The 55941-nt window shown below is 67.0% G+C and carries 55 protein-coding genes and 1 pseudogene (1 of these 56 only partly in view); 37 read left to right on the top strand and 19 right to left on the bottom strand.

What is annotated here, in order from left to right; genetic code table 11:
- The 6 genes and pseudogenes from KY501_RS40880 to KY501_RS40905 all read right to left on the bottom strand — a co-directional run.
- Positions 1–547: pseudogene (locus tag KY501_RS40880) on the bottom strand (hypothetical protein); the annotation flags it as partial.
- On the bottom strand, positions 544–1323 hold the full coding sequence (locus KY501_RS40885) for an outer membrane lipoprotein-sorting protein (protein WP_224369345.1): 780 nt from the start codon (positions 1321–1323) through the stop codon (positions 544–546). The gene KY501_RS40885 and the pseudogene KY501_RS40880, both read right to left, overlap by 4 nt.
- A gap of 7 nt (positions 1324–1330) precedes the next feature.
- A complete protein-coding gene (locus KY501_RS40890) occupies positions 1331–2632 on the bottom strand; it encodes an ABC transporter permease (protein ID WP_224369346.1) in 1302 nt (433 codons plus the stop codon).
- A 4-nt stretch (positions 2633–2636) separates the two neighbouring features.
- The gene (locus tag KY501_RS40895; protein WP_224369347.1) at positions 2637–4748 is read right to left on the bottom strand and encodes an ABC transporter permease; all 2112 of its coding nucleotides are present in this window, start codon (positions 4746–4748) and stop codon (positions 2637–2639) included.
- On the bottom strand, positions 4748–5491 hold the full coding sequence (locus KY501_RS40900; RefSeq protein WP_224369348.1) for an ABC transporter ATP-binding protein: 744 nt from the start codon (positions 5489–5491) through the stop codon (positions 4748–4750). The genes KY501_RS40895 and KY501_RS40900 overlap by 1 nt, the downstream gene beginning before the upstream one ends.
- Before the next feature lie 379 nt (positions 5492–5870).
- Positions 5871–6563 (bottom strand): hypothetical protein, encoded by a 693-nt coding sequence (locus KY501_RS40905; RefSeq protein WP_224369349.1) that lies wholly within the window; start codon positions 6561–6563, stop codon positions 5871–5873.
- A 267-nt stretch (positions 6564–6830) separates the two neighbouring features.
- On the opposite strand from KY501_RS40905, the gene KY501_RS40910 reads away from it, so the two are divergent.
- The 31 genes from KY501_RS40910 (at position 6831) to sctV (ending at position 30793) form a co-directional block, all read left to right on the top strand.
- Positions 6831–7109 (top strand): hypothetical protein, encoded by a 279-nt coding sequence (locus tag KY501_RS40910; RefSeq protein WP_224369350.1) that lies wholly within the window; start codon positions 6831–6833, stop codon positions 7107–7109.
- Between the two features lie 165 nt (positions 7110–7274).
- The gene (locus tag KY501_RS40915) at positions 7275–7853 is read left to right on the top strand and encodes a hypothetical protein (protein ID WP_224369351.1); all 579 of its coding nucleotides are present in this window, start codon (positions 7275–7277) and stop codon (positions 7851–7853) included.
- Between the two features lie 98 nt (positions 7854–7951).
- Positions 7952–8386: a tetratricopeptide repeat protein gene (locus tag KY501_RS40920; protein ID WP_224369352.1), complete on the top strand. Its 435-nt coding sequence runs from the start codon at positions 7952–7954 to the stop codon at positions 8384–8386.
- A gap of 35 nt (positions 8387–8421) precedes the next feature.
- Positions 8422–8817, top strand: coding sequence for a hypothetical protein (locus KY501_RS40925; RefSeq protein WP_224369353.1), 396 nt, complete (start codon positions 8422–8424; stop codon positions 8815–8817).
- 7 nt (positions 8818–8824) lie between these two features.
- The gene (locus KY501_RS40930; protein ID WP_224369354.1) at positions 8825–9658 is read left to right on the top strand and encodes a sigma-70 family RNA polymerase sigma factor; all 834 of its coding nucleotides are present in this window, start codon (positions 8825–8827) and stop codon (positions 9656–9658) included.
- Positions 9615–10100: an EscF/YscF/HrpA family type III secretion system needle major subunit gene (locus KY501_RS40935; protein ID WP_224369355.1), complete on the top strand. Its 486-nt coding sequence runs from the start codon at positions 9615–9617 to the stop codon at positions 10098–10100. Before KY501_RS40930 ends, KY501_RS40935 begins: the two co-directional genes overlap by 44 nt.
- A gap of 126 nt (positions 10101–10226) precedes the next feature.
- Positions 10227–11024 (top strand): type III secretion protein, encoded by a 798-nt coding sequence (locus KY501_RS40940; protein ID WP_224369356.1) that lies wholly within the window; start codon positions 10227–10229, stop codon positions 11022–11024.
- Between the two features lie 65 nt (positions 11025–11089).
- The gene (locus KY501_RS40945; RefSeq protein WP_224369357.1) at positions 11090–13153 is read left to right on the top strand and encodes a hypothetical protein; all 2064 of its coding nucleotides are present in this window, start codon (positions 11090–11092) and stop codon (positions 13151–13153) included.
- Positions 13154–13177: 24 nt separating this feature from the next.
- Positions 13178–13858 carry a FliH/SctL family protein gene (locus tag KY501_RS40950; protein ID WP_224369358.1) on the top strand — a complete coding sequence of 227 codons (681 nt, stop codon included), beginning with the start codon at positions 13178–13180 and terminating at the stop codon, positions 13856–13858.
- 4 nt (positions 13859–13862) lie between these two features.
- Positions 13863–15170: a type III secretion system ATPase SctN gene (sctN, locus tag KY501_RS40955; protein ID WP_224369359.1), complete on the top strand. Its 1308-nt coding sequence runs from the start codon at positions 13863–13865 to the stop codon at positions 15168–15170.
- A gap of 35 nt (positions 15171–15205) precedes the next feature.
- Complete coding sequence (locus tag KY501_RS40960) at positions 15206–15694, top strand: flagellar assembly protein FliH (protein WP_224369360.1); 489 nt, start codon at positions 15206–15208, stop codon at positions 15692–15694.
- A gap of 30 nt (positions 15695–15724) precedes the next feature.
- Positions 15725–16723, top strand: a complete 999-nt coding sequence (locus tag KY501_RS40965) for a flagellar hook-length control protein FliK (RefSeq protein WP_224369361.1) — start codon at positions 15725–15727, stop codon at positions 16721–16723.
- Positions 16720–18069, top strand: a complete 1350-nt coding sequence (gene sctQ, locus KY501_RS40970) for a type III secretion system cytoplasmic ring protein SctQ (protein ID WP_224369362.1) — start codon at positions 16720–16722, stop codon at positions 18067–18069. Before KY501_RS40965 ends, sctQ begins: the two co-directional genes overlap by 4 nt.
- 117 nt (positions 18070–18186) lie before the next feature.
- Positions 18187–18882: a flagellar biosynthetic protein FliO gene (locus KY501_RS40975; RefSeq protein ID WP_224369363.1), complete on the top strand. Its 696-nt coding sequence runs from the start codon at positions 18187–18189 to the stop codon at positions 18880–18882.
- Positions 18883–18894: 12 nt separating this feature from the next.
- Positions 18895–19728 (top strand): type III secretion system export apparatus subunit SctR, encoded by an 834-nt coding sequence (gene sctR, locus KY501_RS40980; RefSeq protein WP_224369364.1) that lies wholly within the window; start codon positions 18895–18897, stop codon positions 19726–19728.
- A gap of 10 nt (positions 19729–19738) precedes the next feature.
- Positions 19739–20002: a flagellar biosynthesis protein FliQ gene (gene fliQ, locus KY501_RS40985; protein WP_224369365.1), complete on the top strand. Its 264-nt coding sequence runs from the start codon at positions 19739–19741 to the stop codon at positions 20000–20002.
- Entirely contained in the window at positions 19999–20817 is an 819-nt protein-coding gene (locus tag KY501_RS40990; protein ID WP_224369366.1) for a flagellar biosynthetic protein FliR, read from the top strand. Before fliQ ends, KY501_RS40990 begins: the two co-directional genes overlap by 4 nt.
- Positions 20818–20830: 13 nt before the next feature.
- Entirely contained in the window at positions 20831–21892 is a 1062-nt protein-coding gene (gene sctU / locus KY501_RS40995; protein WP_224369367.1) for a type III secretion system export apparatus subunit SctU, read from the top strand.
- A 35-nt stretch (positions 21893–21927) separates the two neighbouring features.
- Positions 21928–22209 carry an EscU/YscU/HrcU family type III secretion system export apparatus switch protein gene (locus tag KY501_RS41000; protein WP_224369368.1) on the top strand — a complete coding sequence of 94 codons (282 nt, stop codon included), beginning with the start codon at positions 21928–21930 and terminating at the stop codon, positions 22207–22209.
- Positions 22210–22252: 43 nt separating this feature from the next.
- Positions 22253–22732, top strand: a complete 480-nt coding sequence (locus KY501_RS41005; RefSeq protein ID WP_224369369.1) for a hypothetical protein — start codon at positions 22253–22255, stop codon at positions 22730–22732.
- A 4-nt stretch (positions 22733–22736) separates the two neighbouring features.
- On the top strand, positions 22737–23213 hold the full coding sequence (locus tag KY501_RS41010; RefSeq protein ID WP_224369370.1) for a SycD/LcrH family type III secretion system chaperone: 477 nt from the start codon (positions 22737–22739) through the stop codon (positions 23211–23213).
- A gap of 109 nt (positions 23214–23322) precedes the next feature.
- The gene (locus KY501_RS41015) at positions 23323–23940 is read left to right on the top strand and encodes a hypothetical protein (protein WP_224369371.1); all 618 of its coding nucleotides are present in this window, start codon (positions 23323–23325) and stop codon (positions 23938–23940) included.
- A gap of 113 nt (positions 23941–24053) precedes the next feature.
- Positions 24054–24275, top strand: coding sequence for a hypothetical protein (locus KY501_RS41020; RefSeq protein WP_224369372.1), 222 nt, complete (start codon positions 24054–24056; stop codon positions 24273–24275).
- A 251-nt stretch (positions 24276–24526) separates the two neighbouring features.
- Positions 24527–24748: a hypothetical protein gene (locus tag KY501_RS41025; RefSeq protein ID WP_224369372.1), complete on the top strand. Its 222-nt coding sequence runs from the start codon at positions 24527–24529 to the stop codon at positions 24746–24748.
- A 243-nt stretch (positions 24749–24991) separates the two neighbouring features.
- On the top strand, positions 24992–25213 hold the full coding sequence (locus KY501_RS41030) for a hypothetical protein (protein WP_224369373.1): 222 nt from the start codon (positions 24992–24994) through the stop codon (positions 25211–25213).
- 175 nt (positions 25214–25388) lie between these two features.
- Positions 25389–26243, top strand: a complete 855-nt coding sequence (locus KY501_RS41035; RefSeq protein WP_224369374.1) for a carboxypeptidase-like regulatory domain-containing protein — start codon at positions 25389–25391, stop codon at positions 26241–26243.
- Between the two features lie 113 nt (positions 26244–26356).
- Positions 26357–26578, top strand: coding sequence for a hypothetical protein (locus tag KY501_RS41040; protein ID WP_224369372.1), 222 nt, complete (start codon positions 26357–26359; stop codon positions 26576–26578).
- Between the two features lie 210 nt (positions 26579–26788).
- Positions 26789–27157: a hypothetical protein gene (locus KY501_RS41045; RefSeq protein WP_224369375.1), complete on the top strand. Its 369-nt coding sequence runs from the start codon at positions 26789–26791 to the stop codon at positions 27155–27157.
- Between the two features lie 212 nt (positions 27158–27369).
- The gene (locus KY501_RS41050) at positions 27370–27834 is read left to right on the top strand and encodes a tetratricopeptide repeat protein (RefSeq protein ID WP_224369376.1); all 465 of its coding nucleotides are present in this window, start codon (positions 27370–27372) and stop codon (positions 27832–27834) included.
- 83 nt (positions 27835–27917) lie between these two features.
- Complete coding sequence (locus tag KY501_RS41055) at positions 27918–28604, top strand: tetratricopeptide repeat protein (protein ID WP_224369377.1); 687 nt, start codon at positions 27918–27920, stop codon at positions 28602–28604.
- Between the two features lie 62 nt (positions 28605–28666).
- Positions 28667–30793: a type III secretion system export apparatus subunit SctV gene (gene sctV / locus KY501_RS41060; protein WP_224369378.1), complete on the top strand. Its 2127-nt coding sequence runs from the start codon at positions 28667–28669 to the stop codon at positions 30791–30793.
- A gap of 31 nt (positions 30794–30824) precedes the next feature.
- On the opposite strand, the gene KY501_RS41065 is transcribed toward sctV, so the two are convergent.
- From KY501_RS41065 to KY501_RS41075, 3 genes are all read right to left on the bottom strand, one after another.
- Positions 30825–31436, bottom strand: a complete 612-nt coding sequence (locus KY501_RS41065; RefSeq protein ID WP_224369379.1) for a class I SAM-dependent methyltransferase — start codon at positions 31434–31436, stop codon at positions 30825–30827.
- Positions 31437–31628: 192 nt separating this feature from the next.
- On the bottom strand, positions 31629–32765 hold the full coding sequence (locus KY501_RS41070; protein ID WP_224369380.1) for an FHA domain-containing protein: 1137 nt from the start codon (positions 32763–32765) through the stop codon (positions 31629–31631).
- A 51-nt stretch (positions 32766–32816) separates the two neighbouring features.
- A complete protein-coding gene (locus tag KY501_RS41075) occupies positions 32817–33869 on the bottom strand; it encodes a tetratricopeptide repeat protein (protein WP_224369381.1) in 1053 nt (350 codons plus the stop codon).
- 102 nt (positions 33870–33971) lie between these two features.
- Here KY501_RS41075 and KY501_RS41080 point away from each other — a divergent pair, with 102 nt between their 5' ends.
- Together KY501_RS41080 and KY501_RS41085 are read left to right on the top strand one after the other, a co-directional pair.
- On the top strand, positions 33972–34487 hold the full coding sequence (locus tag KY501_RS41080) for a hypothetical protein (RefSeq protein ID WP_224369382.1): 516 nt from the start codon (positions 33972–33974) through the stop codon (positions 34485–34487).
- 133 nt (positions 34488–34620) lie between these two features.
- Positions 34621–36573, top strand: a complete 1953-nt coding sequence (locus KY501_RS41085; protein ID WP_224369383.1) for an Ig-like domain-containing domain — start codon at positions 34621–34623, stop codon at positions 36571–36573.
- Positions 36574–36620: 47 nt separating this feature from the next.
- Here KY501_RS41085 and KY501_RS41090 read toward each other — a convergent pair whose 3' ends face one another.
- The gene (locus tag KY501_RS41090; protein ID WP_224369384.1) at positions 36621–37433 is read right to left on the bottom strand and encodes an RDD family protein; all 813 of its coding nucleotides are present in this window, start codon (positions 37431–37433) and stop codon (positions 36621–36623) included.
- 121 nt (positions 37434–37554) lie between these two features.
- Between KY501_RS41090 and KY501_RS41095 the strand changes: the two genes are divergently transcribed.
- Positions 37555–38751: a FadR/GntR family transcriptional regulator gene (locus KY501_RS41095; protein WP_224369385.1), complete on the top strand. Its 1197-nt coding sequence runs from the start codon at positions 37555–37557 to the stop codon at positions 38749–38751.
- A gap of 21 nt (positions 38752–38772) precedes the next feature.
- Positions 38773–41856 carry a cyclic nucleotide-binding domain-containing protein gene (locus KY501_RS41100; protein WP_224369386.1) on the top strand — a complete coding sequence of 1028 codons (3084 nt, stop codon included), beginning with the start codon at positions 38773–38775 and terminating at the stop codon, positions 41854–41856.
- Positions 41857–41886: 30 nt separating this feature from the next.
- On the opposite strand, the gene KY501_RS41105 is transcribed toward KY501_RS41100, so the two are convergent.
- On the bottom strand, positions 41887–43038 hold the full coding sequence (locus tag KY501_RS41105) for a hypothetical protein (RefSeq protein WP_224369387.1): 1152 nt from the start codon (positions 43036–43038) through the stop codon (positions 41887–41889).
- Positions 43039–43219: 181 nt separating this feature from the next.
- Between KY501_RS41105 and KY501_RS41110 the strand changes: the two genes are divergently transcribed.
- Positions 43220–44815: a bifunctional metallophosphatase/5'-nucleotidase gene (locus KY501_RS41110; protein WP_224369388.1), complete on the top strand. Its 1596-nt coding sequence runs from the start codon at positions 43220–43222 to the stop codon at positions 44813–44815.
- 158 nt (positions 44816–44973) lie between these two features.
- The gene (locus KY501_RS41115; RefSeq protein ID WP_224369389.1) at positions 44974–45984 is read left to right on the top strand and encodes a stage II sporulation protein M; all 1011 of its coding nucleotides are present in this window, start codon (positions 44974–44976) and stop codon (positions 45982–45984) included.
- Here the strand turns inward: KY501_RS41115 and KY501_RS41120 are convergent.
- The 8 genes from KY501_RS41120 to KY501_RS41155 all read right to left on the bottom strand — a co-directional run.
- Positions 45962–47269 (bottom strand): DUF58 domain-containing protein, encoded by a 1308-nt coding sequence (locus KY501_RS41120; RefSeq protein WP_224369390.1) that lies wholly within the window; start codon positions 47267–47269, stop codon positions 45962–45964. The genes KY501_RS41115 and KY501_RS41120 overlap by 23 nt on opposite strands.
- On the bottom strand, positions 47266–48267 hold the full coding sequence (locus tag KY501_RS41125) for an AAA family ATPase (RefSeq protein ID WP_224369391.1): 1002 nt from the start codon (positions 48265–48267) through the stop codon (positions 47266–47268). Before KY501_RS41125 ends, KY501_RS41120 begins: the two co-directional genes overlap by 4 nt.
- Positions 48264–49556 (bottom strand): DUF4350 domain-containing protein, encoded by a 1293-nt coding sequence (locus KY501_RS41130; protein ID WP_224369392.1) that lies wholly within the window; start codon positions 49554–49556, stop codon positions 48264–48266. The genes KY501_RS41125 and KY501_RS41130 overlap by 4 nt, the downstream gene beginning before the upstream one ends.
- Positions 49549–51423: a DUF4129 domain-containing protein gene (locus tag KY501_RS41135; protein ID WP_224369393.1), complete on the bottom strand. Its 1875-nt coding sequence runs from the start codon at positions 51421–51423 to the stop codon at positions 49549–49551. Before KY501_RS41135 ends, KY501_RS41130 begins: the two co-directional genes overlap by 8 nt.
- The gene (locus KY501_RS41140; protein ID WP_224369394.1) at positions 51424–51693 is read right to left on the bottom strand and encodes a hypothetical protein; all 270 of its coding nucleotides are present in this window, start codon (positions 51691–51693) and stop codon (positions 51424–51426) included.
- Between the two features lie 32 nt (positions 51694–51725).
- Positions 51726–52820: an alpha/beta hydrolase family protein gene (locus KY501_RS41145; RefSeq protein ID WP_224369395.1), complete on the bottom strand. Its 1095-nt coding sequence runs from the start codon at positions 52818–52820 to the stop codon at positions 51726–51728.
- Between the two features lie 2 nt (positions 52821–52822).
- A complete protein-coding gene (locus KY501_RS41150) occupies positions 52823–53821 on the bottom strand; it encodes an alpha/beta hydrolase family protein (protein WP_224369396.1) in 999 nt (332 codons plus the stop codon).
- Between the two features lie 62 nt (positions 53822–53883).
- On the bottom strand, positions 53884–55941 hold the 3' portion of the coding sequence (locus tag KY501_RS41155; protein WP_224369397.1) for a S9 family peptidase. Its footprint extends 9 nt past the window's final position; the window shows 2058 of its 2067 coding nt (coding positions 10–2067); the start codon falls outside the window, past its right edge; it ends in the stop codon at positions 53884–53886.

Raw genomic sequence — 55941 nt, forward strand, 5'->3', positions numbered from 1 at the left:
GCGAGGGGAGGGTGGGATCGAAGCTGAGCCTGCCGACGACCATGCCGCGCAGTCTGTCGGTGGGGCGAGCGTCGAAGTAGCCGTCCACGAGGGTGGGAGCCGAGAAGGCGGTGCTGCCGAAGGAGACGCCATCGGAGGCTTGAGCGATGGCGCGCAGGTAGAACTGGCCGCCAATCTTCAGCGGGTCATCGACGTGCTCTTCGGAGCCGAAGGCCTCGGGCTGGGTGGGGCCGCTGAGCGCCTGCTCGTCGCGAGTCTCCTCGCGGCCCGCCTGGTCCACGGCGGGAGGCTGAGCGGGTGGGGCGCTCGGGTTGACCGATGGCGGAGCCTGCTTCTCGTCCCCGCCGAAGAGGGCGTCTTCGTTGGGGCGGGAGGAGGGCTGAGTGCTGTCGGGCTGGGCCTGGGCCTTCTCGGCCTCGGCGGCGGGAGTCGCCTTCTGCTCGCCGCCGAACATCGCGTCCTCATCGGGGCGCGACTGAGCGGCGGCGGGCAGGGCGGACAGCGTAGCGGCCAGGGCTGCGGCGTGCGCGAGCGTGCGGGGGCTCATCGGCTCTTACTCTCGAGCCACGCCTTGGTGAAGATGTTGGCCTCCAGCGAACGCAGGTCCACGCTCTTGATGAGGATGACGGTGGAGTTGGCCTTCTCCACCTCGTCATAGATGCGTATCTCCTGCGGGTACCACACGTCGGAGCCCTTGGACTCGCTGAAGAGCTTCTGCCACTTTGGGTAATAGAGCGTGCGCATCAGGCGGCCGGAGAGAGCGAACTCCTGGCGCTTGAGGACGTTGGTGGTCTCCTTGTCCACCCACAGCTTGATGATGGGGTAGGCCACGTCGATGTCGGCCTTGGCCTTGAGGTTGAGCTTGTGCACCTGGAACTTGCCCAGGGCCTCCTCGCCCTCATAGGTGGGTTCATACTCCTCGGCCAGACGGGACTCGTCGAAGTCGGCGCGGCGGCTGTCGGTGCCGGCGATGCGCTCGCGCTCGGTGCGCCGCTCCCACTTGCCCACGTTGGGGTCGTAGCTCCACAGGTTCTTGTCCAGGCGCAGGTAGCCCTTGCCGGCCTCACCCTTGGGCTTGGTGAACAGGATCATCAGCTTGTCGTCCGCGTCGCGCCGGTAGACGAGCGCCTCGCGGACGGTGTCGGCTTTGTCCTTCTCCTTCTGCTCCAGGTAGACGAGCGACTTGTAGTCACCGCCGTTGCGCTGGCGGTCGTCGATGACTCCCAGGAGCTTCTTCATCTCGGCGCCATCCAGGGCGAAGGCCACCGGAGAGGCGAGCAGCACCGCGGCGAAGGCGGCGGACAGCAGGTTTCGAGGTGTCATGGAGAAATCACCCGATGTGGTGCATGGCCGTCACGGGCTTCATCCGCGCGGCGAGGAAGGAGGGAATGAGGCTGACCAGCATGGAGGCCACGGTGATGAGCGTGACGGCGAACACGACGGAGCCGGGCTCCACCTTGAGGAACCAGTGCTCCGTCAGGAGCATGACCTGGACCACCTGCGGAGCCACGACCTGCCGCCAGTTGATGAACATGCAGAGCGCCGTGGCCGCCGCGGCGCCCGTGACCGTGGCGGTGAAGCTGAGCATGAAGGCCTCGGTGAGGAACATCACCAGCACGCGGCCCTTCTGCATGCCAATGGCGCGCAGGGTGCCAATCTCGCGGGTGCGCTCACGGATGGCGATCCACAGGGTGTTCATGATGCCCACGGCGATGACCACCAGGAGCAGGAAGGTGAGCCCACCGGTGATGGCATTGAGCGCGCTTACCACCCACTTCACGAAGGAGATCTCGTCCTCCCAGTTGGTGATGTCGAGCTTCTGTCCCGTCCAGCCCTCGCGATTGACGACATCGAACTTCATCCAGAAGGCGCGCGGGTCGTTGTCCATGAGGGTATAGCCACCCGCCGCCAGCTTCTCGCGCAGGCGCTGCTGCACGGCGGGGATGGCCTTCATGTCCTTGAGGTACAGGAAGATGGCGCCGGTGGCGTCGTCCTTGAGCTGGTAGAGATCTCTCAGGCTCTTGCTGGGAACGAAGGTGTTCCAGGAACTCATCATCCCGATGTTGGCGGCGATGGCCACCACGCGGACGTCCAGGGTATTGTTGGTGCCGCGCATGGTGGGGGCCGACAGGGTCAGCGTGTCACCGACCTTCACATCGAGCTTCTTGGCCTGCTCCTCGAAGATGAGGATGGTGCCGGGCTGATTGAGGTCATCGAGCTTGCCCTCGCGGAGCTGGACGACCTTGCGGAAGCCGGGCTCGCTCTCGACATCCATGCCGGCCACGCCCACCTGCACCGAGCCGGTGTCCGAGACGAGCTTGGCCCAGCCGCGTCCGCGCTGGGAGATGTAGTCCAGCTCGGGCACATCCTGGCGGATCTCCTGGATGAGCTTCGGGTACTGGGTGACCACCGGAGCGGACTGGCCGGCCGTGACTTTGTAGAAGCCACCCACGTTGATGTGCCCGCTCATGAGGGTGGTGGCGGACTCCAGCATGGTGGCCTGCATGCCGTTGCTGACGCCCATCAGGATGACGAGCACTCCCGTGACGCCGGCGATGGCGGCGCCCAGCAGCGCGGTCCGGCGGGTGTGAGCCAGCAGGTTGCGGAAGGCAATCAGAAGGATCTGGGACATGGCTTCACTCGTCGGTCTGCATCGCGGTGACGGGCGACACGCGCGTGGCCAGGAAGGCGGGGTAGAAGGTGGAGAACACGGACACTCCCACCACGAGCACGAACGCGGTGATGATGTTGGAGGCTTCGAGGGTGGGCAGGAGCTTCGGGCCGCTGAAGAAGAAGTACATCTCCTCGGAGCCCGCGGGGATGCCCACGTTGTGCAGCCAGGCGATGATCGCGCTGCCGACCCCGGCGCCCAGGCCACCGAACACCAGGCCCAGCACCACCGTCTCCAGCAGCACCATGGACAGGATGAAGGAGCGCTGCGCACCGATGGCTCGCATGGTGCCCACCTCCTTCACGCGCTGGATGGTCGCCATCATCACGGCGTTGTTGATGATGGCCAGCACCACCACGAACAGGATGGTGATGATGCCCCACAGCACCATGCGCATCATCATCACGAACTGGCCGATGAGGCCCGCGGCCTGCTGCCAGCTCACCACGCGCAACTTCAGGTCCTTGAGCTCCTGGGACTGCTGCAACTCCGCCAGCGTGGCATCCAGCTTCGACGGATCCTTCAGGATGATGGCGGCGCTGAGCACCATGCCGCCCTCGATCTCCTTTTGCGAGTAGACGCGCTGGAGCAGGTCCTCGTTGCGCAGGGCGGCGCCCGTGGTGGTGATCTGCTCGTTCTCGTTGATGAGGCCGGGAGTGGCCTCGGCTACCAGGTTGGAGGGGGAATCCCCGCCGAACAGGGCCGCCTCGGCGTCCTCGCGCTTCACCTCGGCCGCGCCGCTCTTGCTCTTGAGCTGGGCGATCTCCTCCTTCTTCTCCTCGGTGAGGTAGCCATAGAGCTCGCGGAAGGACACCATGTCCATGAGGTTCGCGGCGCCCGCCACCGGGGACTTCTCCAGCCCGCTGAACTGGTAGGTGCCGTAGATGGGGACGTTCACGCTCTGCACGTAGCCCGTGCGGCTGAAGGCGGTGATGGTCAGCGTGTCCCCCATCTTGATGCGGTAGAGGTCCAGCAGCGGCACCAACTGCTCGTAGAACTGCTTGTAGCGGGTGTCGAAGTTCTCGTCGGTCACTGCCAGGAAGCTGCTCAACAGCTTCGACAGATCCTTCTCCTGGGAGCCGAGTGCCTCCTGGAGCTTCGCCACGGCCTGCTGCGTCTTGAGCGGATCGAGCTGGTAGACGATCTCGCGCGTCTGCGAGGAGTTCTCCTTCACATAGCGCTGGAGCAGGGGATCGAGCGCGATGGTCTTCTTGTTGGTGTCTCGCGCCTCCTTGATGAGGTCCATCCGGCGCGCGGTCTTCAGCTTGAGGTTCTCCTCGTAGAAGAATTTGGACAGCAGCATGCCGCGCTTGCCTTCGGGCACCTTCTGCCCGTCGACGATCTGCATGCGATCGAAGCTCTTCTGGAACGCGTCCAGGTCCGTGCCCACGTAGCGGATGTAGAGCAGATCTCCGTCCGCCACCTGGGGCGCCAGCTGGTTCTCCAGGAACTCCAGCGAGCCGAGCGGGTCCTTGTCGAAGTCCGCCCAGAACGCGTCCGAGCGGGCCTTCTCCAGCGCCGCGATCTCGGAGGGATCCCGGGCCTCGTCGCGCATCAGCACCTTGCGCGTCTCCTTCTCGGCTTCGAGCAGCTCGGCCAGATGGCGTACGTGCGCTTTGAGGCTCTCGATTTGCGCCCGCCGCTCGGGCGTCTCACCCTCGGCGGCGTTCTTCCGGTACAGATCGCGGATGCGGGCCAGCGTGAGGTCCACCGTGTTGCCGGAGGTGATGAGCGCCCCGTTGGTTCCCATGGGCACCACCGTTTTCACGTTGGGGTGCTTCTCCAGCGCCGTCTTGATGGGTGTGAAGCTGTCGATGGCGGCGATGTCCGCCTCTCCGCCCATGTTGCCGAACAGCGCCAGCTCTTCCTTGGACTTGTCCGAGTACACCTGGAGGTGCCCGGACAGCGAGCCGATGATCGACCGGCTCATGGAGGAGTTCATGCTGTCCAGGAGCGATCCTCCCGTCACGACGAGGCAGGACGGGAAGAAGATGATGCCGCCGATGATGATGTTGACCTTGCTCTTGAGCAGGTTGCGGAAGGCCACCTGCAGGAGCAGCTTGAGTGTGCCCAGCATTAGTGCGCCTCCACTCCGGACGCCATGGACAGGCCCGCCTCGGCGGGAGTGACGCGGTCGAGGACCTTTCCGTCCGCCAGCCGCACCACCGCGTTGGCGTGCGTCATCACCTTCGCGTCGTGTGTGGAGAAGATGAAGGTGGTGCCGCGCTCGCGGTTCATCTCCTTCATCAGGTCGATGATCTGCTGGCCCGTCACCGAGTCCAGGTTCGCCGTCGGCTCGTCCGCCAGGACGATCTGCGGCTGCGTCACCAGTGCCCGAGCCACCGCCACACGCTGGCGCTGGCCTCCGGACAGCTCGTTGGGCCGGTGCTTCGCATGGCCCGCCAGTCCCACCCGCTCCAGCAGCGCCATCACCCGGGTGCGCCGCTCACTCGCGTTGAGCTTCTTCTGCAGCAGCAGCGGGAACTCCACGTTCTGGAAGACGCTGAGCACCGACACCAGGTTGAAGCTCTGGAAGATGAACCCGATGGTGTGCAGTCGCAGGTTCGTCAGCTGGCTTTCCGAAAGCTGCTTGGTGTCCTCTCCGGCCACCTTCACCACGCCGGAGGTCGCCGTGTCCACGCAGCCAATCAGGTTCAACAGCGTCGTCTTGCCGCTGCCGGACGGTCCCGCGATGGAGATGAACTCTCCCGGGTACACCTGCAGGGAGACGCCACGCAGCGCGGGCACCACGACCTTGCCCAGGCGGTAGTCCTTGGTCACTTCATTGATTGAGACAATCGTGGGATCTGCGGTGGTCATGTGAAGGGGGCCCTTTCAGCGCTCACGGAGGGGCTGGCAGCGCGTCGCGGACGGAAGTACCCGCTCGTAGCCACGTCCGCGCAGCTCGCGGACGCATCGCCGAGGCAGGACTCCTGGTGGTTGGGACCACCCGCTTGCATGACTCCCCGACACCCCCGTGGAACGGTGCAATGCCTGTACGCCTGTACCGTTCGAGTGCGCGGCATCTAGCTGCTTACGGAGGACGCCGTCAATAAGGGCAGGAGTGCCCTGCGCGCCATTGTGACGGGCTGGTAAAAATCGAGGCCCACGATCCCATGCATTGCATGGATCGCGGGCCTCGAGCCCTGTCGGGCGGAGGGCGGCTCCCTCTCGAGGGAGCCACCTGGCAGAGGTGCTGCTAGTAGTCGCCGGTCTTGCCCTGATTGGAGTCCGGGTTCACGTCCGAGCCCGTGCCCAGATTGCTGCCGCTACCGCCGGTGCCGTTGTGGATGTCCGAGCCGGCGCCATTGTGGATGTCCGGCGAGAGCACGTCGCTGTCGCGGCCGCTGCCGCCCGTGCCGTCATTCGGGGGCAGGGTGCCAGGCGACTGGTTGATGGACGAGTCGGGCGACATCACCTCTGTGCCGCTGCCGCCCATTCCGGAGTTCGTGGACTTCTCGATGCTCGTGGCCACGTTGTCCGTCTTGCGGATCTCGAAGGACGCGCGGATCTCGTCGCCCTCCTTGATGTCCTGCGCCCGCTTGAGGCTCGGATCGGCGAACTGCGTGTTCTTGTCGATCTTCAGAGGGACGATGGCGCCCGCGTGCTCAATCCACACGGTCTTCTTGTCGTTCTTCACCACCCGGCCCGTCAGCTGGTTGCCACTCAGCTGGGTGTGCATCGAGCCCTGACCCATCTGGCCGCTCTGGCTGCTGCCCTGATCGGTGCCCACGGTGCCGGAGCCGCCAATGCTCGAGCCCTGGTTCGTGGATCCTTGGTTCTGTGTCTGCTGATGCTGCGAGTCGTGCTTCTTCCCCTCGTTCGCGAGCGCCATGCCAGAGCTCATCAGCGCCACGGACGCGAACAGCCCCATCAGTTTCTTGGTCGTCATGGAAGTCTCCCCCAGTGGATTTCTGTGAGTGCGGTGGGGTGCAGTGCGCTTCCCCCGCTAGGAAAAACCTAGGTGCGCTTGGAGACAGGGGCAGGTCACCCCAGGCAAGGCCGCGCGCATGCTCGCTGTTCGAGCGTCGCCTGGTAGCCACGTTGCCGCGCGGGCGTGACGGCCGTCTTGAACATGGGGGGAGTTTTCTCCTAGCGTCCCGGGGTCCGCTTCGCGCCGGCCGCCTGAGCGGCGCCCTGACAGGAGACCCTTCCCAAGATGCCTCCCCCCAAGCAGCAGCAAGCCCCGGTTCCCGAGCCGCTCCCCACGCCCACCTATCCGGCCGTCGAGTCCTTCATCGAGGGCGCTACCGCCGAGGAGGTCCAGGCGCTCTTCAACCCCATCAAGGAGGGCCTCGCCGCGCTCAAGGGCCCCAAGGTGGATCAGGGCAAGAAGGTCCAGGCCGCCCTCACCAGTACCGAGGAGCTGCTCGGCCTCCTCCTGGAAACCCGTGAGCGCCTGATCGCGGAGTCCCAGGGCCCCAAGGGGCGCCGCTAACTCGCAAGTGCCTGGAATTGCTGAGGATACCTCCGAAAAGCGGGTTATTCGGGGGGAGTAAGGCAACCCAGGCCGCTGATCGACGATAATTACAATGAGAGCGCCGGGCTGGCCGGGCTCTACCCCTTTCTGAGTGTTCGAACGCTCGTACGCTGGAGGCAAAAAATGAAGGTCGACGGTTTGATGGGTCCTACTCCCCGGATGTCTGCCAATCTGTCCGTGGGTCGGCAGACCCCTGACACGAGCTTTGGCGCTCGCGTGCAGGCCGGCGTGAACAACGTGGCGGGCGCGGTGTCCAGCGGCGTGGGCGTGGCGGCTGGCATGATCCCGGGCAGCGGCATCGTCTCGGCGGCGGTTTCCTCGATGAGCACCCTGTCGTCCCAGGGCGTGCCGGGCTCGGCCACCACCCCGTACACCGGCTCGCTGCCGGGCACGGGCGGCTCTGTGGGCGGCGGCGCGGTGAGCACCGTGGGCGTTCCCTCGGTGAACACCACCGTGGGCGGCACGGGCGGCGTCGGCATCCCGGGCACGGGCACCTCGGGCAACCCGAACTACCTGGGCGGTAGCACGGGCGCCTCGGGCACCGAGTTCAACTCGGACATGGCCAGCATGTTCTCGCAGCAGAAGGAGCTGCTGAAGCTCCAGTCCGCGCTGCAGAACGAGTCCCAGAAGTACCAGACCATCTCCAACGTGCTGAAGACCCGGCACGACACGGCGAAGAACGCCATCGGCAACATCCGCTGATCCGCTAAGCTGTCGGCGGACGGACCCGGTGCAGGACGGAGGGCGGCGTTCAAGCCGCCCTTCTTCCTTCCGGGGCCTTGCAAAGGAGAGCGCGGTTCATGGCGGAGTCTGCTTCGGAGATTGCTGGCAGCCTGGTCCCTGTCGCCAAACAGCAGGCAATGATCCTGCTCGAGGCGGGCTACATCTGGCTGGACATGGGCCGTTTCGACAAGGCGAAGGACGTCTTTTCGGGCGCCGCCTCGTTGATGCCCAAGAGCGAGGTTCCGCAGCTGGCGCTCGGCGCGCTCGAGTTCGCCCAGGGTCGTCACGACAAGGCCCTGCAGGCCTACCGGGCAGCCCAGCGGTTGGCGCCGCAGTCCGCACTGCCGCGCGCGCACGCCGGAGAAGCGCTACTCTTCATGGGCAAGGTCCCGGAAGCGATGAAGGAACTGAAGGCGGCGATGGATCTCGAGCCCGAAGGTGATGGGGCCCGGCTCGCGCGCGCTCTCGTGGAAGCCAAGGATGCGGGGGCTCTCCCCCCGCCCAAGAAGTAGCGCGTACAATGCGCTGAAGTTCAGGAGGACTGGCGATGGCTGTCGGTGGAGTCGGACGAGGGGGTGGCAAGGGCCGGGCAGGAGGCGCCAAGGGCGCGTCCGGCAAGGCCCCCGTGGGTGGATCCAGCTTTGGGGGCAAGGTCGACAAGGCCGAGTCCCTGGTGGGTCCCTCCGGGCTGGTGGGCTCTTCCAATGTGGAGAGCGCCAAGGCGGCGGATCCCATCGCGGCCCAGGCGATGGCTATCGCCAAGCAGCTCAAGAACGGAGGCTTCAAGAACAAGGAGGAGGCCACTCGGCACCTGGTCGCCGAGGTCCTCAAGGAGAAGCTCCACATGAAGTCCTCCACGCTCTCGGGCAAGATCGCGGATGCGCTTCAGGAGGATCCGCGTCTCAACCAGGTTCTCGAGCGGCTTTGGTCCAAGGCTGAGTGAGTGGCGTTTGGGTTTCGGCGACGACAAGAAGTCCATCCTCGAGAAGTACGGGCCCTACGTGCGGTCGCTCGCGGCGACCGTGCGCAAGCAGTTCAATGCCCAACTCGAGATCGAGGAGCTGGTCGCCTATGGCCAGATCGGCCTGCTCGAGGCCGCGGATCGCTTTGATCCCAAGGTTGGTGCCAATTTCCTCACCTTCGCGCACTATCGCATTAAAGGTGCGATATTCGACGGGTTGAGGAAAATGGGGGTGTTGCGGGGTGCGGATGCCCGTACCGCTTTTGCGGGAGAGCGCGGGGCCGCCTACCTTGGAAATCTTTCGGATCGCGAGCAGGGCGGAGGCAACCGCGGAGGGTCATTCGACGATGATGTCAGTGACATCTCCAGCGCCGTCACGGGGCTGGCGATGGTGTTCGCCACCAGCTTGGAGGGTGCGGACAACGCGGGGTACGTGGACGAGTCTCTGCCGGCGGATCAGCGGCTGGAGATGGAGCAGCTGAAGCGGCGGGTGAGGGCGGCGATCGAGAAGCTCCCGGAGAAGGAGCGGCAGCTGCTGCAGGGCTACTACTTCCACGGCAAGACGTTGGAAGAGGCGGGGTCGGAGATCGGGCAGTCGAAGAGCTGGGCGTCGCGGCTGCATGCGCGGGCCATCGAGCGGCTCAAGGAACTTTTAGACGACGAGGAGACTCCGGTCTCCTCCGACGATGCAAGGAGGCAGTCACATGGCGGGTCCGATGGCAGGCGTCTCGGCCGCACAGATCGCGCAGCAGAAGCTGCAGGATCAGGGCGCGCAGCAGGTGAACAAGCAGGGGGCGTCGAAGTTCGACGCGGCTCTCGCTAACAAGGCCCAGGGCGCTGGCGGCGTCGACCAGGCTCACTCCGCGCAGGCCGCTCAGGCCACCCAGAAGGCGCAGGCCACGCAGAAGGCCGACCAGGTGCGCCAGGTGGAGACCGTCAACAAGACGGAGAAGGCGGGCCTCAACAAGGTGAACGGCGCCAGCAGCGAGCAGCTCTCGGCGCGCGCCGCCCAGCCCGTGGACGCCAAGGCGGAGACGAGCAAGGCCGGCGGCATGGTGTCCAACATGGTCTCCTCTCTGGAGAAGGGCCAGCTCAACCTCGAGAAGCTGATCAACTCGGGCATGAGCGGCAAGAACTTCTCCAACGGCGAGCTGCTCTCGCTCCAGGCCTCCATGTACAAGTACACGCAGGAGCTGGACCTGACCAGCAAGGTCGTCGAGAAGGCCACCAGCGGCCTCAAGGACGTGGTCAAGACCCAGGTGTAGCTCCGTCGCCTGCCCCTCATCCGGGCGGCACCTGAAGGGCGGTCCCTCTCGTGGGGATCGCCCTTCCATGTTTTCCGGGGCCCATGTTGGAACGGGCGCGCCGCGCCGCTAAGCTAGGCCTCGCACATGACTCATCGATCGTTGAAGCTGGTCATCCCGCTCCTCGCCCTGCTCTTCGCCACGGGCTGCTCCATCGAATTGCAGCACGGCCTGACGGAAGAGGATGCCAACGAGATCTACGTCCTGCTGAGCAAGAACGGCATCAACGCCACGAAGCTCGCGTCGGGCGAAGGCAAGGAAATGATGTTCACCATCGTGGTGTCCAAGTCGGACGCCGCGCAGGCCGCGGAGCTGCTGCGCAGCAACTCGCTGCCTCGCCCCTTGGAGAAGGGCTTCAACCACTTCGCCAAGGGCAGCATGGTGCCCACCGCCGCCGAGGAGCGAGCGATGATGCTCAAGGCGGTGGCCGGCGAGGTCTCCAACGCGCTGACCAAGGTGGACGGCGTGCTGGAGTCGAACGTCATCGTCAACATCCCCGAGACCAATGATCTGACCCAGCCGGACAAGAAGCCCATGCCGTCCGCCTCGGTGATGGTCCGCTACCGGCCGACGCTCGAGGGCAAGCCGCCCCTCACCGAGAAGGAGGTCCAGCAGTTCGTCTCCTCCGCCGTGCAGGAGCTGACGCCGGACAAGGTCACCGTGCTGCTCACGCCCGCTCTGGCGCCCGTGGCGGAGACCAACCCCGAGAACCGGCTTCAGGACGTATTCGGCCTGCGCATGACGGCGGCCAGCGCCAGCGAGTTCCGCGTGGTGGTGGCGCTGGTGTCCATCTTCGTCCTCGGCATGATTGGCCTGTCGGCCTGGGTGCTCATGCGCGGCAGCGGTGGTGGCGCGGCTGGGCGGCCCGCGCGCCGGCAGAGCTGAGGCCAGGCGCTTCCGGTGCCTCCTGTATCGAACCCCAGGCCCTGAGGGCCGCGAGGTGACCGTTGGTGGATCAATTCTTCACCTCGCTCAACAAACGCCAGACGATGCTGCTGCTGACCGCCATCACCTTCGGCGGTCAGGAGGGCGTCGCCTCGCTGGAGCACCTCGCGCCGGAGGAGGGCGAGCTGCTGCTCCATCGAGCGCATGAGATCATGCAGATTCCTCGCGAGAAGCGGATCCCGCTGCTCGTGCAGGAGATCAAGAAGCTGGTGAAGGATCGCCGCGGGCAGCTCTGGAGCGCCGAGCCCGACAAGCTGGCGGCGCTCATCCAGAAGGAGCGTGGCGCGCTGGCGGAAGTGGTGCTGCGAGCGCTGCCCGGGGTGCTCGCCGAGGCCGTGCGCGCCCACCTGCCCCAGAAGCCGCTGAAGCTCACCCGCGAGGTCCGCCCGCAGGTGCTGGACATCGTCCGCTGGAAGCTCGAGGAGCGGCTGTCGCGCAGCGCCGGCTCGCAGGTGAGCTTCAAGTTCAGCGACGTGCTCATGCTGCAGCCTCGCGAACTGCTCACCGTCTGTGATCGGCTCGGCGCGCGAGTGCTCGGGCCGGCGCTGGCGGGGCTCCCCGAGGCCCAGCGGGATCAGCTCATCGCGGCCCTGCCTCCGGACCAGAAGTCTCTGGCCTCCAAGTCCGTGCAGGCCAACGCGCCCCGAAAGCTGCCCGAGGAGGAGTCCAAGGAGCAGCTCGGTGTGCATGACGGGCTGAAGAACCTCTCGGGCGCCATCCGCAGCGCGGGCACCCAGCGTCTGGCTCGCGCGTGCGTGTCCCAGTCCGCGGAGTTCGCCGCGCGTATGCTCGAGCGGCACCGGGGCGACTTTGGCAGCTTGCTGGCGAAGTGGGTCCGGGACGAGCGCGCCAAGCCCGTCTCGCGCACCACGGATGGTGGCCGTGCCGACATCGTCGCGGACCTGGAGCGGCTGGCCGCTCGCGGCCTCATCGATCGCCCGGTGCGTCTCACTCCGCAGCGCCCGGCGCTGAATCCGCCTCCGGCCCGAGCCTCGGTCGTGGCTCCGGTGCGTGAGGCGGGCCGCGAGCCCGGCCGTGAGCCTGGAAAGGAGCCCGGCCGCGAGCCTGGAAAGGAGCCCGGCCGTGAGCCTGCTGGCCGTGACGCGATGCCCTCCCGAGGTGCTCTACCCCAGGAGCGCTTGAGTGCCGCTGCGGCTCCTGCTCCCCGGCGCGACATCATGGCCGAGCGGGAGGCTCGTCGCGCCGGAGCCGTGGGCGGCGCGGGCGCCAATCCTGCCAATCCGACGGCCAATCCCAATGAGCGCAGGGATCCCATGGCCGAGCGCGCGGCCCGCCGGGCCGGAGCGATGTCCTCCCGTGATCCACGCCTGGGGGACGAGTCTCCCGAGCCGTCCCGCAGGCATCCCCGGGAGCTCTCTCGTCTGGCGCCTCTCGGCGATGAGGGGCAGGAGCCGTCTCGCAAACTTCGAGCGTCCCCGAGAGAGTCCGTTGTGGCACAGCCCTCCCGGCGAGAGCCGGGGATTGCCCCGGATCCCACGGGCGCTCGAATCGGTCCACCTCCCAGCCGCGATGGCTCGCGCGTCGGCGGCCGTCCTCCACCTCCTCCTGAAGTGGAGCACTCCCGGTCCCGTCCGCCTCCGTCCGAAGTCGAACACTCCCGGTCTCGTCCGCCGCCGCCTCCTCCTCCTGAAGCGGGAGATGGGGCGCGCGCGGGAGCCCGGCGGCCTCCGCCCGAAGTGGGAGCTGCTCCCGCGCCGCGTCGCGAGCGCGAAGGAGAGCGGCGCGGTGCTCCTCCCGCACGTGTTCCTCCTCCCCGTGTCCCTCCCGCACGCCTTCCGCCTCGGCCCGTCGAGCGCACGGGAGGGTCCACGGATCCGGAGGGCTCTCGCGTCATCTCCTCTCCCGGTGTCCGCAGCCAGCGGACCGGGGTGCGCCCTGCACTTACAGAAGAGCCCGAGCGTCCGCCCCGCGTCCTTTCGGGCAAGCAGTCGCCTACTTCCGGGGGAGCAATCCCTGCGAAAGGAGGAGAGGGGACGAGCGTGGAGCGCCGGCCTCGGCCCGTTTCCCCGAGCAACTCGGGGCGTGGACCGCGCGGCGGTTCGCGCTAGCATCCGGTCGGCAAGGAGCTGTTCATGGCGATCGGCAAGGTGATCAAAGGTGATGGGACGGGCGACGCCGCCGTAGCGAACGACCGGCCCTCCATGGCGCCACGTCCCGCGCGCGCGGGAGTGATGAATGCGGAGGTCTTCGAGGCCCGCCAGGGCGCCCAGGGCATCATCGAGGAGGCCAACCGCGAGAAGGAGCGCATCGTCGCGGAGACCCTGCGCGAGCGCGAGGAGGTGCTGGCCAAGGCGCGCGAGCAGGGCCGCCAGGAGGGGCTGGCGCAGTCCACGGAGGTGATCCTGCGCGCCAAGATGCAGGCCGGGGAGCTGCTGGCCAGCAATGAGAGGGACATCATCGCCCTGGCCTGCAAGATCGCCGAGAAGATCATCGGCCGGGACATCGAGCGGCAGCCGGAGCTGCTCATCGACATGTGCGCCACGGCCATCGAGCAGATCCGCAACGCGCGCTCCATGGTGCTGCGGGTGCACCCCAAGACGGCGCAGGTGCTGCGCGCTCGCAAGCCGGAGTTGATGGAGCTCATCGGCCGGGCGGTGGATCTGGCCATCCGCGAGGATCCGGAAGTGTCCTCGGTGGGCTGCATCGTCCAGACGGAGTTCGGCACCGTGGACGCGCAGCTGCCCACCCAGTTCGAGATGCTGCAGAACGTGCTGCTGCCCGACCCCAACAGGAAGAAGGAAGGACCGGCGTAGGGCCATGGCGATCGATCTCTCGCACTACTACTCACTGCTGAAGGAAGCCTCGCTCGTCCGGGTGCGAGGACGCGTGACGGAGCTCACGGGCCTGGTGGTCAAGGCCAGCGTGCCAAACGTGCGCGTGGGAGAGGTCGTCTACGTCAAGAGCCGCACCAGCCGGGTGAAGGCGGAGGTGGTGGGCTTCCAGGGCGACGAGGTGATGCTCATGCCCCTGGGCGAGCTGTCCGGTATCGGACCTGACAGCGAGGTGATCCCCACCGGCAATCCGCTCACCATCAAGTGCGGAGACCAGTTGCTGGGCCGCGTGCTCGGCGGCACCGGCGAGCCCATCGACGGCAAGCCCATGCCGGACGGCATGATCGACTGGTCCGTGGATCGTGAATGCCCGGACCCGTTCAAGCGCCAGCGCATCGAGCGCCCACTGCCCCTGGGCGTGCGCTGCATCGACGGGTTGCTCACCGTGGGCGAGGGCCAGCGTGTGGGCCTCTTCGCAGGTTCCGGCGTGGGTAAGTCCACGCTCATGGGCCAGATAGCCCGGAACACCCAAGCGGACCTGAGCGTCGTCGCGCTGATCGGCGAGCGTGGCCGCGAGGTTCGCGAGTTCATCGAAGACGCCATGGGCGAGGAGGGCATGAAGCGCGCCGTGCTGGTGTGCGCCACCTCCGACCAGCCCAGCCTGGTGCGTCTGCGCGCCGCCTATGTGGCCACCGCCATCGCCGAGTACTTCCGCGAGCGTGGCGGCAACGTGCTCTTCATGCTCGACACGGTGACGCGTCTCGCCCGCGCCCAGCGTGAGATCGGCTTGGCCATCGGCGAGCCCCCAGCCCGCCAGGGCTACCCGCCCAGCGTGTTCTCCATGCTGCCGCGCATCCTCGAGCGCACGGGCAACTCGGAAAAGGGCAAGTGCACCGCCATCTACACCTGCCTCGTGGCCGGCGGTGACATGGAAGAGCCCATCGCCGACGAAGTCCGCGGTATTCTCGACGGTCACTTCATCCTCAACCGCGCCCTGGGCGAGCGCAACCAGTGGCCCGCCATGGACGTGCTGGCCAGCCTCTCCCGTGTCATGAGCGGGATTGTCTCCAAGGAGCACAAGAAGGCGGCCGGCAAGCTGCGCGAGACGCTCTCCACCTACGAAAAGCAGAGAGATCTCATCCTCCTGGGGGCGTACCAGTACGGCACGGACCCCCGGACCGACTACGCCATCGACAAGTACGACGCCATCATCGACTTCCTCAAACAGGACACTCACTCGAACTCGCCCTTCGAGGAGACAGTCGAGAAGCTCATCGGACTCTTCCAGGACTGACGAAACGGGATTTTCCGGGTTAGGATGGGGGCCAAATGCCCCAGTACCGGTTAGAGACCCTCCTGGACATGCGCTCGCGCGCCAAGGAGGAGGCTGAACAGGCTTTCTCCGCTGCCATCAAGGCCCTGGAGAAGGAGAAGGCGGAGCTCAAGCGCCTCGAGGACGAACTCGAGCGGCGCAAGGCCGAGCGCAAGCAGAAGGTCATGGCATACCTCAATGAGGTCATGGCCAAGGGGGCCGGCATCAACGGTATGAACATGATGGCCCGCTTCGAGCAGCGCCTGAAGGACGAGGAGGCGCAGGTGGCGCTCGACATCGAGCGGCAGAAGGAATCGGTGAAGGTGGCCGAGCGGCTCGTGGAGCAGAGGCGCCGGGAGATGGCGGAGGCGGCCAAGGAGCTCAAGGCCATCGAGAAGCACAAAGAGAACTGGACGAAGCAGGTCCGGGCCGAGCGCCAGCAGCGTGAGGAACTGACCCAGGAAGAGATCGGCAATGCCTTGTTCCTGGCCCGGCAGCGCAAGTAACCTCCTCCCCCCTCCTCCAGGTATGACGCAATGAGCCGAGTCGAAGACGATCGCCAGGCAGACCAGATTGCGCAGCGCCTGCTCCAGGAGAAGCAGCGCGCCGAGGCCAAGACCAAGCAGGCGAAGGATGGGGAGAACGCCTTCTCCAAGCTGGTGCAGCAGAGCCAGACTTCGAAGACCTTCCAGACCCAGCAGAAGCAGGAGACGAAGCAGAGCCTGGCCCAACAGGTGCTCGCGCGCGTCAAAGATGGGACGGGCACGGAGGCCAAGCAGCAGGAGGCCGCCACCACCCGGGAGACCGGCCAGCGCCAGGAGACGGGCAAGGCTCAGGGACGTCAGGAGGCCAAGAACGTCGACGAGCACGTGCATACGGCGCAGGCCGGCGAGGCCGAGCATGTGGCCAGCGGCCAGGCGGCGGAGACGGCTCAGGGCGAGTTGATGTCCACGGATCGCGCTCAAGGGCGGGAGGCCTCGGAGACGCGGTCCGAGTCGCGTGCCTCGGATGCGAAGTCGGACCGGGACACCAAGGCAGGCGACCGCAGTGAGGCGGGTCGGCTCGCCGGGCGCTCGGGCATGAAGGGCGACCTCAAGGCCGACGCGGACTCCAGCGGGGGCCAGAGCGGCGGCGGCAACAAGGACGGCAAGCAGGGCGGTGAGGCGGCCGCGGCGGCAGGGTTCCGCTTCAACCCGGCTCTGATGGCGCCGGTGCCCGTGGCCCAGCCCAAGGCCTCGGCGGGCTCGGATCGCCTGCGCGCCATCGCCAACGAGATCGCCCAGAAGATCGTCGAGCGGGTGCGAGTGGGCACCAACGGCGCGGGTGCCGCCGAGTTCCAGATCGATCTGCGCAGCAACGTGCTCAACGGCCTCTCCATCAAGCTCAGCGCGAAGAACGGGAAGATCCAGGCCGTCTTCAGCGGGAAGGACCGTGACGTGCTGAAGATGATCGAAGAGCAGAGCGAGGGCCTCAAGAGCGCCCTGCAGGGCCGCGGCCTGAAGCTCGAGAATCTGCGCTTCGAGGTCCGCGCATGAGTCTTGGCCGGGATGATGAGCCCGGATATCACGAGCGGACGATGTTGGTGGATCTCCGGCAGATCCACTCCGAGAGGCCCTGGAAGCCGTTCCGTTTCCGGAACCTGCCGAAGGTCGAGCGCAACCAGACCGAGTTCATCGCCCGTCTCCACCGGCTGGCACCGCCTGCCAGAGCGGTCGAGCCGTTGTACGCGCGGCTCAAGGCGCTCTTCGACGCGGACGCCCGCCTGGCCCTGGTGGACATGCAGATCCGCCCCGTTGCGGAGCTGCGCAAACACCTGGGCGATCCGTCCGTCCTGACGGTGCTCGCGCCGGGGGCGCTCAAGAGCCGCGTGGTGCTGGAGGTGGAGCTGGCGCTCGCGCACAACCTGGTGGACATGCTGCTGGGCGGCGCCGGCGAGACGGTGGGGCTGCGCCCGCTGACGGACATCGAAGAGGGCGTGATGAGCTTCGTGGTCCTCGAGGCGCTCAAGTCGCTGGCGCCCTCGCTGGAGCCCACCGTGCCGCGCCTGCGCTTTGAATCCCTGGCGCGGACCGTGGACGAGGTCTCCGCGAAGATCGGGGACGACGAGCTGCTGCTGGTCATCCAGTCCAACATCACCGTGGGGCCCTACTCGGGCATGGTGCGCCTGATCGTCCCGGCGTCGGTGATGAGCGCGGCCGACGAGAGCCGCGGCAACGCCGAGCGGCGGGTGAAGCTGCTGGCGGAGGCCAAGGCCAACCTGCGGCTGTTGTCCACGGTGCGCACCTGGCTGCGCGCGGAGATCGGCCAGGCGGAGATCGCCAGCTCGGATCTGGCCTACATCCGAGTGAAGGACGTGGTGCTGATGGACGCGCTCACGGCGCGGCCGGACCGGGGAGAGCCCGGCATGGCCACGCTGCGCGTGGGCCTGGGCAGCTCCCGCGTGGAGTGCGAAGTCTTCGTCGAGGACGGCCAGTACAAGGCCCGCGTCAAGGACATCGTCATCGGCGAGCCGGCCTTCCAGCGCGTGCTGCCGCAGGGCGATGAGCCCGGCGCACAGGGGCAGGGCAGCTCGTCGGAAGAGGTTTTCACCAACCCGGAGAACGAAATACCTCCGGAGTCGGAAGGGGATAGCTTGGACGCGAACAAGCCCGAGGGGGGCGAGCTGCTGGCCGACATTCCGCTACAGCTCGCCGTGGAACTCGCCCGGGTGCCCGTCACCGCGGACGAAGTGGTGGCTCTGAAGGTCGGTCAGGTCATCGAGCTGCACCGCTCACCGGGGGAGCCCGTCGAGCTCTCTGTCAACGGCAAGGTGGTAGCTCGGGGCGAGCTGGTGGAGATTGAAGGTCAGCTCGGCGTCCGGGTGCTCTCTCTGGCTGGGTAGGCCTCCAGGCGGGCGGGCGGCCTCGGGGCACCCCGGAAGCAGGGGGGAGCCATGGCGGTCCCGCCGCCGGATGGACTAGCCTCCCTCCCAGTCATGGTGGTTTCCCTCCTTTCAGATGTGCGCTGGGCTCTCGTGGCCTGTGCCTGGCTCGTGCTCGCGCCGCCGCTCGCTCGGGCCGAGGCGCCTGCTCCGGCTCCGGCGGCCGCCGCCGTGCAGGCTCCGGCGCCTGTTCCCGCGCAGGCACCTGCTCCAGCCGCCGCCGTGCAGGCACCGGCGCCCGTTCCCGCGCAGGCACCGGCTCCGGCCGCCGCCGCGCCTTCTGCTGAGTCCCAGGCGAAGGCTCCTGCCCCCGCAGCGGTTCCGGCGGTGGCGACGACCCCGGGCAGCGCACTCCCGGATCCCTTCGCGGCCCAGGAGGCTCCCGAGGAGCCCGAGAGCATGGGCTGGGCGCTGGTGCGCACGGTGCTGCTGCTGCTCGCGGTGCTGGCCAGCATCTACCTGACGCTCAACGTGGGCCTGCGCCGGCTGATGGGCCTGCAGGGCGTGGGCGTGGGGCGCCAATCGCTGGTGTCCGTGGTGGAGCGGGTGCCGCTCGATCAGCGCCGGACGCTCTTCGTGCTGAAGGCCGCGGACGAGTACCTCCTGGTCGGAGGAGGCGAGGGCGGCCTGCAACTGCTGTCCAAGCTCGACACCGAGGCCGTCGAGCGCATCCGCGCCGAGCAGCGCCAGCCCTCCGCCAACGTCATCCCCATGAGCCCCTTCCTCCAGAAGCTCCTCTCTCGCCGGACGGGCTCCACGCCCCCTCGGTCCTGAAGATTGCCCCCCGTGAGATCCTCGTCCCTCCGCCAGTCCCTGTCCCGCTTCACTCCGTGGCTCTACGCCGCCGCGGTCGCGCTCCAGCCGGCCGTTGCCCTCGCCGCACGCACCCCGACCAAGGGTGGCAGTGGTGAGCCCATCCCCGGCAACGTCGCCGAGTCGGTGAACAGCGACTCGTTCGCCTCGCGCCCGCTGATCCTCATCCTGGCGCTGGCGGCGCTGTCGCTCGTCCCGTTCGTGCTGATGATGGTGACGAGCTTCGTGAAGATCTCGGTGGTGCTCTCCATCGTCCGTTCGGCGCTGGGCACCCAGCAGATCCCACCCACCCAGGTCATCACCGGCCTGGCGGTGATCCTCACCGTGTACATCATGGCCCCCGTGGGGCAGAACATGTACAAGGCGGCCGAGGTGGACATCTGGGCCAAGGGGCCCGCGCTGCTCTCCTCGGAGACGGTGGGCACCCTGCTCGAGGGAGCCAATCGCGCCAAGGAGCCGCTGCGCGCCTTCCTCGTGAAGAAGGTCAAGGACAAGGACCGGGCGCTCTTCTACCACCTGGCCAAGAAGATGCGCACCGAGGAGGACCGCAAGACGATTGGCGACCAGGACTTCATGGTCATCGTCCCAGCCTTCGTGGTGTCCGAGCTGAAGGAGTCCTTCCAGATCGGCTTCCTGCTCTTCGTGCCCTTCATCGTCATCGACATGGTGGTAGCCAACATCCTGTTGGCGCTCGGCATGCACATGCTGTCACCGACGACGATCTCCATGCCCTTCAAGCTGCTTCTCTTCGTGCTCGTGGATGGCTGGTACCTCATCGCCAAGGGCCTGGTCATCGGCTACCTGTAGGACGCGCTCCATGCATGAACTGACCGTCATCACCCAGCAGGCGCTCTTCCTGGTGCTCATCGCCTCGGCGCCACCCGTCGTCATCAGCCTGATCGTGGGCTTCATCATCTCGGTCTTCCAGGCCACCACGCAGATCCAGGAGCAGACGCTGACGTTCGCTCCCAAGGTCGTCATCGTCTTCGTCGTGCTGGCCCTCACAGGGCCGTGGATCGGCCATCAGTTGGTGCGCTTTACCTTCCACGTCTTCGACAGGTTTCCCGCGCTCATCAAATGAACTACCAGGATGCGCTCTCGGGGTTGGCCCAGCAGACCAACCTCTCGCTGGTCATCTTCACGGTGGGACTGCTCCTGTGCCGGATCATGCCGGTGCTGACGTTCTCTCCGTTCCTCGGCGGCGAAGTCGTGCCCGTCGAGGTGAAGATGGGCGTGGGCGTCACCCTGTCGATCGTCCTCTTCCCGATGGTTTCCGATCGCATGGGCGCGCTGCCCGTCAGCGCGCTGCCGTACATCGCGCTGCTGCTCAAGGAGATCTTCATCGGCGTCTCGCTGGCCTTCGTCGTCAACATCATCTTCGACGCGGCGCGTGTGGCCGGCGGCCTGGCGGACACCATGGCGGGCAGCAACAACGCCCAGCTCTACGTGCCGCAGCTCGGCCAGCAGGTCTCCCTCTTCGCCAACCTCAAGGTGCAGTTGGCCGTGGTGCTCTTCCTCACCCTCAATGGGCACCACATCGTCATCGAGACACTCGCCGACAGCCTGGTCGCCATCCCGCTCGACAGCTTCCCGAAGTTCAGCGGGGGAGTGTGGCCCTTCTTCGATCTGATGACCCGCGTCTTCGCGGACATGCTGAGCATCGCGCTGGCGCTCTCGGCGCCTATCGTGTTGGCCACCTTCCTCACGGACCTGGGGCTGGGCGCCATCAACCGCGTGGCGCCTCAACTCCAGGTCTTCTTCATCTCCATGGCCATCAAGCCCCTGGTCTCCGTCGTCATCGCCTCCATGGCCATCCAGCTCATCATCGGGCGCTTCCAGAAGGAGTTCGTCTCCATGCTGGAGATCCTCAAGAACGCCTTGAAGCTCCTCACCTGAACCGGCGTCCGTCATGTCCGACGAGAAGACAGAAGAACCCACACAAAAGAAGCTCGATGACGCTCGCAAGAAGGGTCAGGTCTGGAAGAGCAAGGACCTGACGGGCGTCTTCGTGTTCCTCGTGGGGCTGGGCGCCTTCAAGTCCAACTGGGAGAACATCGAGACGGAGATCAAGGTCCTCTTCCGCTTCTCCTTCGAGCAGATGACCCACCCGGAAACGCTCGAGGTGGCCACCTTTCATATGATGCAGATGGCGGTGCGCGCGGTGATCACGCTGAGCGTGCCCGTCATCATGGCCGGCGCCGTGGTGGGCGCCCTGGCCGAGTTCCTCCAGGTGGGCTCGCTCTTCACCATGGACACCTTGATGCCGAAGCTGGAGAAGCTCAACCCGCTCTCCGGCATCAAGAACATCTTCTCCAAGAAGACCGTGGTGGAGATGATCAAGAACCTGGCGAAGATCAGCATCGCCGCCTACGTCGTCTTCGGCGTGGTGCGAGACGCCATGGGCATGGTGGTGCAGACGGCCCGCCAGGACGTGCCCGGCATCATGAACGTGATGGGCGAGCTGGTGTACCGCGTGGCGGCCCGCGTGGGGCTCGTCTTCCTGCTCTTCTCCATCTTCGACATCTGGTGGCAGCGAAAGTCCTACATGAAGGACATGATGATGTCGAAGGACGAGGTGAAGAAGGAATACAAGGAGAGCGAGGGCGATCCGCACCACAAGGCGCACCGCAAGCAGATGCACCAGGAGATCATGGAGGGCGCCCAGATGGAGTCCGTCAAGAGCGCCGACGTGATCGTCACCAACCCGGACCACGTGGCCGTGGCGCTCAAGTACGACCGGGAGAAGGACGCCGCCCCGAGGGTGCTGGCCAAGGGCCTGGATTTCAAGGCCGAGAAGATCAAGGAGATCGCCCGGGAAGCGGATGTGCCCCTGCTGCGCAACGTACCGCTGGCACACGCCCTGCTCCGGGTGGATGTGGGCCAGGACATCCCCGAGGATCTGTATGACGCGGTGGCTGAGGTCCTCAACTTCGTCTACGGCTTGAAACAAGGCGCCCCAGCGCAAGCATGACGGGCCCCACACCGGCTATCATCCCCCCCTGAGCCATGAACGACGAGACCGAGATCGCGATCGCGCTGAAGTACGACAAGGAGAAGGACGCCGCGCCTCGTATCGTGGCCAAGGGAATGCGCCTGAAGGCGGAGAAGATCCGGGAGATCGCCCGCCAGTACAACATCCCCATCATGAAGAACGTGCCGCTGGCCAACGCGCTCTACCGCATCGACGTGGGAAATGAGGTCCCCGAGGAGCTGTATGACGCGGTGGCCGAGGTGCTCAACTTCGTCTACGCCCTCCAACAGGAGCAGCAGGCGAGCGGCCAGCGTTGACAGGGACTGGACGGGAGAGCCCCTTCTGAGGTGAGGTTCCAGCATGGCGAAGATCAACAACCAGCCCCCGAAGGCGCCCCTCTGGCCCTGGGGTGGTCCGCGCAGCGTTCGCGAGAAGCTCGTCGATCCGTCGCAGATCAACCGCAAGAAGCTCAAGAAGACGGGCAACCCGAAGAACCCCGCGCTGGCCTCGGCCGCGTTGCTGGACTTCATCGGGCCGGCGCACTCCTCGGAGGAGCTCCGCCTGCCCACCCCGCCCAACCCCCGCGAGAATGACGCGCCGCTCGAGGGCGCCTCGGACCGGCCCCACCTGGAGACGGTGGCAGAGCGCGCCGAGAACGAGCAGCGCCAGATGCTGGAGCGGGGCCTGGCGCGCATCAACGCCCCGCCGGACCGGATGGATCGTCTCAAGGCGCTGCTCCAGCGCGAGTCCCAGATGCTGACGCTGATGGGCCACCTGCACTCCGAGGTGGAGGAGATCCAGCGCCGCATGCGCGAGGAAAAGAAGGACGAGGGCTACTAGCGCCATGGCCGCACCCAATCCCAACAGCTCCCAGGACGAGGCGAAGCTCGTTGCCGCGCTGCAGCGGTGGGCGGACGGCAAGGCCACGCTGCGCGAGGTGCGGGGCTACACGGACGAAGAGCTCTACGCCATCGCCAAGACGGCCTACTTCTTCTTCTACCAGGGGCGGGTGAACGAGGCGCGCACGCTCTTCCAGGGGCTCTACGCGGTGAACCCCACGGATGCCTACTTCGCCAAGGCCCTGGGGGTGGTGGAGCTCGCCGCCGGCAATGCCCAGGGTGCCCTGGCCGCCTATGACGTGGCCATCAAGCTGGCTCCCAATGACGTCCAGGCCCACGTAGGCCGGGCCGAGGTCAAGCTGGCCCTGGGGCAGAAGCCCCAGGCCATCGAGGATCTGCGCAAGGCCACGGGCATGGCGCCCGAGGATGATCCGGTGGCGCGCAAGGCCGCGGCGATGATCTCCGCCCTCTCCCGCAAGTAGGGTGGGGACGGTGCAATTTTTGGGGCAGCGGATTCCGCTTCCCTGTAATTCTGGTAATGTCCTGAAAGAGTCCCTGGAACCCGCCCACCCTAAGGAGGAAGTACCTTCCATGGCCCCCAAAGATTCGAAGGCTCCGATGATTGCCGTTCCTACAGAGCCGCCCGAGATGATCGCCCGGCGGGGGAAGATCCTCGCGGAGCTGGAGAAGCAGTTGAAGACGGCCTCGGGCAACATCAAGGCCTGCATGCTCAAGTCGACGCAGGTCCTCAAGGCCATGGAGCCGTCCATGCCGCTGGACGAGCGGCTCTACCAGGACTTCGTCGAGGCCTTCGCGCGCCTGGCAAAGGACCCGGCGGCCCTTCCGCCCCCGGACATCTTCCTGACGCTCGTGGAGTACATGCAGGAGCGCATCTCGGTGCTCTCGCCGCAGTTCGCGCAGGTGGCGGCTGACAACGACATCAAGGTCCCGGCGCCCAAGGCGACGGAGGCGGCCGCGGCGGCTGCGGCGGCTCCTCCTCCTGCGCCTCCGCCTCCCGCGGCGGGTCCGCCGACCAAGGCCGCCAAGGATGGCTTCGAGTCGAGCAGTGCTCCCAAGAAGAAGATGTCCCTCGGCGGAGACGATGCTCCGCCTCCTCCCAGCTCCTCGTCCGAGGCCAAGAAGAAGGAGGAGCTCGAGTCCTTCAAGACCTGGATGAAGAACCCGTCCCTGGGGAAGATGAAGGGCTGATCCGCTGGCACAAGGCCTTTTCGGATCAGAAAGCAGGAAACTCCGCGAGGGTCCCAACGATAATCAGTTTGTAACGGTACTTTTTCCGCACACGAACTTCGGAGGATTCAGTCATGGCCAGCATCGCGAGCATTGCCAACCAGGTCAGCAGCAACATCACCGGTCAGATGACCAGCGTCCAGAAGGACATGGTTGCCAAGGCGCCGGATGAGCAGAAGCCCTTCCTCGAGGCCCAGTTCAAGCTGGAGAACGAGGCGCAGATCACCCAGCAGATCACCAACATGCTGAAGAAGCTGGACGAAATGTCGATGGCGGTCATCCGCAACCTGGCCTGATAAAGGGCCGGAGTTCGAAGCACCTGAAGCCGGACTTGCCTGGGCGATGCAGCCCGAGCGCAAGCCCGGCTTCTGCTTTTGCGGGCTTGCGGTCTCTGCCCGAGGCCCTTCCGTCCTCCGCGGGCGTGCTGCGGCTGATCCTCGCCGGAAAAGAAATCCCGGGAAAAAGGATCAGGAAACTCCGTACCGGGCGGGCCGATAATCAGTTTGTAACGGTACTTCTTCCGCACCCAAATTTCGGAGACACAGTCATGGCGAGCATCGCGAGCATTGCGAACCAGGTCAGCAGCAACATCACCGGTCAGATGACCAGCGTCCAGAAGGACATGGTCGCCAAGGCTCCGGACGAGCAGAAGCCCTTCCTCGAGGCCCAGTTCAAGCTGGAGAACGAGGCGCAGATCACCCAGCAGATCACCAACATGCTGAAGAAGCTGGACGAAATGTCGATGGCGGTCATCCGCAACCTGGCCTGATAAAGGCTGGAGTTCGAAGCACCTGGAGCCGGACTTGCCTGGGCGCAACAGCCCGAGCGCAAGCCCGGCTCTTGCCTTTGCGGGCTTCTGTCGTCCGCAGAACCCTCCGTCCTCGAGTCAGGTGCGCGGATCGGCTCCAGGAAAAAAATCCTTGGGAAAAAGGATCAGGAAACTCCGTACCGGGCGAGCAGATAATCAGGGTATAACGGTACTTCTTCTACCCCCAAGTTCGGAGACACAGTCATGGCGAGCATCGCGAGCATTGCGAACCAGGTCAGCAGCAACATCACCGGCAAGATGACCAGCGTCCAGAAGGACATGGTCGCCAAGGCTCCGGACGAGCAGAAGCCCTTCCTCGAGGCCCAGTTCAAGCTGGAGAACGAGGCGCAGATCACCCAGCAGATCACCAACATGCTGAAGAAGCTGGACGAAATGTCGATGGCGGTCATCCGCAACCTGGCCTGATAAAGGGCTGGAGTTCGAAGCACCTGGAGCCGGACTTGCCTGGGCGCAACAGCCCGAGCGCAAGCCCGGCTCCTGCCTTTGCGGGCCAGGAAGCATCTCTGCTCAAAGGGGGTGCCGTTCGCGAGCCTCAGGAAGTAGGGTGCCGCGTGCCGGAGGCGCGACAAGAGACTCGACTATGACAACGATGCTCAAGTGGGTAGTGACCGCGTGCCTCGTGGGGATGCTCACCTCCTGCGAGGACAAGGGCAACAACGGACCCGACAGTGGTTCTCCAGGGGGAGATGGGGGTGGGGGAGGCGAGAATCCCGGGACCGTCCAGCCCGGAGTGCTCAAGGGCCGGGTCGTGGACTCCCAGGGCAAGCCCATCGAGGGCTCGATCATCTACACCGGCTCGGCGCTCAACAACGGAGTGCCCGGCATGACTCGTACGGACGCCCAGGGCAACTACCAGATGAGCAAGCTGGTACAGAACATCGCGTACAAGGTCTACGCCTGGGTGGACGTGACCTATCACGACAAGAAGTACTGCCTGCGGGTCTCTCCGGAGACCTCCACCGACTACGAGACCATTGGCATCCGTGAAGGAGCCATCCGCAACTTCCGCTGGAGGCTGCAGGGCCGCATGGAGGACTCGACCCTCACGGCCGAGGAAGATGGATCCTGGTACGGCGGGACGATCCGGCTCTTCTACGCGTTCGAGGACAACGACTACAAATCGCCCATCGAGCTCAAGCTCACTCCCAACGGTCCGCTGATCGACGGCAGCACCGGGAGCGTGCTCACCAAGACGGTGGATCCGCAGAAGACCCAGTTCGTGTTGGACATCCCCGCGGGCGTCTACAAGCTGTCGGCCACCCGGGTGAAGTCCGATGGAACGCGGGTCCCGGCTCGGTTGGGCCCGGACTCCTCCACCGGCTCTGCCGAGTACGACTTCGAGTTCAAGCCTGCGCCGACCACCCTCGAGTGCGGCAGCTATGCGGGCACCATCACGGGGCTGGACCGGGGTTTCGTCTACGTCCACAGTCAGTGACGCGGCGCGTTAAAAAGGGAAATAATGATCGGAGGAAACTCCCTGAGTACTCCTCCGATAATCAGGTTGTATCTTCCCCAACGCCGCTTCCCTTTTTTACAGGAGTTCCCGTCATGGCCAGCATCGCAAGCATTGCCAACCAGGTCAGCAGCAACATCACCGGTCAGATGACCAGCGTCCAGAAGGACATGGTTGCCAAGGCGCCGGATGAGCAGAAGCCCTTCCTCGAGGCCCAGTTCAAGCTGGAGAACGAGGCGCAGATCACCCAGCAGATCACCAACATGCTGAAGAAGCTGGACGAAATGTCGATGGCGGTCATCCGCAACCTGGCCTGATAAACGGCTGGAGTTTGAAGCACCTGGAGCCGGACTTGCCTGCGGCGATGAGCCCATGCGCAAGCCCGGCTTCTGCTTTTGCGGGTTCGTGAACGCTGTTCGCACGCCGCCGCTGCTCGCCTGATCCTGGAAAATGCAGGTGGTAGCAACTCCTCCTTCAGATCGGCGATAATCCCAGTGTTACCTGGAATTTCTAGGAGACCTCCGACCATGCCCGTCAACAGCACTACCAGCGCCCCCCGAGTTGCGACCACCGCGAAGACCACCGAGTCGTTCGACGTCCAGGACTTCGTGAAGAACAGCCCGGACATCCAGAACCTCCGCTACATGGTGGCCGGCACCAGCGCCGAGAAGGCCGGGGCCGATCAGAAGCTTGCCAACTCCAGCTTCGCGAAGTCCTTCGACGCCGGCCTGAAGAAGGCGATCGACAAGCTCGGCCCCAACGCCACCGAGGAGCAGGTGATGAAGGCCGCCAACAACGAGGCCTACAAGCAGGAGATGTTCAAGTCGATCGTGAACAAGGCCTGCGACCGCGTCCTGAGCCGCGTGAAGGACATGTACTCGGACACCTGGGGGTGAGCCGATCGGCTGAGCCGCGGTCCCTGCCGCGGTTCGCCTGATCTCGGAGCAGGGAACATGTCTCCTCGCTCCGGGAGAAGACTCGAGCACCTCGGGCTTGGTGCCTCACCGTGAACGGAATCCCCGGCTTTCACGGCTCTGGCCGCCCGTGCTAGGTTCGCGACCGCCCGCGGAGACCGTGGGCTCCGTTCCAGGTTCGAGGATCACCGCTCATGGCGAACTCCAACGACGCCACCTCCGCACAGCAGGCGGGCGCGACTGGCCCCGAGTTGCTGGAGAGGGCCATGGAGGGTTTTCAGCTCTACGAGTCGGGCGAGTATGAGGATGCTCGCCTCATCTTCGAGGAGCTGTGCGAGCGCGATCCGGCCGAGGCCTACTACCGCACGGCGCTGGGCGCCATCTACCTCGCGGAAGATGAGCTGGATCTGGCGCTGGAGAACTTCAATCAGGCGCTCGAACTCAACCCGAAGGACTCCGCCGCCCTGGTGAATCGAGGCGAGGTGTTCCTGCGGTTGGGCAGCATCATGGAGGCCGCTCAGGACTTCGCTCGTGCAGTCGATCTGGATCCGGAGAACAAGGATCCGCTTACCATGCGTGCGCGCCTGCTGGCAGCGGCGGCCATCGAGACCGTCGAGGCCGTCCAGCGGAACGCCGCCCACTCCGAACTCAAGAAGTAGTAGGCCCCTGGCGCGGTAGCGCCGACGCCCACCGAACCATGGCCAGCTCTCAGGGGTCCGGCAGGAAATCACCACCTGCCCCCGTGAAGATCCACCACTTCAAGAAGCGCCCGCCCCGCTCGAAGGACGAGCCGCGCCGCGATGGAGGCCGTGTCACGCTCGAGATCGAGCGGCCCACGGTGCCCGAGTTCTCCCTCTATGAGTCCTCCGACGAGGAGCACGACGAGGAGCCGGTCCGCGCGAAGTCTCCGCCGAAGCCCGAGCCCGCCGCCAAGGCCAAGGGCCGCGCTGGCTCGGCTGCTCCCGAGGCGGACGGGCGTGCCTCGCGCAAGCCTCGCGGGGCCTCGGCGTCTCGCAAGGCGCCCTCCAGCGACGAGCCTCCCCAGGGTTCGGTTGCCGAGCGGCTCAACACCTCGCGAAAACTCGTCTCCGAGGGCCGGTTCGACGATGCTCGCGCCATCCTGGAGCGGCTGGTGACGATGGGGGTGGCCTCGGGGCCGGTGCACTCGGAGCTGGGCGCCATCTACATGGCCCAGGGCGCCATGGATCGCGCGCTGGCGCGCTTCGACGATGCGCTGAACATGGAGCCGATGGACCTGTTCGCCCGGGTGTGCCGGGGCGAGGCCCGCCTGGGGCGAGGAGACCTTCGCCTGGCCCGGGAGGATCTGCAGCGCGTACTCGATCTGGGTACGGCGGGCAGTCCACTCGTGGAGAGAGCGCAGCAGCTCCTACAGCGGGCAGACGAGCAGGTGGCGCGCAAGCGCCAGTAAGGCAGGCGAGCCCCCGGGGGCTTGGGGCGGGCCCCCGGAGCGGACTAGGATGACGCCCGCCGATGGCCTCCGATCCGAACAGCTTCCTGTCCAAGTACTCCGATATCGTCCTCGCGCTGGTCGTCGTGGCGATCGTGGGGATGATGATCGTCCCCCTGCCCACGCACCTGCTGGACGTGCTGCTGACCTTCAACGTCAGCATCGGCGTGGTCCTGTTGCTCATATCGCTCTATGTGCCAGCGGCGCTTCACCTGTCGGTGTTCCCGACGCTGCTGCTCATCACGACGATGTACCGGTTGTCGCTCACCATCTCCACCACGCGCCTCATCCTGCTGACGGGTGACCCGGGCGAGGTGGTGGTCGCGTTCGGCAAGTTCGTGGTCCAGGGCAACTTCGTCGTCGGTGCCATCATCTTCGTCATCCTCACGGTGGTGAACTTCATCGTGATCTCCAAGGGCTCGGAGCGTGTGGCCGAAGTGGCCGCGCGCTTCACCCTGGACGCCATGCCCGGCAAGCAGATGTCCATCGACGCCGACCTGCGCGCTGGCTCCATCGACATGGAGGAGGGCAAGCGCAAGCGCCGCGACCTGGAGCGCGAGAGCCAGCTGTTCGGCGCCATGGACGGCGCCATGAAGTTCGTGAAGGGCGACGCCATCGCCTCCATCATCATCACCGTCATCAACATCGTCGGTGGCCTCATCATCGGCGTGATGCAGAAGGGCATGGATGTGGGCGCGGCCGCTCAGAAGTACGCGCTGCTGACCATCGGTGACGGTCTGGTGGGCATGATCCCCGCCATTCTCATCTCCACCTGCGCCGGTATCATCGTGACGCGCGTGGGCGGCGAGGAAGAGGGCGCCCACCTGGGCAAGGACGTGGGCTCGCAGCTGTTCGCCTATCCGAAGGCCATTGGCATCGCGGGTGGCATGCTCTGTGTGCTGGCGCTCATCCCCGGTTTGCCCACGGTGCCCTTCCTGGCGCTGGGCGGCGCGGCGGGCTTTGGGGCCTGGCGGATGTTGAAGAAGAAGGAGGCCGCCGCCGTGGCGGAGGAGGGCGGTGGCATGGTGCCCACCGAGTCCGAGAACGGCACTCCGTCCTCCACCGAGCCTCCTCCCAAGGAGCCCATCAACCCGGACTCCGAAGTTTTCGTCCCGGTCGTCACGCCCATCGTGCTGGAGGTGAGCGACGCGCTGGTGCCCTATGTGGACTCGCGCCAGGACAACGGGAAGTTCCTCTTCGAGCTCATCCCGTTCATGCGTGACGGCCTCTTCGTGGAACTGGGTGTGCGCTTCCCGGGCGTGCGTGCTCGCGGCAACTCGGGTCTTCCTCCGGGCGCCTACCAGATCCAGATCAACGAGGTGCCCGTCGTCACCGGCCAGGCCACGCTGGGCCACGTGCTGGTGAACGACACGGTGGACCGGCTGAAGCTGATGAACATCCAGGGCTTCGAGGCCATCAACCCCGCCACGCGCCAGCCCGCCGCGTGGGTGCCCGAGCAGTTCAAGGACACGCTCGAGGCCGCCGGCCTCACCACCTGGGATGTGTCCGGCTACATCATCCTGCACCTGGCCGCGATCCTCCGGCGCAATGCCCGCGAGTTCGTCGGCGTGCAGGAAGTCCAGACGATGCTGGATCAGCTCGAGAAGGCCTTCCCCGCCATCATCAAGGAGGTGGTGCCCAAGGTCGTCAACGTGCTGAAGCTCACGGACATCCTCCAGCGTCTCGTGGAGGAGGAGATCTCCGTTCGAGACTTGCGCGGCATCCTCCAGGCGCTTGCCGAGCAGGGCCAGATCGAGGCCGACAACGTGATGCTCACCGAGCACGTTCGCTCGGCGATGCGGCGCTACATCTCGCACAAGTACGCGCGCGGTACGGGCACCTTGGTCGTCTACCTGCTGGATCCGCAGATCGAGGAGGCCATCCGCGGCTCCATCAAGCGCACCTCGGCGGGTACCCACCTGGCGCTCGAGCCCGAGATCGCCCAGGAGATTGTCCAGGCTGTGAAGTCCGAGTGCGGCCACCTGCCGCCCAGCGCGCAGCGTCCCGTCATCCTCACGGCGATGGACATCCGCCGCTACGTGCGCAAGCTGCTCGAGTACGAGTTCAACCCGCCGTTCTCCGTGCTCAGCTACCAGGAGCTCGCGCCGGACCTCAACATCCAGCCGGTGGCGCGCATCTCGACGCGCTGAGCCTGCGGAGCCCGCTGAGCCGGTGCCATCGCTACTTGTGCTGGTACAGCCAGGTCAGGCTCGTGCCCCAGTTCGCCCTCATCACCTTCATGGTCAGCAGGGTGAACGAGGGCGATGCCAGCTGCTGGCCGACGAGGATGAGGCGGGCGCCGGACTTGAGCGTCTCGAGCTTCGCGGCCAGCTTTGCCATCAGCCCGGCTTCGAAGCAGGGGGCCTGCGCGAACACCACGTCGACGCCCGAGATGTCCGCTTCCAGCAGGTCTCCGTCGAGGAACTCGATGCTCTGGCGCTGGTGCAACTCGGGCAGCTGGGGACGGATCTCCGCGTCGTAGCGGCTCAGGGCCTGGCGGGCCGCATCGCCCAGCCCCGTCAGCAACTCCACGCCCACCAAGCGGCGGAAGGGGAAGAGCATTGCTGCCACCAGCGTTGGCTGGCCCATGCCCGAGCCCAGATCGATGAAGGACTCGCCCTCTCGAGGGGACACTTGGCTCAGCAACATCTGGAGCGAGGCGGGCTTCACCTCGCCGTAGGTGGTGGAATCCTCCTCACGGCCCATCCGCTTCTTCTCGGCGTGGGCGATGGCATGCCCGGATACCTGGGAGTAGAGGCGTCCGATGATCTCTTCGGCCTGCTCGAGTTCCATGCGGCTGGAGCCTAATCCCCTTCCGGAAAGAAGGTGAAGGCGCAGGCCTCTCACGGGGAGGCTCCGCAGGAAGTGGCAGCCCCCTCGTGGCGGACATGCACTGAACCTGTCCAACAAGCATACAAGTTGGTCCGGAGCGCGCCCGGAGGGGAGCTGGAAGCGGGAGGGTGTGGAACCCGCCGGGGCTGCGGCTCACGCGCCGGCGAGCACCGCGATGATGAGGCCGATGGCGAACAGGGCGAACACCCCCATCAGCACCAGCGGCACCATCTTCTGCTTGTCCATCAGCCCACCCAGTCCAGCACCGCCGCCCTCGGCCAACTCGTCGCTGGGGCGAGGCCTCGGTGGAGGCGGCTCGGGCTCGGGTTCTGGATCAGGTTCGGGAGCCTCAGCGGCGGCTTCCGGCTCGGCCGCGGGTTCGGGCGCGGGTTCCGGTTCAGGCGCGGGCTCCGGCTCGGGAGGCGGGGCCTCTTCCTTGGGCGGTTCCTCCTTGGGCTCTTCCTTCGGAGGGGCCGGCTTGGGCCGCTTCGAGTTGAACTTGGGCGCCGGGAGGTTCTGCGTGTTCTCCTCTTCGTCCCCAGGGCCGCTGTTGTCGGGCTCGTCCGGGAGCACCACGGACGGCTCGGACATGTCGGTCGGATCCACGTAGAGCAGGCGGGTGTTGCCCACCTCGATCTCATCGTTGTCCTTGAGCGTCTTGCGGTTGACCTTCTTCTTGTTGACCTTGATGCCGTTGCGGCTGCCCAGGTCCTCCACGTGCGTGCCGGCCCAGTCGCGGCGGAACTTCACGTGCCGCCGGGAGACCAGGTCGTCCTTGAAGACAATGTCCGCCGTCTCGTCCCGCCCGATGATGAACTCCTGGGCGTCGTTGATCTCGATGCGCTCGCCCTCGCGAGGGCCGTTCATGATGCGGAAGTAGGGGCCCTCGCCGCTCTTGATGCCGCGCACCGCGTCCTTGACGAGGCTGCGAGCCACGAAGGACGTCTTCTCCGAGCGCACGTCCGCCGGCAGATCCGCGACCTGGGTGAACGTCACGTCGAACTGGGCAATGGCGATGATGTCTCCGTTGCGCAGGCGGTGCTTCTCGCCCTTGGGCAGGGGCTTGCCGTTGATCTGGGTGCCATAGGCACTGCCCAGATCCTCCAGGAAGTAGAGGGTGCCTTCCTGGGAGATGCGCGCGTGGTTGCGAGAGACGGCCTGTTGCGCCAGCACCACCTGGCAGCCCTTGTCGCGGCCCAGGGTGATGCTTGCCTCATCGAGCGTGTGCTCGACGGGCCTGGCGGAACTGCCGGCCTCGCTGCGCTGCGTGACGGTCAGCCGGACGCTCATCGCGAGGACATCAGTATCAGCGGAGGAGGGGAGAGGACAGGGAGAAGGGGCTCAGAAGGTGTCTTGGGCGAGGAACCGCTCGCACGTCTCGGTCTCGGTGGGGAACTCCTCGGCGGTGCCGAACTTGAGGAAGTTCTTGCACGCAATGGTGGCCGCGTCTCGCTTCTGCGCTTCCTGGTAGATCTTGAAGAGGCCAAAGTGGCAGGGGGCATACTTGCCGTCCAGACGCAGGCACTTCTTGTAGGTCTTCTCCTCCTCGGACACCATGCCTTTCTCGTTGTAGTTCTGGGCGAGGATGAAGAGCGAGGGGGCGGTGTTCTCGGCCGTCTGCGTGTCCTTCATTTCCTTCATGGCCGAGTCGGTGAGCGAGGCCTTGCGCTGGGCGATGGCCAGGTTGTTGAGGCACTGGGGATTCTTGGGGGCCAGGTTGACGCAGGTGGCGAAGGCGTCCTTGGCCTCGGCGAAGCGGCTGAGCTCCATGAGGGTGGCGCCGTAGTCGTGCCAGTAGTCCGGCACGCCGGGGGACAGCTGCGCCGCCTTGCCAATGTCCTCGGCGGCCTCTTCGTAGCGGCCCTGGCTGTAGGCGATGGTACCCAGGCTGTGGTGCGCGTCCGCGATGTTGGGGTTCACCGCGATGATGGTGCGCAGCTCCTTCTTGGCCTCGTCCAGCTTGTCCATCTTCATGTAGGTGAGGGCCAGGTTGTAGCGCGCCTCGAGGTAGTCCGGGTTGACCTTCAGGGCGCGCTGGAAGTTGTCGTGCGCCTTCCCGTAGGAGCCCTCCTGCAGGTAGATGAAACCGAGGTTCTGGTAGGCCTGGGCCTGCTCGTTGTTGTAGCGCAGCGCCTTGATGAAGAAGTCCTTGGCCTCCGAGGTGCGGCCCTGGTTCAGGCGGATGAGGCCCTTGTTCACCCAGAGGTCCGCATAGGTGGGCGAGAACTCCAGTCCCAGATCGCAGTAGACCTCGGCCTTCTCCAGATCGGGGATGGCGAGCTGCTGGACGCACAGCTCGTTGTTGAGCAGGGCGCGCTCGTGCACCGGGGGAGAGGAGAGGCAGGCGGACAGGGGAAGCAGGGCGAGCGCACAGAGGGCGGAGGTCAAACGCATGGCCGCGCGAGTGTAGGGGAGGAAGTGTAGGAGGATCAACGCCCCCCTGGGTTGAAATCCAAGCTGTTTTCCAAGGGTTACGTCGGTAGAGTCCGGGCCACCATGCGTACGCTCCTCTGTGCCCTAGGGCTCGCCGTGGCCCTCTTCGGGGCTTCTCCGGCTCATGCCCAGTTCGCCAACCGCAGCCTGGGCCTGTCATTTGGCTACATGGATTTCAACCGCACGGGAGGCCTCGAAGGGGGCTACTTCGTGGGGTTCGACGCCAGCTACTACATCGAGAGTGGCTTCGATCTGGTGTCGCTGACGAAGCTGTCCTTCCCGAAGGATCCCGCAACGGGCAAGCGGGTGGTGGGTGTGGCGCCGTCCCTTGGCATCCGCTACCTCTTCCTGGAGGAGACGTTCCGACCATACGCGGGGACGGACATCAGCTACCTGCTCGTCTTCAAGCCGGACACCACGGCGCAGTACGTGGGGCTGGGGCCGAACCTGGGCTTCGACTACTTCGTCACCGACACGGTGAGCCTGGGGCTGCGAGGGCAGTACAACTTCTACATCGCCCTCAACGAGAAGACGCAGACGTCGCTCACCTTCTCCGTGGGCGCGGCGGCTTACTTCTAGGAAGGCGCGGGGGTGGGTGCGCACCCCGGGGACGCGGCGGGCCCGATGCTGGTAGGGTGCCGCCGGGCGCCGGGTGTCTGCCTCCACAGCCTCCGTGCGGGGTTCCCGGCCCGCTGCGAGGAGTGGAACCGCCATGCGTCGTCTATCCGTCCTGGTCCTGTGCGCCGTCTGCTTCGCCCTGCCGCTGTCCACGGGCTGCGGCGGTGGGGATGACCCCGAGCCTGACGCGGGTACGCCGCCTCCGCCTCCGCCACCCCCGGATGCGGGGCCGCCGGACGCGGGTCCCAAGCCGGATGCGGGGTCGGTCGACCTGGTGAGGCCCACCGTGCTGTCGTTCTCGCCGAGTGACGGAGAGACGGGAGTCGCTCCGGAGAGCTTCATCGAGGTGTCCTTCAGCGAGGCGATGCAGACGGATCGCGGGACGATCCAGATCATCCCGAGCACGGGGTTGCCGAACAACGGCCTGTTCACCGCACGGACTCAGGACTGGGACCTCTCGAAGAAGAAGGTCACCTTCCAGTTCCCGTCCGGGTTGCCGCTCAAGGCGAAGCTGACGGTCAACATCAGCAGCTTCGCGGACGTGGCCGGCAACCCCATGCAGGGCCTGGTCACCTTCAGCTTCACGGTGAGCGACGGCATGCCTCCTCGCGTCACCGCGGCCTCGCCGGCCGAGGGCGCCGCCAGCGTGCCGACCAACACCACGCAGGTGTCCTTCACCTTCAACGAGCCCATGGACGTCACCGCGGGCACGCTCGTGCCGGGCAGCGGCCTCACGCTGGGAGAGGTCTCCTGGACGGGCAACCAGGTCATCACCGGCATCATCACGAGCGCGCTCGTCTACAACGCCAACTACACGGTGAAGCTCAACGGCTTCCGCAACATCAATGGCAAGGCGCTGGATGGGACGCAGTACCTGGGAGACGGCACGCTGAACTTCGGCACCGGGCCGGACGTAACGCCTCCCACGGTGGTATCGGGCAGCCCGACGGAGGGGGCCACCGGGGTGCTCCCCGAGAACACCCAGTACGTGGTGATCACCTTCAGCGAGCCCATGGACAAGACGCAGGGCAAGGCCGACCTGTACCAGAATGGGACGAGGACGGAGACGCTCACCCCGGTGTGGTCCAGTGATGGGTTCAACGTCACCTACGACGTGCAGTTCAAGTTGAGCTACAGCGCCGCGGTGCGCGTGGTCCTCACGGGCTTCAAGGACAAGTCGGCCAATGCTCTCAACGGCACGCCGTACCTCGGTGATGGGGCGCTCACGTTTGGTACTGGGGCAGACACCGTGAAGCCCTACGTGATCAGCTCCAACCCGGCCGAGGGCGAGCAGATCTACCCGCTGGAGGTGTACGTCACCGGCGGCAACCCGCCGACGGCCTGGCGCAAGATCTTCACCTTCCAGTTCAGCGAGAAGATGAACGCCTCCGTTACGCGCGTGACGCTGCACGAGTCGGGCAGCCCGTACAACTCCCGCATCCTCGACGGCGTCTGGTCCGCCGATCAGCGGACGCTGACCGTGACCGTCTACCCGCCGGCGCCGAACCAGTTGCCGCTCATCGACGACTACTTCGGGTACTACATGGACCTCACCCAGCTGAAGGATCTGGCTGGCAACACGCTGGACCCGGCCGTACCCGTGCTGGGAGATGGGCACCTGGACTTCCAGACGCTGCCCAACTTCCCGCTGCTCAACCACGCCTGCGAGCATGCGCTGACCCTGACGCCCATCGCCATTGCCGCCACGGCGACCTACTCCGCCTCCTCGCCCACGACGGATCAGGTGCACACGCGCTACGAGCTGACGCTGCCCAGCAACGGTACCAGCTACACGGGCTACACCAAGCTGCAGTTGCCGACGCTCTACTCCTATACCGCGTTCATGGATCGCGACATCGACCTGACGATCGCTGATCCTGCCTACCCCAACTCGCCGATCGTCGTGAGCAAGGCCGCCGTGCGGTCGCCGTGCACCGGCATCACGCACCGGGCCATCTTCCAGACCCCCGCCGCCACGGTGTTGCAGGTGCGCAGCGGCCCGTTCTCCGAGTCGAAGTACCGCCTCATCATCGAGAATGGATACTGAGCCCCGCCCGCCCGGTCTGCCCGAAACGGCGGGCCGGGCTCGGGTGCTCAGGCGCTCAGCGAGGCGCGTGGGCGGGACCTGGGGAGCTTCGCCCTCGCGTTCTGTGGGGGCACCAGGGCCGCGGCCACCAGCAGCGTCCACTTCTCATCCGAGAGGTGGGCCGGCTTCTCCATGGCCAGCGCCTCCTGGAGCCGGGCTCCGAGCGCGGAGAAGAGCTGGAGCCGGGCCTCCATGCGCAGCTCCTCGCGGCGCAGGGCGGCCGAGAGGATGACCTCGCGCTCCTCGGTGGAGAGCTTCTTCACCCGGGCGACGAAGAGGGGATCGGCCAGCAGTCCCTCCTCGCCGGTGGTCCCCAGCGCGGAGGGCACCTTGAGCCGGCGCTCGCGCACGACGATGGTGCCCGCGAGCATGTCTCCCAGCCGCTGGTGCGAGCGGGACACGAGAGCGGTGATGCCGCCTACCAGGTAGAACAGGGGGAGCCGGTCCACCGGGCGGACCAGGTTGCGCAGTGCCGCGTGGTAGAAGCCGATGCGGACTCCACTCTCCTGGATGACCCGCAGGGACATGACGCGCTTGCCGACCGTCTGCCCGCTCCAGGCCGTCTCCAGCCCGATGCCGTAGCCCCAGTCCACCAGGAAGTAGATGACCAGGCTGAGCGCGCTGGCGAAGCCTGGGAAGGCCATCATCGCGATGTTGAGGATCGCCAGCACCACCCCTGTGCCCATCATCACCAGGATCGAGTCCAGCAGCCAGGCGAGGAAGCGCGAGTAGATGCCCGCGAGGGTGAAGCGGAACTCCACGTACTCGGGAGTGAGGACGGTGTGGCTGCTGTCGAGCAGCGTGTCGGAAGCGGGCGTCACTTCCCCAGTCTAGATCAACGTTCGTGATTCTCGAGAGCACCGCTCGACCGGCAAGCGCCAGGCTCGCTGTCAGAGGCCTCTGCTTGGATGGAAGAGTCTTGTAACGAGGAGGGTGGCGGGGATGGAACACAAGGGGCTCGTGGCACGGGTGTCGGAGCAGTTGGAGCGGCTGATTGCGCTGGGCCATATGCCCAAGGACACGCTGCCGTCCGAGCGGGTGATGGCCAAACGCTATGGGGTGTCGCGCACCACCATCCGTGGAGCGCTGCAGGGGCTGGCGGCCCGAGGACTCATCGTCCAACACCCTGGGCGCCAGAGTCGCACGGTGGGACTCGGTGAGGCCCTGTCCCTCGAGAGCCTGAAGCTGTTGCTGCCCGAGGGGCGCACGGACCTGGACCGCCGGTATCTGCTGGAGGGCTACTTCTCCCTGAAACGAGAGGTGACAGTGGAGTTGCTGGCGGCCTGCTGCGAACACGCCAGTCCGCAAGACGTGGAGCTGCTCAAGAGTGCCAGCTTTGTGCTCAGGGATGACGCGCGCTGGCAGGAGGAGCCCCGGAGGTGGGCGCAGCGAGAGTTCGAATTGCTGAGGTTGGCAGCCCGAGCTGCGGACCGTCCCGGCCACATGCTGCTCATCGTCACATTGGAGAAGGCCTTCTGGGGCGTGGCCGAGAGCGTGCTGCCCGCCCTGCAAGCGGAGGCTGTCCGAGAATGGGCCATGTTCGTGTTCGACGCGTTGGTCGACCGCGACGCCCAGTTGGTGCGTCGGGAGCTGCCGGCACTGCTGAAGGCGGTGGATGGGCCGATGCTCGACCGCCTGGCTCCTGTCAGCGATGCGCACATGGAACCCGCGTCCCCCGCCACGCCCGTGGAGGTGCCCCTGTCCGGCGAGACCGCCGCCGACTGGTATGCTGGCCATACCAGTTCGCAACCCGCTCGGCCGACAGGGGGGCTCCCGATTCAAGACGTGGAGCCCGCGTCTGTGTCCCCCATGCCGAGCCGGAGCGCGCCTGCGGACTCATCGGTCTCGCCCTCTGCTGGCGGGTTTCAGGGGACCTTCGGCAGCCTTGAACGCAGTGCGCATCCACCCGGTCTACTCTCTGCCAGCACGGTTCTCCTCGAGAGGAATGGCGCTCCGCCCACCCTTTTCCTGGCCTTGGCGGCTCGTTCTTCCGAACGCGCTGAAGCCCATCCTGGCTCAGGCTCCGGGGATTCGCAGGAGCCAACGGGCGAACGGTGTGTCTTGGGGCTCCATCCTGAGGGAGAACCGTCGCCTGACCGGGGGGCAGGGGAGCATCATTCCGGAAAGTCCCATTCATAGGTTAGGCTGCGTCCTCCTATCGTGGCCGAATCCGAGTCTTCCTGGGGCCAGCGCCTGTGGCCCGCGGCGACCTTTCAGTTCGCCCTCATTGCCGGCGTGACGCAGCTGAAGACGGCTGCGAACGCGCTGGTCTTGTCGCGCTTCGAGTCCCAGGCGCTGCCCTATCTCTATCTGGTCGGTGCGTTGCTCACGGCTGCACTCACCGTGTTGCCTCGTCCACGCCCGGACTCGCCCACTGAGTCTCCCGGCGTGCTCACCGCCGTGGCGAGCCTCATCACCCTGGGACTGGCCGCCGGCGTCTCCGCGGGCCAGCGTCTGCCGGCCATCGCGCTCTACCTCTTCGTGGATGCCTTCACCACGTTCGTGTCCCTGCGGTTCTGGGGACGGATGTCGGCCGCATTCGATGCTCGTGAGGCCCGGCGCGCCTTCACCGCGCTCAATGGCTTCGGCATGGGCGGAGGCATCGTCGGCGGACTGCTCGTGAAGGCCATGGCCGAGCGGCTCGGCACTCCGGTGGTCGTGGCCAGCGGCGCGGTGGGACTGTTCATCGCCGGTATCGTCTTCCGCTTCCACACGGGCGCGGTGGCCATGCCCGCTCGTTCCCGGCACGCCGCCATGACGGCCGAGCCCTGGATCTACTTCGCCCAGAGCCCCTACGCCCAGGTGCTGGGCGCGCTGGGCATTGCCTTCGCCGTGCTGTCTTCCTTCGTGGACTACCTGTTCCGCCTGCGCGTCGAGGGCACGCTGAGCGAGGATGGGCTGGCGGCGCTGTTTGGCTCGCTGCAGCTGTGGATCGGCCTGTTCTGCGTCGGCTTCCAACTGCTGGTGGCTCAGCGGCTGCTGGGGAAGCTCGGGCTGCTGCGCTACCTGGCGCTCGTGCCGCTGGTGCTCGGGCCGTTGGCCGCCGCCACGCTCGTCACCCATGAGCTGTGGCCTGTCCACCTGTTGCGGTTGGTGGAGACGGCGGTCAGCTATTCCATCCTTCCCGTGGGCATCCAACTGCTCTACGCGGCCGTGCCGGATGAGCAGCGCGAGGCCATGCGCGCCGCCGTCGACGGTCTGCTGCGCAAGGGTGGCGTGGTGCTCGCGGGTGTGCTGCTCATCGGCGCGGGCCGGGCTGCCACGGGCACCACCATGGCCGTGGCCGTGGTCGGGTTGTGCATGGCGCTCGGCGTGCTGCTGTTCCGGCTCAAGCCCGCCTATGTGGAGGCGCTCGAGGAGCAGGTTGGCGCCCCCGTCGAGGATGAGGTCCAGGTGGGCGGCGAGACGCAGAAGCTGCTCGTGGACTCGCTGGCCGCCAGCACTCCGGAGCGCGTTCTGCGCGCTGTCGACCTGATGTCTCAGGCCGAGGTGCCGCTCCGGCCCCACCTGGCCGCGCTGCTCGCCCACCCCAATGAGCGGGTGGTGGAGCGCGGCGTGGAACTGGCGCTGAAGCTGGAAGCCCATGAGACGGCGCCCACCCTCGAGCGGCTCGTGGAGTCTGGCCCGCGGCGCCCCAGGGACCAGGCCGTGTGGGCCCTGGCTCGCCTGTCTCCAGATCGGGCTGACCGGTTGCTACCCTCGCTCCTGGACAGTCCGGACATTGGTCTGCGCTGTGCGGCCATCGGTGCCCTCCTGCATACCCAGGGCAACAGCGAGGCCCTGGCCTCGCTCAGCGAGCTGCTGGCCCGCGGCGCCCAGGCCCCCGTGGCCGAGAGGCGCGAGGTCTCCAAGCTGCTCGGACGCCTCAAGGATGCTCGGTTCGCGCAGCCGCTGGCGCGATATCTCGCAGATCCGGACCTCTCCGTGCGTCGCGTGGCCATCGACGCGGCAGGCGTCGGCGGCTATCTGGAGCTGGCGCCGCGGCTGCTGACCTTTCTCACCTGGCGCGAGGAGCGGCGCACGGCGCGCAATGCCCTCGCGGCGCTGGGCGACCGGGTGATGCCCCTGCTGGAAGTCACCCTCAACAACCGTTCCGCCCCGTTGGCTCAGCGGCTGCAACTGCCGCGCGTGCTGCGCCTCATCGGTACCCAGGATGCGCTCCACGCGTTCCTCTTCTCCAACGTGCAGGACGATGCCTTCCTGCATTTCCGCATCGGCGCGGAGATGTCTCGCCTGCGTGACGAGCACCCCGAGTACGAGGTGGACGTGGCGCGTGTGCGCGAGGCGATCGGCCGGCGCCGGGAGACGTACCGCTCGCTGGTGCAGGCCTTCCGGGATCTGCGCGTGGCGCTGGGGGACAGCTCGCTGCTCACGCGCGCCGTGGGCGACCGGCTGGACCAGGCGCTGGAGCTGTCCTTCTTCCTGCTCGGGCTGCTCTACACCCCGCAGACGATGCGGCGCGTGCACCAGCACCTGGTGGGCAAGGACCCGCGCCGCAGGGCCTATGCACTGGAGCTGATGGATGCCCTCGTCGCCGAGGAGGATCGCGAGCTCGTCATGGAGCAGATCGAGGCCCATCACCGCGAGCTCCCTCCAGGTGCGTTGGGGCGTCTGGAATCTCACCTGGAGGTGCTCGTCCAGAGCGAGGATGTGGTGCTTCGCGCTTGCGCGCGCCATGTGACGCAGCGTCTGAGCTCCCTGGTCGTACCGTCTCCGCAGGAGAACGACATGAGTGAAGGGACCGTGCAGAAGATGTTCGCGCTCGAGGGCGTCAGCGTCTTCTCCCAGAGCGATGTGGACGACATCGCCGCGGTGGCGGCGGTGGCCAAGGAAGTCCGCTTCCGCGTCGGCGAGCGCATCTTCAGCCAGGGCGATCCCGGAGACGCGCTCTACGTCATCGTCGAGGGCGTGGTGGACCACTTCCGCGACGGCGAGCACGTGCTGCGCAGCCAGGCCAAGGAGACCTTTGGGGACGTGAGCCTGCTCGACGGCGCGCCGCGGCCCACCGAAGTCGTCGCGGTGGAGGACACGCGTGTGCTCGTCATCGACCGCCGGGACTTCCTCGATCTGCTCGCCGATCGCCCGGAGCTGCTCACCGGCTTCTTCCGCGCGGTGAGCCAGCAGCTGCGGACCCTCATCGATCTCCCTGCCACCCGCCAGAGTGGCGAGCTGCTCGAGGTGGGCAACACCCAGGCCGATCAGGTGCCTCCACCCACGGGTGAGGTTCCCATCGACAAGTCGTGAGCGCCCAGGTGCTCCGAGGACAGCAGGGCCTCAATCCTTGAGGGGGGCCTCGCTCGATCTGGGCGGGACTGGGAGCGCGGAGGCCTCCGCCACGGAAGCTCCGTCCGCGATGCGCCTCGAGACCAACAGGTGCGCCGCGGCCACCGGGATGAGCGGGCGCAGGAAGCACTTCACCAGCGGGACCATCGACAGCGTTCGAGTCACCGTGAGCCCCGCGAAGGCCCAGGGCTGCTTCTCCATCTCGGCCGCGGGCGGGAAGACGGAGCGGGTGCGCCTCTCCCAGAAGCGTCCCCAGCCCTGGAGCAGCCCCCACCGGAAGCCGGGGACCCGGGTGGTGAGCCACTTCCATCCTCGCAAGAACCAGGGAGGACCCGCCTCGCTGTTCGTCCAGGCATGGGCGCTCTTGGCGGTGGTGAACACCACGAGCCAGTAGGCGCTCCAGGCCGAGATGAGCACCGAGGCAATCTGGTGCCGGAAGGGCAGGGGCAGCGAGAGTACGTAGAGCACCGGCACCCCCACGATGAAGACGGTGAAGGCGCGGATGCGGCGCGAGAACTTGTTGCGCACCCACTTGAGGTCCAGCCGCACGCGCGGCGTCATGGGCGGATCCTCCGGCTCGAGCCCGGTGAGGAGGCTGGCGTCCCGAGAGATGGCATCGTGGTAGTCCCGCGAGAGGGCGATGACGAACCACTGGGCCACCTGTATCACCGCGAACAGCGCCGCCCAGAACTCGAGACTGCGTGCGAGGAATCCCTTGGAGGTGGCTCGAGCCTCATCGTCGTTGGGGCGGGTCTTCACCGTCACCACGTGCGCCGTTTTGCCGCTGCTCCCAGACCGGGCCCGAGGCGTGTCTGTGTCCTCGTCCTCACCGTTCTCGTCGTCGAAGGGCAGCTCGATGTGGATGTCCTGCTCCTCGCGCTCCACCTGTACGCCGTGCTCCTTGGCGACATCCGCCGTCTTATCGATCGTGCGATGGCAGCTGAACGCGAGCGCGAGGATGACCAGGCTCTGGAAGATTCCCACCCGCAGGTACCGCCGCCGCGCCGCGGGATCCGCCCACAGCGCGCGGTGCAGGTGGAACGGCAACGCCAGCCCGTGAAAGAACTGCCGAACCGGATGCCCCGGTGGCGGGAGCTTCCGCTGCTGGAAGTGGGTCGCGCCGCTGCGTACGTTGTCCCACATGGCGTGTGCCAGGGATTCACTCGGAGAGGTACTTTCGCCGCGAGCCTGGGACTCCTGGGTATCCCAGGACTGGCTGTGCGTGTCCCCGCTGTTCCTGTTCGACACCCCGGAACCGTAACACAAGCGATGGGGAGCGCTCTGAACCTGTCTGGCCCCCGGGGAATGTGCTAGAGGCGCGCCCGTGAGCCCGATCTCTTCCCGAGCCCTCTCTTGTCGTGAGTCTTCCTCGCTGTCCCTGCGCGCGGCCGTGGCCGTCGCGCTGCTCGCGGGCCTGGCGGCCTGTGACAAGGGCACTCCGCCCGCACCTCCCCCGGAGAAGGCCCCCGAGGCCAACAAGGCCCCGCCCAAGCCGCCCGAGCCCTCCGTGGTGACGCTGCTCATCACCGGCGGCCTGGGAGGCCAACTGGCGCCGGCGGGTGAGGGCGGCCAGAGCAAGGGCGGCGCCGCCGAGACGCTGGGCCGCTGGGTGGCCGAGGACAAGCACTGCCCCGGCCCGGTGAAGGCGGATGGCCAGGCCTCGTGTGCGGATTCCACCACGCTGGCGCTCGCCACGGGCGACCACTGGAATGGCCCGGCGCTCTCGTCCTTCTTCCTCGGGCAGCCGACGGCGGCGGTGATGGCGCGCATGGGCTATGCCGCCTCGGCGCTGGGCAACCACGAGCTGGACTTCGGCCGCGAGCAGTTCCTCAAGAACGCGGAGATCGGCCAGTTCCCGTTCCTGGCCGCCAACCTGAAGGTGAAGGATCCCTCGCTGGCCAAGGGCCTGGAGCTGCCGGCCTTCAAGGTGTTCGACCGCAAGGGCCTCAAGGTGGGCGTGGTGGGGCTGACTTCGCCGAAGACCGTGACGTCCGCGATGGCCGGGCGCGCCGAGGGCCTGGATCTGGTGGGTACCGAGGAGGCGCTCGCGAGCGCGATTCCCGAGGCGCGCAAGGCCGGCGCTGACGTGGTGGTGGTGCTGGCCGACATCTGCCCCACGGACCTGCAGCCGACGCTCGAGAAGCACGCGGACTGGAAGGTGGCGCTGGTGGCCGGCGGCCGCTGCCCCACGCAGATCGACACCAAGGTGGGTGACACGCAGGTCGTCTCGATGGCCCGCGGGCTGGAGAAGTACCTGCGCGCCCGCATCACCTTCGATCCCTCCAAGCCGGCGGGCGAGAAGGTCACCGGCATCGAGACGAAGCTGGTGGACGTCGAGGGCGCCGGTGCGACGCCGGATCCCGAGACGGTGAAGGCCATTGGCGATGCGAAGGCGCAGCTCGATCAGAAGCTGGGCGAGCAGGTGGGCTTCACCAAGAAGGGCATCAAGCAGGGGACGCCGGAGATGGCTCGCTGGGTGGCGGGCTCGATGCGCGAGGCGCTCGGCGCGGACGTGGTCGTGCTGAACCGCAAGGGCATCCGCCAGGATCTGCCCGTGGGCCCCATCACCGTGGGCAGCGTCTACTCGGTGCTGCCGTACGAGAACTCGCTGATGCTCCTGAAGGTGAAGGGCGCGGACCTGGCGGCGCAGCTGGCCAACCCGGAGGCGCTCCTCTCGGGTGTCACCGCCGCGGGCAAGGGCAAGTTCAAGGACGCCAAGGGCAAGCCGCTGGATCCGAAGAAGGAGTACACGGTGGGCACCGTCGAGTACCTCTACTTCGGCGGTGATGGCTTCGAGTTCGAGAAGATCGCTCCGGACCCGACGGAGACCGGCATGGCGTGGCAGACGCCCGTCGTCGAGTGGACGCAGAAGCTGAAGTCCACCGAGGCCAAGCCGCTGGAGAAGTCGCTGCCCAAGTAGTCTCGAGGCGAGCGCTCTCGCTCGAAGCAAAGAGGGGCGGGACCCGGTATCAGGGCCCGCCCTTTTTCATGCCCGGAGCCCGGCCGTCAGGACGCGGTCCCGGAGGGCCAGATTTGGTATTCTCTCCAGACATCACGGCCTGGGCGGGAGTCGAGCACATGGAAGTGGCTGAGTTCATCGAGACGCGGCGCCCCCGGTGGGAGAGGCTGGAGTCCCTGCTCGACAAGGCCGAGTTCGCGGGGCTGGCGGGGCTCAGCATCGAAGAGGCCCGATCCTTGGGGAAGATGTACCGCGCCGTGTCGAGCGATCTCCTGTGGGTGCGAGCGCGCAGTGGTTCCGCGGAAGTGAGCGCGTACCTGAATGATCTGGTCGGGCGGGCCTATGCGATCACGTATCCGGGCAAGCGCCCGCGGTTCGCGGATGTGTGGGGCTTCGTCTCGCGAGGCTTCCCGGCATTGATGCGGCGCGAGTGGCGCATGTACGTGGCGTCGGTGCTGATGCTGCTGGCGGGCACGGGCTTCGGCTACGTGGGGATGGTGATGGACCCGAACGCCGCGCACTACCTGGTGCCCGAGGATCACCTGAAGCTCGATCCGGTTGAGCGCGCCGAAAAGGAGGCCAAGGGCGAGGGGATGTCGGTGGAGGAGCAGGCCAACTTCTCCGCGTTCCTCTTCACGCACAACATCCAGGTGGCGTTCCTGGCGTTCGCGCTGGGCATCACCGTGGGGATCGGCACGGCGTTGATGCTCTTCGTCAACGGGCTGTTCCTGGGAGCGCTGGCCCAGGTCTACACGGCGAAGGGCATGGCGGGCTGGTTCTGGGCGTGGATCCTTCCCCACGGCATCCCCGAGATCACCGCCATCTGCATCGCGGGAGCCGCGGGGCTGGTGATCGCTCGGGGGCTGGCGGCGCCGAAGGGACTGCCTCGGGGCATGGCGCTGCGTCAGGAGGCGGTGACGGCGGTGAAGCTGCTGTTCGGCACGCTGGCGCTCTTCGTGCTCGCGGGCTTCATCGAAGGCACGGTGTCGCAGATCCACCCGCCGAAGCTGTCAGTGGCCTTCAAGATCTCGTTCGCGCTGGCGGTGGGCACGGGCGTCTACGCGTACCTGGGCTCGGACTTCCTGCGCGCGAGGGCCGGGGAGGGGGCTACAGCACTCCGCGCGCCTTGATGTCCAGGTAGCGGTTGACGGCAGCCAGGCTCAGCTCGTCCGGCTGCACGTCGATCATCTGCACGCCGCCCATGCTTACCTTCGCCTTGAGCATCTCCCGGTCAGCGAGCAGCTCTGAGGCCACCGCGTGCTGGAAGGCCTCCTCCGGTCCGGGAGGAGCCTGGCGCAGCAGCCCCAGCAGCGCCGTGTCCTTCACCGAGAGACACAGCGGCACGTGTCGCCGCGCCAGCCGGTGCAGCGGATCGATCATCGTGGAGGCCTGCTCCTCGTCCAGGAAGTCCGTGAAGACGCACAGCAGGCTGCGCCGAGTGAGCCGGACGTTCAGCTCCTTGAAGAGCGCCAGGTAGTCCACATAGGTGAGGCTCGGAGTCGCCGAGTACAGCGCGTCCACGATCTTCCGGTACTGGCCTCGCCCGGCCGCCGGGGGCAGGTACGTCTTCACCCCGTCCGCGAACACGACCAGCCCCACGCGATCGCCGTTGCGCACCGCCACGAACGCCAGGAAGAGCGCCGCGTTCACCGCATGGTCCAGCTTCGTGAGCCCATCCACCTGCGCGGCCATCGAGCGCCCCGCATCCACGCAGATGAGCAGGGACTGCGAGCGCTCGGACTCCATCACCCGCGTGACAGGCTTGCCTCGGCGGGCCGTGGCCTTCCAGTCCACCTCGCGTACCGAGTCTCCCTGCGCATAGTCACGCAAACGGGCGAACTCGCTCCCCTGGCCATCCCGCCGCAACTGCCGCAATCCCAGGTTCACCAGGTCCAACGCCGCGCCCGAGAGCAGCAGCCGGCTGGCGCCTCGCAGATCCGGGAACACCGAGGCGCTGTGGCTCTCCTTGAACGAGCGCTCATCGTAGACGAGCCCCATCGGCCCCTTCACCCGCACGTGCACGTCCCCGAAGGAGAACTTGCCGCGCTTGGAGGGCGTCACCTTGTAGACCCAGCGCGTCTGACTCTGGGGAGGCAGGCTGAGCGGTGCCTCCTCCGGCGTGGCCGAGAAGGCCTCCGGAACGTCATCCCGGACGCGCACCTGCACGGCCTGGTTGGAGCGGTGGATGAGCTGCACCTCGATCCGGTTCGGCACTCCCACGGACAGCTTGCTCGGCAGGTGCCGGTGCACTGCCAGCCGCACCCGGCGGGCCAACGCCAGATCCACCGCGGCCAGCCCGATGACGAGCACATCCAGCGCCACCACGAGCCCGCCCATCCCCGGGAAGAAGCCCGCCGCCATCATTGGCAGCGACAGCAGGGCGAGCAGCGCCCACAGGCGCGTGCTGGGAATCACCGGGGAACCTCGACGGACTGCACCACCTCGCGCAGCACATCCGTGGGCGTGGCCCCGTCCAGCTCCGCGTCCGGAGACAGCAACAGCCGATGCTTGAGCACCGGGCCCGCCAGGAAACGCACGTCATCCGGCGTGACGAAGCCTCGGCCCCGCAGCGCCGCCAGCGCCTTGGCCGCCATCAGCAGGTGCACTCCCGCGCGAGGCCCCGCGCCCAGTCGGATGCGGCTGGAGGTGCGCGTGGCCGACACCAGCTTGCGGATGTAGCCCAGCACCGGCGGCTCCACCGTCACCTCGTTCAGCGCGGCGCGAGCCCCGATCAGCCCGTCCTTCGTCACCGCTGCCCCCACGCCCGCTCGGGCCAGGTCTCCCGCGTCGAAGCCTCGGTGCACCGAGGCGAGGATGGCGTCCTCCTCCTCGGGCGCGGGGTAGCCCACCTCGATCTTGAAGAGGAAGCGATCCAGCTGCGCCTCGGGCAGCGGGTAGGTGCCCTCGGACTCCACCGGGTTCTGCGTAGCGAACACCGTGAAGAGCGGCGAGAGGGCAATGTTGCGCCCCTCCAGCGACACGCTGCGCTCCTGCATCGCCTCCAGCAGCGCGGACTGTGTCTTCGCCGGAGCACGGTTGATCTCGTCCGCCAGCAGCAGGTCCGTGAAGATGGGGCCGCGCACCAGCACGAAGGCCTGCGTCTTCAGATCGAAGATGCTCGTGCCCAGGATGTCCGCCGGCATCAGGTCCGGCGTGAATTGGATGCGCTTGAAGTCCGCGTTGACACTGCGCGCCAGGGCCTTGGCCATCAGCGTCTTGGCCACGCCGGGCACTCCCTCCAACAACACGTGGCCGCCGGCGATGAGGCCGCAGAGCATCAGCTCCAGCGCCTCGTCCTGGCCGACGACGGCCTTGCGCACCTCGTTCAGCACGCCTTCGCGGATCGTGTTGGCGGCCTGCACGGCGTTGGCCGGCAGATTGAAGGAAGGGGCGGGAACGGGAGGGACGTTCATGACTCCTCGACGGATGCGGCGGGCGTGTGGGCGGGCCCGGTGGGGTGGATGCGGTTGCGCAGCTCAGCGGCCCGAGCCGCCAGCTGCTGGAGATCCCTGTCGCTCTGAGTCTCCTCCGAGCGTCGGACGATGGCGCGCAGGGCCTGGGATAGATCCTCCCGCCCTCGTGCCTGGAGCCCCGTGGCCACGGCCGGGGCAGGGGAGTGCGCGGGCAGCCCGGCGTATAGCGCCAGTTCCTGCGTCAGCCCCTTGGCGATGAGGCCGGCGGCGAACGCGTGGTGGTGGCCCTCGCGGTAGAGGCGGCTCATGGCGAAGAGGGCGTCCGTAGCGCCCACACGGGCCGACTCCGGAGGCGGGTGCGGCCGGCCGAAGCGCTTGAGCGAGATGGACCACAGCGCCACGCCCAGCAGCAGCTGCGCGATGGCGAAGTGCAGGCCGTAGCGCCGGGCGAAGTCCACGATGGAGCGCTCGTTGGTGAAGCCGTGGTGGAACTCGCTGAACTCGTAGGGCCCCGAACCCAGGGCACGCAGGGCGCTCAGCCAGAACTGCGCGTTGTCCGCGCGCCCGAGCGCCTGGTTCATCGCCAGCTCGGGCGACCCCACCACCAGCACCTGTCCCAGGCCATACGGCACCACTGCCGCCACCGTGCGCTCCAATTGCGCGTCCTGCAGCACTGGCACCGCGCTGGAGGGCAGCTCCAGGAAGGCCTGCACCTTGGCCTCCACGCGCTCCACGCCCAGCGTGTACGGCGTGGGCATGGGCGGCACGAGCGTGCGCATGGGCAGCGTGGTGTCCACCTTGGACAGCTTCACCTCCAGGGCATCCAGCAGCGGGTTCTCCCGAGAGCCCCACGGCACGTACACCAGCCGGTGTCCGGACTTCACGTACGTGAGCAGCTTCTCCCGCTCGTCGTCGCTGAGCTCCTGGGCGTTCAGGGCGTTGAAGCCCTCGTGGGGCACGTCCTCGTCCGCCAGCCCGGCGTCGCGCTCGGTGGCCAGCAGCGTCTCGTCCAGATCGTCCTCGCGCGCACCCTCCACCTCCACCGCCAGCAGGATCATCGTGGCGCTGGACTGCTCATCCATCACCTGGAGATCCGCGGAGCGCCGGACCACGGGCAGCCCGCTCTCCTGGGCCAGCAGGTACAGCGCTCGCGCCCCGTTCTCCGAGGCCCGGTAGGTGGACAGCGTGTCCGCGAAGCCTCCGCGCGAGGCCCCCCTCAGCAGGAAGTTGCCCAGGATGACGGCGAGCACCAGCCCGCCCACCACGAGCATCGGGAAGCGATCACGCACCGGCGGCCTCCGGCTGGGCGGGGGCCGTGAGCAGCGGCTCGGTGAGGGTGCGGAAGGCCTGATAGCCATCGGCCCCCACCGGCAGGTTGCCGTACCAGGCGAAGTCGAAGCGCCGCGTCAGCTCGCGGAAAGGAGCCAGCCACTCGCGGCGGCCCTTGAACGTGCGCAGGTAGTCCCAGTTGCTCAGCGTCGAGTCGTAGAGAATGGCCCCATCCCGGTGCAGCCGGGACAGCAGGGCCAGGTAGAGGCTGCGCACCGCCTCGCGGTACTCCCCCCGCGCCGCCAGCTCGTCGGCCAGGTGGGCCCAACCCTCGGGAGGGCGGGACAGGGCACTCATGGGATCCTGTGCGAGCGCCGTGGAGTCCAGCGTGCTCACCTCGAGCTGCGCGCTCTCGTCCTTCTGTCTCCGGCCCAGCGCGCGCAGCAGCACGGTGGCCAGCACCGCCAACACCACTCCGATGACGAGCACCACCAGCACATTGGCCGCGTTCGCGCCGCTCACCCCCGTGAAGTTCGCGGGTGGTGGGCTGGAATCCCGGTCCCGCTCGAAGAGCTTCTTCAACTGCTCGCCCAGCCAGTCGATGAAGCGCTTCCACAAGCTCGGGGACGTATCCGGAACCTCTTCCTCGGGCGGAGCCTTCGCGTCCGCCGGGGGAATGAAATCCGAGAACTCCGGCCGCGCGAGGATCTCCCGGGCTCGGGCCGAGGCGGCTCGGGCATCCGGGGCGGCCTTCTCCAGGGCGGCCGTCTCGCGGGCCTGCGCCAGCCCTTGCCGCAGCGTGAGCGACGCGGTCTCGCAGTCCTCTCCGTCCTGCGCCAGGTTCTCCACCGTGCGCAGCAGGCGCTGGAGCTTGGCCGCCTCGGCATCGCTCAGAGCGTTCGCCGCGTCGAGATCCTCTTTCAGATCCTCGCTGTCGCCCTCGCAGGCCACGGCCACGGCCTCCAGTCGCTGGCGGAGCTGCGAGCGCGGAATCGGCGCCGGTTCGGACTCCTGCGCCTTGGCCACCGAGCCGCCGAGCAGGACGCACAGGAAGACGAGCGCCGCGGACTGGAGGGAGCGGGCCTTGCCTCGGGCCGGGAGCTGCTGGACGGCGGCGAGCAGATCCAACCCCTCCTGGCGCACCCGCCCGTCCACCAACAGCAGCGTGGCGGTGGCGGCCTTGATGGGCTCAAAGAGGGTGAAGGTGACGGCCGCGAGGAAGATCAGCCAGGACGGGTTGTCGAGCGAGGCGAAGCGCTCGGCGAAGGTGAAGTCGATGCCCACCAGCTTCCGGCCCAGCATGAAGAAGACGTTGCTGGCGATGTGGAGGTTGAAGAAGGTGAGCACCTGGACCCCCAGCATCAGCCGCACCCCGGTGGCGGTGCTGCGCGCCGGGCCCAGCAGCTTCGCACACAGCCCGTACAGCCGCAGGGGATTGCCCCGGCCCTGCATCGTCGCGGCGTAGCCGACGATATGCGCCGACAGCAGGAAGAAGGCCAACCCCAGGGAGAGGGTGATCGTCACGGCGTTGAAGACGAAGAGGAAGCCCACCGCGATGATGAGCCCAGGCATCCGCTGCAGCGCGGCGCGAAGGCTGGAGAGCGCCGTGGGCTCCTTCTGTCCCAGGAGCAGCTCCTGGACGTAATGGCAGGTGGCGCCCTGGAGCACGCCCCGGAAGAGCCAGGCCAGGGTGAGCCACAGCGTGGGCAGCGCCAGCGCGCGGCGGTGCGTCACCGCATCCGTGAGGTGAAGGACGGCCGCTGTGACGAGTGCTCCTCCCGGCAACGTCAGTGCCCACACGCCGGTGTGGCGAGAGCACAGCCGCAAGGCGGCATCCAGCAGGGCGATGGCGCCTCGGGGGCGCAGCTCGAGAGCGGAGACGGCCATTCAGCGCCCCACCAGTTCTACCAACAGCCGGAAGCCCCCGTACACGATGCCCCCGCTCAACAGCGCCAGCACCACGTTGCCTGCGGACCAGTCCCGGCGCTCCGTGGGGCCCTCCAGCACCTTCAAGCGCTTCTGCAGACAGCTGGCGCAGCGGTTGATGCCCTCGAACTGGGTGGTGCACTCGCGGCAGATGACACGCCGGCACTCGACGCAGATGCCGAGCCCCGCGCGATCCGGGTGATAGTGGCAGCGGCCCGAGCCCTGGAGCATGGGCAGAGCCTACGAAATCTGGGGCTCCTGTCCTACCCCCCTGATGGTGTTCCGGGAGCTTCCCGGGCCGGGGGCCTCTCGCGCAGGGCTTCGGCCATGCGGAGCACGATGGCCTCGAGCAAGAGGCCCCGAGGGAAGTGGGCCCCCGCCGAGTTGCCTGCCAGTATGGGCCACCGCTCCTGCAGTGGCAGGGCGACGGCCCAGTGATCGGCGCGGACGTAGCCCAGCAGCTCGCTGCCCGGCAGCAGCTGATCGGAGAAGAGCAGCTGGCCGTCGTTGAGAGGATCCATGTAGCGCAGCGGTGCCTCCAGGGGCGCCATCGCGCGGGCGACCTCCTCCTCGGGGGCCATGGAGCCGACGGAGAAGTAGCGGACGGAGTCGGGCAGCTTGTGGCGTGCGAGCCACTTCATCCTCGCCTCGCGCTTCAGGTCCTGGGCGATGCCGCGATCTCCCGGAGGGCACCGCTTCGAGGGCCAGTCCTTGAGAGCCTGGTAGACGAAGGCGTAGCGGTTGGCGGCCGGCGAGCCGTTCACGCTGCCCGCGATGCTGACCACCGCGTGGACCCGGGGAACGAGGCTCGGGTACTGGACCAGGAATTCCATGATGTCCGCAGCGCCCTTCGAGTAGCCCATGAGCACGAGCCGTCCATCGGGAGGGACGGAAGTCCTCGCGACCGCCGCGGCGATGCGCCAGGCGTTGGCCGCGCTGCTCGAGCGTCCGCTGACGCGCACGGTGTTCACCGAGTAGCCCAGGGCTCGCAACCGGGGGATGGCCTCCGGAAAGAGCTCCGCGTCCTCGAAGCACTCCGCCACGCCACCTGGCACGAGGAGGATGCGCATGCGTGGATCATGCGGCGGAAGCGGGGCGGGATCTTCCTCGCGGGGCTCCGCGGCGAGGGAAACGAGCAGCTTCCCGCAGTCCACTCCCGGCGTTTGCTCATGGGCTGCGAGCCCACAAAAGAGGGTGCGGAAGCGAGCGCGCCCATCCTGCACCGGAGGCTGCCCCACCACGGCGAGCTGTAGGGGAGGGATGTCTGAGGCCTGGTAGTGGAGGAGTGGGGAGGCGCAGGCCGCGAGTGCGAGCGCGAGGCTTGCGAGCAAGGCCCTCAGGCAGGTCGAGAAGCTCACGGTCATCCTCCCTGTCCGAGCGCTTCGAGGATGCGAAGGAGGGCCGCCTCGAGCAGCACGTCTCGAGGAAACAAGGGAGCGGCCCCTTCTGGCTCGGTCGCTATGGACCAGTGGTCGGTGTTCGCATAGCCAAGCAACTCGGCGCCCGGAATGACCTGATCGACGAACGGGACCAGGCCATCGTTGCGCGGCTCGATCCGGGTGAGCGCCTTGGCGCGGGAACGGAGCGGAGGAGTCACCTCCGAGACAGGGGCAAAGGCCGCCAGCGAAAAGAGGCGAGGTGGCTTGGGCAGCGGGTGAGCCATGAGCCAGCGCAAGCGGTAGGCCCGGTCCAGGTCCACCAGCGCCTCACGTTCCTTCGTGGTGCACGCGGTGTCGCCCCCTCGAGGGAAGAGCAGGGAGACTCCTGACGCATCGCTGGCGAGAGGCGAGCCGTTGATCGCCCCCGCCACGCTCAGCACCGCGGACACGCGAGAGGCTGCGGCGGGATGCGAGACGAGGAGTTCGAGGATGTCCACCGCGCCCCGGGCATGACCGACGAGCAGCAGGCGCTTGGAGGGCATCTCCGCGACCTCTTGGGCGAGGCGATCGGCATTCGTGCGGCTGGTCGAGGCGGCGTTCACCTGGGAGACCCGAGCCTCGTAGCCCAGGTGCCGCAGGCGTGTGACGATCGACTCAAAGGGGGGCGCGAGCCCGTAGGCACACTCTCCCAGCAGACCGGGCACGAAGAGCACGCCCAGCTTGGGATTGTGCGGTGGCAGGGGGCGTGGAGCGCTGGCTGTCTCGGGCTCATCGCTCAGCCGATGGAGGAGCCCACCACAGGTCTGATCCCCCGCGCCCGGTTCTCTCGCGAGCAGTGCGCAGAAGATCTCCCGGAAACGCGCCCGGCCGTCTCGAATCGCGGCGGCACCGGGGAAGGTCAGCACCTGCGCGGGCACATCCAGGCTGTACTGGAGGAGCGGGGTCGACTTGCACCCCGAGGACAGCACGAGCAACAGCAAGGAGAGCAGCCAGGAGAGGGACAGAGAGCTAAGAGTTCGAATGGGCTCACCCGCTGCCACGGCTAGCGTGGCGAAGGGGGCTTCGTCGGGCCCGCGTGTGTCTCGAGGAACCGCGCCGCGCGAGCGAGGAACTCGATCAGGTTGTCCTTGCGTATGAGCGAGTGGCCCTCGTTCTCCGCGACCATGTACTCCACGGGGATCTTCCGCTCCCGCAGCGCGCGGACGATCTGATCCGACTCGCCCCGAGGCACGCGCACATCATTGGCGCCCGCGTAGACGAAGAGCGGGTCGACGATCCGGTCCGCGTCCGCGAGAGGGGAGATCGAATCGAGGAAGGCCGCATCCTTGTCGGGATCGCCCATCTCCAGGAGGAAGATCTCGCGGATGAGTCCGCTGGTGGTGGCCATGAAGGTCTTCATGTTCGCCACGCCGAACAGGTCCACGCCCGCGCGCCACAGGCCGGGCATCCGGGTGAGTCCGATCAGCACGGAGTATCCCCCGTAGCTGCCGCCATAGATGATGACGCGGTTGGAGTCCGCCCAGGGCTGCGAGGCCGCCCAGCGGCCGGTGGCCTCGATGTCCTTGAAGGCCTCGAGTCGTCGGGGCCCGTTGTCCGCCTCCTCGAACGCGCGGCCGAACCCGCCCGAGCCTCGGACGTTCGGCTCCACCCACGCGTAGCCCTGGGAGAGGAAGAAGGCGATGGGCGCCGACCACCGGATCTTCGAGCTGCCCGCGGGCCCACCGTGGTAGCAGACGATCACCGGCAGCTTCCCGGTGCGATTCTTCGGCAGGTATACGTTGATGGGCAGAGCCAGCCCGTCGTGGGCGCGGAGCTCGGTGATGCTCGCCTCGATGGGGGGCACCTCCTTCAACGAGGGGCGTGGCTCCTTGCGCAGCGAGGCGGCCTTGCCCGTCTTCGCGTCGATCACCCACGCATCCATGGGGGACGAGGGCGTGGACCAGACGGCGGTGAGTCGCCGGCCATCCTCCGAGAAGTCCTGCACCTCCCCCAGGCCCAGCGGCATCGAGACCTGGGCGCGAGGCTTCAGCGTGCGCGCGTCGAGCAGCCGGATCTCGCTGTGGTTGCCCGCGTCGAGCGCGAACGCGAGCGTCTCTCCGGTCTTCGCCAGCGACAGGGAGCTGACGAGGCTCGGGGTCTTCTCGACATAGCGAGCCAGCTCCTGGCCGCTTCGTGCATCGAGCGCGAGCAGCAGGGGTTGCTCGCCGCCTCCATCGGTCGCCACGTACACGGTCTTGCCGTCCGGGGAGAACTGGGCGTCGAAGAGGGTGACCTTGCGTGAGTCCTGGGGGTACAGCATCCGGGGCGCCCCCGTTGCCAGGTCCAGGTGCTGGAGGTAGGTCTCCGAGCCCGACAGGTACCGCATGAACAGCCCCTGCTTGCCATCGCGGCTCACGTCCAGGAGGAAGCCCGGCTTGTCGTCGCGGTGGATGACCCGGGCCGTGCCGCCATTCGTGGGGATGGCGTAGACGGCGGAGGCGGCTTCCTCCTTGCGGCGGCCACTGAAGAAGATCGTGTCTGGCGCGAGATCCGGCAGGAACGCGCCGTCCCGGTGCAGCGTCTCTCCCGGAGTCAGCTCCACCGGCGGCCCCGAGCCATCCAGGCCCACCTTCCAGATGGACCAGTTCTCGTCGGCTCCCTTGTCCGACCGGAAGAGGAGCGCCTGGCCATCCGGCGTCGTTGCCTCGAAGCTCATTCGCTCGGGCCACTCGGTGAGCCGCTTCGCGGGCGAGTCCGGGCGCGCGGCGTCGGCGATGTAGAGCTGCGGCAGCCCGTCCCGGTTGGAGGTGAAGATCACCCGCTTGCCGTCTCGGGAGAGGAAGGCCTCGGTGTTGAGGAAGGCATCCACCAGCGGCGCCGCCTTCTGCTGGAGTTCGGCGTCGCGCGCTGCGTCAACGCCTCCCGGTGCGTCTGGCCTCTCAGGAGCGACCGGGCCCGCGAGCGTGGGCGAGGAGGACGGTGCCACGCTCGAGGCGGCTGGAGCAGAGGGAGCCGGGGGAGCCGCCTCCGGCTGTGGCTGAGGAGCGCTTGCACAGGCCGCGAGCAACGCAGTGGCGAGAGCAAATGGGTACGGGAAGGTGCGCATCGGCCGAGGACGGTA

It is taken from the genome of Hyalangium versicolor (assembly GCF_020103695.1).
Lineage (GTDB): Bacteria > Myxococcota > Myxococcia > Myxococcales > Myxococcaceae > Hyalangium > Hyalangium versicolor.

What these genes read in the sequence shown, in the direction of transcription:
- KY501_RS40885 (WP_224369345.1), bottom strand. Translation starts at nt 1,323, where the DNA reads ATGACACCTCGAAACCTGCTGTCCGCCGCCTTCGCCGCGGTGCTGCTC.
- KY501_RS40890 (WP_224369346.1), bottom strand. Translation starts at nt 2,632, where the DNA reads ATGTCCCAGATCCTTCTGATTGCCTTCCGCAACCTGCTGGCTCACACC.
- KY501_RS40895 (WP_224369347.1), bottom strand. Translation starts at nt 4,748, where the DNA reads ATGCTGGGCACACTCAAGCTGCTCCTGCAGGTGGCCTTCCGCAACCTG.
- KY501_RS40900 (WP_224369348.1), bottom strand. Translation starts at nt 5,491, where the DNA reads ATGACCACCGCAGATCCCACGATTGTCTCAATCAATGAAGTGACCAAG.
- KY501_RS40905 (WP_224369349.1), bottom strand. Translation starts at nt 6,563, where the DNA reads ATGACGACCAAGAAACTGATGGGGCTGTTCGCGTCCGTGGCGCTGATG.
- KY501_RS40910 (WP_224369350.1), top strand. Translation starts at nt 6,831, where the DNA reads ATGCCTCCCCCCAAGCAGCAGCAAGCCCCGGTTCCCGAGCCGCTCCCC.
- KY501_RS40915 (WP_224369351.1), top strand. Translation starts at nt 7,275, where the DNA reads ATGAAGGTCGACGGTTTGATGGGTCCTACTCCCCGGATGTCTGCCAAT.
- KY501_RS40920 (WP_224369352.1), top strand. Translation starts at nt 7,952, where the DNA reads ATGGCGGAGTCTGCTTCGGAGATTGCTGGCAGCCTGGTCCCTGTCGCC.
- KY501_RS40925 (WP_224369353.1), top strand. Translation starts at nt 8,422, where the DNA reads ATGGCTGTCGGTGGAGTCGGACGAGGGGGTGGCAAGGGCCGGGCAGGA.
- KY501_RS40940 (WP_224369356.1), top strand. Translation starts at nt 10,227, where the DNA reads ATGACTCATCGATCGTTGAAGCTGGTCATCCCGCTCCTCGCCCTGCTC.
- KY501_RS40950 (WP_224369358.1), top strand. Translation starts at nt 13,178, where the DNA reads ATGGCGATCGGCAAGGTGATCAAAGGTGATGGGACGGGCGACGCCGCC.
- sctN (WP_224369359.1), top strand. Translation starts at nt 13,863, where the DNA reads ATGGCGATCGATCTCTCGCACTACTACTCACTGCTGAAGGAAGCCTCG.
- KY501_RS40960 (WP_224369360.1), top strand. Translation starts at nt 15,206, where the DNA reads ATGCCCCAGTACCGGTTAGAGACCCTCCTGGACATGCGCTCGCGCGCC.
- KY501_RS40965 (WP_224369361.1), top strand. Translation starts at nt 15,725, where the DNA reads ATGAGCCGAGTCGAAGACGATCGCCAGGCAGACCAGATTGCGCAGCGC.
- sctQ (WP_224369362.1), top strand. Translation starts at nt 16,720, where the DNA reads ATGAGTCTTGGCCGGGATGATGAGCCCGGATATCACGAGCGGACGATG.
- fliQ (WP_224369365.1), top strand. Translation starts at nt 19,739, where the DNA reads ATGCATGAACTGACCGTCATCACCCAGCAGGCGCTCTTCCTGGTGCTC.
- KY501_RS40990 (WP_224369366.1), top strand. Translation starts at nt 19,999, where the DNA reads ATGAACTACCAGGATGCGCTCTCGGGGTTGGCCCAGCAGACCAACCTC.
- sctU (WP_224369367.1), top strand. Translation starts at nt 20,831, where the DNA reads ATGTCCGACGAGAAGACAGAAGAACCCACACAAAAGAAGCTCGATGAC.
- KY501_RS41000 (WP_224369368.1), top strand. Translation starts at nt 21,928, where the DNA reads ATGAACGACGAGACCGAGATCGCGATCGCGCTGAAGTACGACAAGGAG.
- KY501_RS41005 (WP_224369369.1), top strand. Translation starts at nt 22,253, where the DNA reads ATGGCGAAGATCAACAACCAGCCCCCGAAGGCGCCCCTCTGGCCCTGG.
- KY501_RS41010 (WP_224369370.1), top strand. Translation starts at nt 22,737, where the DNA reads ATGGCCGCACCCAATCCCAACAGCTCCCAGGACGAGGCGAAGCTCGTT.
- KY501_RS41015 (WP_224369371.1), top strand. Translation starts at nt 23,323, where the DNA reads ATGGCCCCCAAAGATTCGAAGGCTCCGATGATTGCCGTTCCTACAGAG.
- KY501_RS41020 (WP_224369372.1), top strand. Translation starts at nt 24,054, where the DNA reads ATGGCCAGCATCGCGAGCATTGCCAACCAGGTCAGCAGCAACATCACC.
- KY501_RS41025 (WP_224369372.1), top strand. Translation starts at nt 24,527, where the DNA reads ATGGCGAGCATCGCGAGCATTGCGAACCAGGTCAGCAGCAACATCACC.
- KY501_RS41030 (WP_224369373.1), top strand. Translation starts at nt 24,992, where the DNA reads ATGGCGAGCATCGCGAGCATTGCGAACCAGGTCAGCAGCAACATCACC.
- KY501_RS41035 (WP_224369374.1), top strand. Translation starts at nt 25,389, where the DNA reads ATGACAACGATGCTCAAGTGGGTAGTGACCGCGTGCCTCGTGGGGATG.
- KY501_RS41040 (WP_224369372.1), top strand. Translation starts at nt 26,357, where the DNA reads ATGGCCAGCATCGCAAGCATTGCCAACCAGGTCAGCAGCAACATCACC.
- KY501_RS41045 (WP_224369375.1), top strand. Translation starts at nt 26,789, where the DNA reads ATGCCCGTCAACAGCACTACCAGCGCCCCCCGAGTTGCGACCACCGCG.
- KY501_RS41050 (WP_224369376.1), top strand. Translation starts at nt 27,370, where the DNA reads ATGGCGAACTCCAACGACGCCACCTCCGCACAGCAGGCGGGCGCGACT.
- sctV (WP_224369378.1), top strand. Translation starts at nt 28,667, where the DNA reads ATGGCCTCCGATCCGAACAGCTTCCTGTCCAAGTACTCCGATATCGTC.
- KY501_RS41065 (WP_224369379.1), bottom strand. Translation starts at nt 31,436, where the DNA reads ATGGAACTCGAGCAGGCCGAAGAGATCATCGGACGCCTCTACTCCCAG.
- KY501_RS41070 (WP_224369380.1), bottom strand. Translation starts at nt 32,765, where the DNA reads ATGAGCGTCCGGCTGACCGTCACGCAGCGCAGCGAGGCCGGCAGTTCC.
- KY501_RS41075 (WP_224369381.1), bottom strand. Translation starts at nt 33,869, where the DNA reads ATGCGTTTGACCTCCGCCCTCTGTGCGCTCGCCCTGCTTCCCCTGTCC.
- KY501_RS41080 (WP_224369382.1), top strand. Translation starts at nt 33,972, where the DNA reads ATGCGTACGCTCCTCTGTGCCCTAGGGCTCGCCGTGGCCCTCTTCGGG.
- KY501_RS41085 (WP_224369383.1), top strand. Translation starts at nt 34,621, where the DNA reads ATGCGTCGTCTATCCGTCCTGGTCCTGTGCGCCGTCTGCTTCGCCCTG.
- KY501_RS41095 (WP_224369385.1), top strand. Translation starts at nt 37,555, where the DNA reads ATGGAACACAAGGGGCTCGTGGCACGGGTGTCGGAGCAGTTGGAGCGG.
- KY501_RS41105 (WP_224369387.1), bottom strand. Translation starts at nt 43,038, where the DNA reads ATGTGGGACAACGTACGCAGCGGCGCGACCCACTTCCAGCAGCGGAAG.
- KY501_RS41115 (WP_224369389.1), top strand. Translation starts at nt 44,974, where the DNA reads ATGGAAGTGGCTGAGTTCATCGAGACGCGGCGCCCCCGGTGGGAGAGG.
- KY501_RS41125 (WP_224369391.1), bottom strand. Translation starts at nt 48,267, where the DNA reads ATGAACGTCCCTCCCGTTCCCGCCCCTTCCTTCAATCTGCCGGCCAAC.
- KY501_RS41135 (WP_224369393.1), bottom strand. Translation starts at nt 51,423, where the DNA reads ATGGCCGTCTCCGCTCTCGAGCTGCGCCCCCGAGGCGCCATCGCCCTG.
- KY501_RS41140 (WP_224369394.1), bottom strand. Translation starts at nt 51,693, where the DNA reads ATGCTCCAGGGCTCGGGCCGCTGCCACTATCACCCGGATCGCGCGGGG.